We start from the raw sequence: 56,833 nt of genomic DNA on the forward strand, positions 1-56,833 counted from the left end.
AGCGGGCGACACCAAGCTTTTCAGCATCGCCGAGCGCCTCGAAACGGTCATGTGGGACGCGAAGAAGATGTTCCCCAATCTCGACTGGTTCAGCGCCGTGTCGTACCACATGATGGGCGTGCCCACGGCCATGTTTACGCCGCTGTTCGTGATCTCGCGCACGTCGGGATGGAGCGCGCACATCATCGAGCAACGCATCGACAACAAGATCATCCGGCCGAGCGCGAATTACACGGGACCGGAGAATTTGAAGTTCGTGTCGCTAAATAAGCGAAAATAGCGGGCTGCGTGGGTCAGATCCTGCGAGGACAGGGTCACCCCGCGCGGCAGAACCGCCATTCAACCCAATGTTTTTGAAAGGTTTTATCGATGAATAAAATTTTGATCGCTGCAATCGCCGGCACGCTGGCTACGACGAGCCTCTTCGTCAGCGCCGGCGCTTTCGCCGCGACCGCGACCACCACCGAATCGGGCAAGGCCAAGGCCACGGCCAAGACGACCGCCAAGCGTCCCGCCCCCGCACGACGTCTCATCAAGCGCAGCCCGAAGGCCGAAGCCGCCGCGGCAGCGAAAGTCGATCCGATTCCGGACGGCGCAGTGAAATGGTCCTGCAAGGACGGCAATTCTTTCTATCTGAAAGGCGACATGAAGCGTGACACCATCGTCACGGTGAACTGGGCGAAGAAGGACTACCGCCTGCCGCGTCAGGACACGACGACCGGCGCCGACCGTTTCCACGATTCGGCATCGGGCATGGATCTTGTGGTGATCCCGACGAAGGCAATGCTTTTCTCCGACAAGGATTCGTCGCGTCTCGCCGATGAATGCATGACGGCCGAAATGGCCGCCGGCGGCGCCGCACCCACGCAGTCGAACGCGCTGATCAAGCCTGCGCAGTAAGGCGGCTGAGCGCGCATCAACAGGAAAATCTTCGATGTCCGCACCGATCTCCACGGTCCGGCCCGATCCGGACAAGGTACTGGTCGACATGGTCGACTATGTCCTCAACACTCGTATCGACAGCACGCTTGCGCTTGAGACCGCGCGCAACTGCCTGATCGACACGCTCGGTTGCGGACTCGAAGCCCTTTCCTACCCCGCCTGCACCAAGCTACTGGGACCCATCGTGCCGGGCACGATCGTCCCGCACGGCGCAAAGGTGCCCGGCACGCAGTTCCAGCTCGACCCAGTTCAGGCCGCGTTCAACATCGGCGCGATGATCCGCTGGCTCGACTTCAACGACACCTGGCTGGCCGCCGAATGGGGCCATCCGTCGGACAATCTGGGCGGCATCCTCGCCACCGCCGACTGGCTCTCGCGCAGCGCGATCGCCGCCGGCAAGCCGCCGCTCAGCATGAAAGACGTCCTGATCGCGATGATCAAGGCGCACGAGATCCAGGGCTGCATCGCGCTGGAGAATTCGTTCAACAAGGTCGGTCTCGATCACGTGCTGCTCGTGAAGGTCGCTTCCACCGTCGTGGTTGGCCAGATGATCGGCCTCACGCGCGACGAGCTCATCAATGCCGTCTCGCTCGCTTTCGTCGATGGTCATGCGCTGCGCACCTATCGGCACGCGCCGAACACCGGTTCGCGCAAGTCATGGGCGGCCGGCGACGCCACCTCGCGCGCCGTGCGTCTCGCGCTGATCGCGAAGACCGGCGAGATGGGCTATCCGTCGGTGCTGACGGCGAAGACCTGGGGCTTCTACGACGTGCTCTTCAAGGGCAACGCATTCAGCTTCCAGCGTCCGTATGGCTCGTACGTGATGGAGAACGTCCTCTTCAAGATCTCGTTCCCGGCCGAGTTCCACGCGCAGACCGCGGTGGAAGCGGCCATGACGCTGCACGGCATGCTGAAGGATGCCGGCAAGTCCGTGGACGACATCAGCCGCATCACCATTCGCACGCACGAAGCGGCGCTGCGCATCATCGACAAGCAGGGTCCGCTGAACAATCCGGCCGACCGCGATCACTGCATCCAGTACATGATCGCCGTGCCGCTGATCTTCGGCCGTCTCACCGCCGCCGATTACGAAGACACCATCGCGCAGGATCCGCGCATCGACGTATTGCGCGGCAAGATGACCTGCGTGGAAGACCCGCAGTACACGAAGGACTATCACGACCCGGACAAGCGCTCGATTGCCAATGCGCTCACTGTCGAGTTCAATGACGGCTCGCGGCTGAACGAGATTGCAGTCGAGTATCCGATCGGTCACAAACGCCGCCGCGCGGAAGGCATTCCGCTGCTCGTCGAGAAGTTCAGGACGAACCTGGCGCGCCGCTTTCCGCAGAAGCAACAACAGGCGATCCTCGCGGCATCGCTCGACCAGGCACGGCTCGAAGCCATGCCGGTGCATGAATATGTCGATTTGTACGTGATTTAAGCAGCGCAATTTCCTCGTCCAGCCCAAGGAAAACAACATGGCCCACAATCTCCACAACACGCTCAAGGAATTCGACAGCGGTTCCGGCAAAGCCAGGTTCTACTCGCTGCCGCAACTCGGCGACGCGCTGAAGATCAAGATCCAGCGCCTGCCGGTTTCGATTCGTCTGGTGCTCGAATCGGTGCTGCGCAACTACGACGGCAAGAAGATCTCGGAAGAGCACATCGAGCAACTCGCGAACTGGAAGCCGAACGCTTCGCGCGTCGATGAAATTCCGTTCGTCGTCGCGCGCGTCGTGCTGCAGGATTTCACCGGCGTGCCGCTGCTCGCCGACATCGCCGCCATGCGTGGCGTCGCCCAGCGCGCGGGCAAGGATCCGAAGGCCATCGAGCCGCTCGTGCCGGTGGATCTCGTCGTCGATCACTCGGTGCAGATCGATCACTTCCGCGAACCCAACGCGCTCGACCTGAACATGAAGCTGGAATTCCAGCGCAACAACGAGCGCTACCAGTTCATGAAGTGGGGCATGCAGGCGTTCGATACCTTCAAGGTCGTGCCGCCGGGCATCGGCATCGTGCACCAGGTGAACCTCGAATACCTCGCGCGCGGCGTCCACAAGAAGGGCGAAGGCAAGGACACGGTCTACTACCCGGACACGCTCGTCGGCACCGACTCGCACACGACGATGATCAACGGCATCGGCGTGGTGGGCTGGGGCGTGGGCGGCATCGAGGCGGAAGCGGGCATGCTCGGCCAGCCGGTCTACTTCCTGACGCCGGACGTGGTCGGCGTCGAGCTGAAGGGCAAGCTGCGCGAAGGCTGCACGGCAACGGACCTCGTGCTGACCATCACCGAAATGCTGCGCAAGGAGAAGGTCGTCGGCAAGTTCGTCGAGTTCTTCGGCGAAGGCACGGCGTCGATCGGCGTGCCGGATCGCGCGACCATCGGCAACATGGCGCCCGAGTACGGCGCGACCATGGGCTTCTTCCCGGTCGATGAAAAAACCATCGACTACTTCAAGGGCACGGGCCGCACCGACGCCGAAATCTCCGCGTTCGAGAAGTACTTCAAGGCGCAGAAGCTGTGGGGCGTGCCGAAGGCCGGCGACATCGACTACACCAAGACGCTGACGCTCGATCTGAGCACGGTGGCGCCGTCACTCGCGGGTCCGAAGCGTCCGCAGGACCGCATCGAAATCGGCAACGTGAAGAGCAACTTCGTCGATCTGTTCTCGAAGCCGGTCGGTGAAAACGGCTTCAACAAGAAGGCCGCCGAACTCGACACGCAATACACGACCACCGACGGCGTCGACGTCAAGAACGGCGACGTGCTGATCGCCGCGATTACCTCGTGCACGAACACGTCGAACCCGAGCGTGCTGCTCGCCGCCGGCCTGCTCGCGAAGAAGGCCGTCGAAGCCGGCCTGACGGTGGCGCCGCACATCAAGACGTCGCTGGCGCCGGGATCGCGCATCGTCACCGAATACCTGACGAAGACCGGCCTGCTGACCTATCTCGACCAGCTCGGCTTCACGCTCGCCGCGTATGGCTGCACGACGTGTATCGGCAACGCGGGCGACCTGACGCCGGAACTGAATGACGCCATCGTGAAGAACGATATCGTCGCGGCGGCCGTGCTGTCGGGCAACCGCAACTTCGAGGCGCGCATTCACCCGAACATCCGCGCCAACTTCCTGGCTTCGCCGCCGCTGGTCGTGGCGTATGCCATCGCGGGCAACATCACGCGCGATCTGATGACGGAGCCGGTCGGCAAAGGCAAGGACGGCCGCGACATCTATCTCGGCGACATCTGGCCGACCAGCGACGAAGTCCACGCGCTGCTGAAGTTCGCGCTCGACGCGAAGGCGTTCCGCGAGAACTACTCGCAGCTCACGAAGGACGGCGACCTGTGGAGCAAGATCGCGGGCGAAAGCGGGCAGGTCTATGACTGGCCGAAGTCGACGTACATTGCCGAGCCGCCGTTCTTCGGCAGCGACTTCTCGATGAAGCCGGCCGACTCGATTCCCGCCGTGAAGGGCGCGCGTGCGCTCGGCATCTTCGGCGACTCGGTGACGACCGACCACATCAGCCCGGCGGGTTCGATCAAGGAAACGTCGCCGGCGGGCGTGTGGCTGAAGGCGAACGGCGTGCAGAAGGCCGACTTCAACAGCTACGGCTCGCGCCGCGGCAATCACGACGTGATGATGCGCGGCACCTTCGCGAACGTGCGCATCAAGAACCTGATGATCCCGGCCAAGCCGGACGGCACGCGCGTGGAAGGCGGCCTGACGCTGCATCAGCCGAGCGGCGAACAGCTGTCAATCTACGACGCGGCGATGAAGTACATCGAAGCCGATACGCCGACCATCGTCTTCGCGGGCGAGGAATACGGCACGGGCTCGTCGCGCGACTGGGCCGCGAAGGGCACGCAACTGCTCGGCGTAAAGGCCGTGGTGGCGCGCAGCTTCGAACGGATCCACCGCTCGAACCTGGTGGGCATGGGCGTGCTGCCGCTGCAGTTCAAGGGCTCGGACAGCATCCAGTCGCTGAACATCACGGGCGAGGAAACCTATGACGTCGAAGGGCTCGGCGACGACTTCAAGCCGCAGCAGGAAGTCACGCTGGTGATCCATCGCAAGGACGGCAAGGAAGATCGCGTGCAGGTTCTGCTGCGTATCGACACGCCGATCGAGGTCGACTACTACAAGCACGGCGGCATTCTGCCGTTTGTGCTGCGTTCGCTGCTCGCAGCGTAGACTACGCTTGTTTTGCAGGTGACCGCGCTCGAAAGAGCGCGGGAACATTGGACCCGGCCTCGGCCGGGTTTTTTTTCGCCTTCGTGGCTGCTGTCGCGTTCGCTGCCGTGCTCGCCGTCATGTCTTGATCGCGGCAAGCCTCGCCGGCTGCGCACGACGACCGAACCACGCCCGCATCATGTCGCCGGGACCGCGCGTGCGCACAGGCGCGGAAGTCGAAGCCAGCGAGAACCAGCTCGCCTCCCGGTTGCCGCTGACCCAGATCGTCGTATAAGGCGGCAACTCGACCGAGTCGCCCGCGCCCAGCCAGTGATCGTCCGTCTGGCCTTCGATGGTCAGCCAGATCTGGCCGCGCGTGACACGCAGCGTTTGAGGCCGGTCGATGACCCAGCGCGCAGCCGCTTCGCGCCCGTCCAGTTCGAATGTCCGAATTTCACGCATGATGCCGCTCCTTCTGTTCACGTTTCGGAAGGCCACCTCCGTTCATGCAGTTCGAGCAGGAAGCAACCGTTGATGCCATTATTCGACCGATTCCGAACAGCTTGAATGTACAGTTATGAACAGTTGCAGCGGAACTGTTAAGCTAATTTGGCCGAACAGTTTGAAAACGTTTTGACAATTGAAAAGTGCGTCATCATCCGTCTGGCCAGTCTTGACGGCGGTTTTAGGATGCGTTCGAATGGCGCAATGACACGGCTGAACAGCAAAATCACAACTGTTCACTCAGACTCACTGAACACTTTGGAACACCATGAACGCGCTTCCGCTTCATATCGACGGCGGCACCGGCGTGCCGCTCACCGAGCAGATCGTCAGCCAGATCGAGACGATGATCCGCTCGCGCCGCGTACTGGCCGGCGCCAAGCTGCCGTCCATCCGCCAGCTCGCGGCGGAGCAGCACATCAGCCGCTTTCCGGTGATCGAGGCATATGACCGGCTCGCCTCGCGAGGATTGATCCAGCCGAAGCACGGCTCGGGCTTCTACGTGGCGAATCACGTCGAGGAGCGCGACAGCAGCGCCGGCAACTGCAATCCGCGTCTGGCGGAAGAGGAATCCACCCAGATCCTTCAGCAGTTCAACTACCCCGGCGAGACGCTGAAGCTGTCGAGCGGCTTCATTCCGGAAGCATGGCGCGAGGTGGACGGTCTCACGCAGGCCATCCGGCAGGCCTCGCGCAGCGACGTATCGAGCGTGATCGACTATGCCCTGCCCCACGGCGACACGGGTCTGCGGCAACAGATCGTGATGCGCATCAACGCGCTCGGCATCGACGCGGACCTGCCCAACGTGATGCTGACGAGCGGCGCGAGCCAGGCGCTCGACCTGGTCGTGCGCTACATGCTGAAGCCCGGCGACACCGTGTTCGTCGAGGATCCGGGCTACTACAACCTCTTCGGTCTCTTGAAGCTGCAAGGCGTGCGGCTGGTCGGCGTGCCGCGGCTCGCGAACGGCCCGGACATCGACGCCGCCGAGGCGCTCCTCAAGCAGCATCAGCCGAAGCTCTTCTTCGTCAACACGGTCTTCCAGAACCCGACCGCGACCAACATCGCACCGCAGGTGGCGTTCAAGCTGCTGCAACTGGCGACCCAGCATGGCTTCTCAATCGTCGAGGACGACATCTACGCCGACTTCCAGGCCGTGCCGACGCAACGGCTCGCCTCGCTCGACCAGCTCGATCGCGTGATCTATGTGGGCGGCCTGTCGAAGACGCTGTCGTCGTCGCTGCGTATCGGCTATCTCGCGGCGAATCGCGAACTGGTGAAGAATCTCGTCGACGTCAAGGTGCTGACGAGCCTCGGCGGCTCGCGCTTTGCGGAAAGCGTCGCGGCCAGCCTGCTCGAACGCGGCACCTATCGCAAGTATCTGGAGCGCCTGAGGAAGCGCGTGCGCGATTCGCTGTCGAGCGCGGTGCAGACGCTCGAAAGCCATGGCTGGGATGTGTTCGATGAACCAAGCGGCGGCAATTTCGTCTGGGCGAAAGTGCCGGGCATCGAGGATTCGACGGTTCTCGTGAAAGCCGCCCTCGAGTTCGGGGTGACGCTTGCGCCCGGCAGCTACTATCGGCCGAACGGCGAAGTGAGTCCGTGGGTGCGCATCAATTCGGCCTATGCCGGCGATCGCCGCGCGGGACGCTTCTTCGCGGCGATGACGGAGCAGGCCATCGCCGGGAACTAGGCTGTCATTTGTCCCGCTCGGCGAAGAAGCGTTCGAGCGCATCGGTGGCGTCGCGATCCTTCGCGAGCCGCGCGTAAAGTCCGGCGGCGCCTTCATATACGCGATGCTCGGCGAACTCCTCGCCGATGAACTGCGCAATCTCTTCCATCTCCGCCACCCAGCGATACGCCTTCGGCGGCATGCGCGGCACATTGCGCGAAAGCCATGCGGCGAGCGCGGGCTGGCTCTCGGTCAGTTCGGCGAAGAGCGCGTCGCCGGCGCCGTTGCGCATCGCGGCCAGCGACATCGCCGAACCGATTGCCGTCAGTCCCTTCGTGATGCCCGCGTACGACATCTTGAGCGCCGATGCCGCACCGATCGGACCATCGAGCACGTGTATGACGAGGCCCGCTTCGCCAAGCGGCTGTGCGTCCGGCGCATGCGGGCCGGACAGGTAGAACTTCGGCGCGGCAGGCAGACCGATGATCGCGCCATCGACGAACGGCGTGCCCGACGGATCGAGCACCTGAGCCACCGTCCGGACCGTGTCGGGATTGATCGCGTTGCAATCGACGTAGACGGGTTTGCGCGAGGCGCGTTCGAGCGCCGGTGCAAGACGCTGCGCAGTCTCCACGGCCACCGCCGGCGGCACGACCGACAGGATGAAGTCGCACGTGGCGAGTTCGTCCAGGCTGGCGTCGCGCATGCCGGCTTCCTGTGCCCGCTTCGCACTCGCGGCGCTGCGGCCTTCGAGCGACGTGAAGACCTGCGCGCCGCCCTGCGTCAGCGCATGTCCCACCGCGGATCCCATATTGCCCGCGCCGAGCAGCGCGACAGTCGGTTTCTTCGCATCAGTCACTTGCATGCTCCATGTGTCGGGGTCGAACCACAGCATACCCTCGCCGCTTTGGGACCGCTCGCGCTACCTGGTCTCATCGTGATCGTAAGGCGCCTGACCGCGCAGTGCGCCGAGCCGCAGCAGCATGTCCCGGCCTTTTGGTGTCAGCGAGGGCAGCGCGTGACCGCTCGGCAGACGCGTCATCTCGATCAACGCCTCCTGACGCAGACGCACCGTATGAAAGCCGGCCGCCTCGACCAGATGAGGTGAGCGCTGGATCAGCAGCAGCGTGGATAGTTCGTGAGGGCTCAGCATGCGATTCTCCAGGAACAGGACGGGCAGATCAGGCGTGTCCCGATGTCATCCTAAAGAGTGAAGCTGGCAATTCGGCTACGCATATTTTTCCGTGCGTTACGTGGTTACACTTCTGAAACCAACTCGTATTGCATGGACCTTGCGAAGCCGCTTACAACGCACGAGCCATAAAAAAAGCGGCCTCGACGAGGCCGCTTCCATGCAGCACATTCGCTGCAATTTAACGATTCAACGATGTTCCGTGACGAACTTCGTGACGAGATACGCTTCCATCGCTTCGCTGCCGCCTTCCGAACCGTAGCCGGAATCCTTCACGCCGCCGAACGGCGTCTCGGGCATGCCGAGGCCATGATGGTTGATCGACACCATGCCGCTTTCGATATCGTCGGCGAACGCAGCGGACGTGGCCGCCGAGCTCGTATAGCCATAGGCAGCAAGACCGTAAGGCAGGCGGTTCGCCTCGGCGATCACTTCGTCATACGAGCTGAACGAAGCGATCGGCGCGATCGGGCCGAACGGCTCTTCGGTCATGATGCGGGCGCTCATCGGTACGTCGGTGAGCACGGTCGGCGCGAAGAAGTAACCTTCACGGCCGACGCGCTCGCCGCCCGTCAGCACCTTCGCGCCGTGTTCGCGCGCATCGGCGACCAGCCGCTCCATGGCCTCCAGACGACGGCCATTGGCAAGCGGGCCCATCTGCACGCCGTCTTCCAGACCGTTGCCGACCTTCACGGCGCTGGCCGTGGCGACGAAGTGATGCACGAACTCTTCATAGACGGCTTCTTCGACGAGAAATCGCGTCGGCGAGATGCACACCTGCCCCGCGTTGCGGAACTTTGCGCCGGCCAGCATCTTCGCGGCACGCGGAATGTCGGCGTCCTTGAACACGATGGCCGGCGCATGACCGCCGAGTTCCATCGTCACGCGCTTCATGTGCTCGCCCGCCATCGATGCGAGCAGCTTGCCCACCGGCGTGGAGCCGGTGAACGAGATCTTGCGGATGACCGGATGCGCGATCAGGTACTTCGAGACATCGGCGGGCACGCCGAACACGAGGTTGACGACGCCGGCGGGCACGCCTGCATCGGCATAGGCCTGAACGAGCGCTGCGCAGCTCGCGGGGGTTTCCTCCGGGCCTTTCAGCACGACCGAGCAGCCTGCCGCGAGCGCCGCCGATACCTTGCGCACTGCCTGATTGATCGGGAAGTTCCACGGCGTGAACGCGGCCACCGGACCGACCGGCTCGCGCGTGACGATCTGACGCACCGCATCCGCGCGCGACGGAATCACGCGGCCATAGGTGCGGCGCCCTTCCTCGGCGAACCATTCGATGATGTCGGCGGCCGAAAGCGTCTCGATGCGCGCTTCGCCCAGGGGCTTGCCCTGTTCCATCGTCATGATCGCGGCGATGTCGGCCGCGCGTTCACGAATGATCTGCGCGGCGCGGCGCATGATCTTGCTGCGCTCGTAAGGCGAAACCTTGCGCCATTCCTTGAAGCCGCGCGCGGCTGCGTCCGCCGCGAGCGCCAGTTCTGACTCTCCGGCCAGCGCCAGGCGGCCAATCTCGGCTTCGCTTGCCGGATTGATCACGGCCGTGTCGCGCGAGCCGTTGCGCCACGCGCCATCGATATACAGCTGGACGTTCGGATAAGCAGGAAGGTCGGAACGAGTGTTGCTCATGCATGTCTCCTTGAGAGTGGAGCGGCGCAACGCAAAGTTGCCCAGGATCAAAAACGCAGGCGGCCATCTTATCGCGAACGCGTAAAATCTGCCGATGAACCCCGCCCCACTGATAGTTGCAGAGCGAATCACATGACTTCACGGTGAACCGTATGTTCGACCAATGCCTTTATTTCAACACGACCGCGCTGGCCCGCTCGCTCGAACGCGAGTGGGCAAAAGCATTCAAGCCCTTCGGACTCACGCCGTCGCAGGCTTTCATGCTGCGCGCCGTCGTCGATCATCCCGGTCTGTTGCAAAGCAATCTCGCCGATGCCCTTGCTATCTCGCGCCCCACGGCCACACGCACGCTCGACGGACTACAGCAGCTCGGACTCGTCGAGCGCTGGTCCACTGAAAGCGACGGCCGCGAATCCGCGATCCATCCCACCGATGCCGCGCATGCCGTGATGAAGCGCATCGGCACGGCGAGCGCCGAAGTGACGCGCCGCATCAAGCGCAAGCTCGGCACATCGCAGTTCGACGACACGGTGACGAGCGTCCGTCATCTGCGTGCATCGCTGGAATGAGCCGTTGAAAAAAATGCCCGCCGGATGGCTCCAGCGGGCATTCATGGGGCATTCGAAGCACAAACCGCTTACATCGGCGGCACGACACCATCCTTCTCGACCACGATACGCTGCGCCGCGAAGTCCGAGCCCGCCGGGCTCGCCACGACGAACACCTTCTTGCCCGGCTTGAGGTCGTCATGCGTTGCAGGCGAGAAGGTCACGACCGGCACGTTCTCCGGCACCGTCACCGAGTTCGAACCGCCCTTGTACGAGAGCTTCAGGTCGCGGCCGCTCGTGCCCTGCACCACCTGGTCGACGTTCGCGTTGGTCATCGAGCTCTTCGGGCCGAGATCCCAGTCATAGTGACCTTCGCCGGTGCCGCGCGCCGCTTCCGGGAACACCAGCACTTCGGTGGCGGTGAGCTTGCCGTCCGTGCCGGTCATCGCCGCCGTGCCGACGAACGAACCCGGCTTGATGTCCTGCAGCTTGATGTTCTTCAGCGCGGTGACGGGCGTGTCCGACTTCACCGCGATCTTCACGGTGTCGCCGCTCTTGCGATGCACAGTCAGCGTATCGCCCGACAGCGACACGATATCGCCGCGAATGCGCGTGGGTTTGGCGGCGGGCGCCTGGGCAAAGGCGGCGGAAGCGAGTGCGAGCGTCACGATGCTGACGCCGAGTTTCATGCGGATCGACATGCAATCTCCTTGGGTTAATCGAAGCTGAAGCGTTGAGCGGAACACGGCGATCAGGACCCGCCGAACCAGTTGTAGCCCTGGTTCTCCCAATAGCCGCCGGGGTAATCGTTGGTCACGGTGATCGCGACAATATGCTTCGGATTCTTGTAGCCGAGCTTGGTCGGCATGCGCAGCTTCATCGGAAAACCATACTTGGGCGGCAGGATCTGCCCGTCATAGGTCAGCGTCAGCAGCGTCTGCGCATGCAGCGCAGTGGGCATGTCGATGCTCGTCGAATAGTTGTCGGCGCAATGGAAGGCCACGTACTTCGCGCTGATATCCGCACCGGCGCGAGCGAGGACGTTCGCGAAGCGCACGCCGCCCCACTTGCCGATCGCGCTCCAGCCCTCGATGCAGATATGCCGCGTCACCTGGCTTTCCTGCGGCAGCGCGTGCAGTTCGTCGAGCGTCCAGACGCGCTTGCCCTTCACCCTGCCGCCGATCTCGAGCTTGTACGCGGCCGGATCGACTTCGGGCACTTCGTCGATGTCATAGAACGCGTTGAACGGAAACGGCCGCGTGATCATCGACTCGGGATACGTGGGCGCGAGCGCGTTCGGATCGAACAGCAGCGCCTGCACGTCATCGTTGAAGGACGAGATGCGCCGCAGCATGGCGTTGACGGACTTGTCGTCGGTGATGTTGCAACCGGAGAGCATCGCCAGGCCGCCGAGCGAAAGAATGCGCTTGCCGAACAGACGGCGCGCGGGCGCCTTCAGTTCCTTCGCCGCGTCCTTGATGATGAGGTCGGCGTCGGGTCTCGATTTGAACAGTTTCAGCGACATGGATCAGCGGCCTCGAATCATCAGCACGAGCGAGCGCGGCACGAGCGCGACCATCGCGACGTGCACCACGAAGAACGCCACCAGGAAGCTCATGCCAAAGAAATGCACGATGCGGGCGTTGTCATAGCCGCCCATCAACGCACGCAACAACGGGAACTGCACGGACTTCCACACCGCCAGCCCCGACAGAATCACGATCACGATGTCCACGATGACCGCGAGATAAGCGAACTTCTGCACGGCGTTGTAATGCGTGAGGTCGTCATGGCCGAGCTTGCCGCGTACGGCGGCCAGCGCGTCCGTGAAGATGCTCCTGATCGACAGCGGGAACATGCGGCGGCGCAGACGGCCCGTGAAGAGGTTCATCGCGAGATAGACGATGAAGTTCGCGACCAGCAGCCACATCGCCGCGAAATGCCATTGCAGCGCACCGCCGAGCCAGCCGCCCAGCGTGATGGCCGGAGCAAAGGTGAGCGACTTGAAGATCGGCGAGGCGTTGTAGATCTGCCAGCCGCTCGTCACCATGATCAAGACGGCGAAGGCGTTGAGCCAGTGCGTGATGCGCAGCCAGAGCGGTTGTACTTGCACGGGTTTCCTCGCGAATGGCGAAACAATGTGCAGGCATGTTAGCCACGCCGCGCTGAATGATCGATGACCCTTCAATGACTTTTTTGTCATTCTTGGCGGTCAGCGGACGGGCTCTGGCTAGAATGTCGTCAATTCATCCGAACCCGAACCCCGCGCAGCGCGAGCATGACCATCCTCGTTATCGAAGACGACCGCAAGACCGGCGACTACCTGAAAAAAGGGCTCATCGAGTCCGGTTATCAGGTCGAGCTCGTGCGCAACGGCACGGACGGGCTGCATCAGGCGCTCGCGAACCCGTACGAGCTGATCGTGCTCGACGTGATGCTGCCCGGCATCGACGGCTGGCAGGTCATGGCCGCGTTGCGTGCGAAACGTGACCTGCCTGTCATTTTTCTGACTGCGCGCGATCACGTGACGGACCGCATCCACGGACTCGAACTCGGCGCGGACGACTACCTCGTCAAGCCGTTCTCCTTCACGGAACTGGTGCTGCGCATCCGCACGCTGCTGCGGCGAGGCGTGATGCGCGAGTCGGATACCTTCCAGATCGCGGACCTGCACGTGGATGTCCTGCGCCGCAAGGTGACGCGCCAGGGCGCCGACATCGCGTTGACCAACAAGGAATTCGCGCTGCTGCATCTGTTCTGCAAGCATCAGGGCGAAGCGCTCTCGCGCACGCTGATCGCCTCCGAAGTGTGGGACATGAACTTCGACAGCGACACCAACGTGGTCGATGTCGCCATCAAGCGCCTGCGCGCGAAGCTCGACAACCCGTTCGAGCTCAAGCTGATCCACACGGTGCGCAGCATCGGCTATTCGTTCGGGGAGAATCCTTGAAGCGGCAGTCGCGTTCACTCGCGGTACGCATCGCGCTGTCGTTCGTCGTGATCGTGTGCATCGTGCTGGCCATGGTCTCGGCGGCGCTCTATCACGCGACGAACCAGGCGCTCTCCACGCGCGCGGATTATCAGTTGATCGGGCGGGTCGAGCATTTCCGCTCGCTGCTGCACGATCTCTATACGATCAAGGAAATCGAGGCGCGGCCACGGCTCTTCGAAACCATGCTGGGCGACCGGCAGGACGTGATCCTGTTCAGGCGCGCGGGATCGGCGCCGTTCATCAACGTCAATCCGGAACAGATGTCCTTGCCGCCTCTGCACGTCGTGCCGGTGACAAGGCCTATCGGCCTGGACGATCTTTACGAAGGAACCCGCGCCGACGGCGTGCGCATGCGCTGGGTCGGCGCGCAGGCGCGCATCGGCGATAACGGCGAAGTCGTGGAGATCATCGCGGCGCACGTGATGACGCAGGAAGCGCGCGTGCTGTCGGTCTATCTGGAGCGTGTTTGGCTCAACGTGATCGGCGCGGCGCTCGTCACGATGCTGCTCGCCTGGTGGGTCACGAGTCGCGGTCTCCAACCGCTCAAGCTGATGGCGGACAAGGCCGCGGAAATCGCGCCGGACCGGCTGTCCGCGCGGCTCGACGTGGCGCATGCGCCCGCCGAGTTGCAGAGTCTCGCCGCGTCGTTCAATGCCATGCTGGACAGGCTCGAACATGGCTATGAGCGCCTGCTGCAGTTCTCCGCCGATCTCGCGCACGAACTGCGCACGCCTATCGGCGTGCTGATCGGCGAGACGCAGGTTACGCTCGCGCACGAGCGCAACGTTGCCGAATATCGCAACGTGCTCGAATCGAATCTCGAAGAACTCGAACGGCTCGCGCGCATCGCGCAGAACATCCTGTTCCTTGCGCAGGCGGATCATGGGGAACAACGCATCGAGCGCGAGCGGCTGCACATTTACGACGAGCTCGACACGATCTGCACCTACTTCGAAGGCATTGCGGACGAGCGGCGTATTCGCTTCGATATCGACGCGAGCGGCGAAATGGTTGCGAACGCAATCATGTGCCGCCGGGCGGTGGGCAATGTGGTCGTGAATGCGGTGCGCTACGCGACGGCGGGTTCCGTCGTGCGTCTGCATGGACACGCGGACGCGGCCGGCGCGGTGCTGAAAGTGCGCAATCAGGTGGATGGCGATATCGGCCCGGAAGAACTCGGCAAGCTGTTCGACCGGTTCTATCGCGGGGATGCGGCGCGCAGCGAGTTCACGGAATCGAGCGGGCTGGGGCTTTCGATCGTGCAGGCGATCATGCGGCTGCACGGCGGCAGCGCGTCCGTCGAATCCCCCGGCGACGGGTGGATCGAGTTCACGCTGCGCTTTCCGTCGGCCAACTAGAAGCGCCTGTCACACCGGCACGGCCAGCGCCTGGCGCTTCGCCAGCAAGCCGTGGATCTGCGAAACGACCGCCGCGCCTTCTCCCACCGCCGCCGCGACGCGCTTGGTGGAACTGGACCGCACGTCGCCGATGGCAAACACGCCCGGCACGCTCGTCTCCAGCGCCATCACGCCCTCGGTGCGGCCTTCATGCGCTTCCGGCCCGGTCAGCACGAAACCCTTGCCATCGACGTTCACATTGCAGTTGCGCAGCCAGTCCGTGTTGGGATCCGCGCCGGTGAACAGGAAGAGATGCCGCGAGTCGAGCGTGAGCGGGCCGTCCGGCGTCTTGCAATGGATCGCGTTCAACGCGCGGCCATCGCCCTCGAGCGACGTGATCTGCGTATGCGTACGCACCGTCACGTTCGGCAGCGAGCGGATGCGCTCCACCAGATAGTGCGACATGCTCGCCGCCAGCCCCGCGCCGCGAATCAGCACGTGCACGTGCTTCGCGTGCGTTGCCAGGTACACCACGGCCTGTCCCGCCGAATTGCCGCCGCCGACCAGCACCACCTCCGAGTTCTTGCACAGCTTCGCCTCGACCGGCGACGCCCAGTAATACGTGCCATGCCCTTCGTAGCGTTCTAGCCCGTCGATATCGGGCCGCCGATACGCCGCGCCCGACGCAATCACCACCGTTTGCGACGTGACGCGCGTGCCGTTCTCCAGTTCGATCTGGATCGGCGCGCAATCGCAGTGCAGCGACTTGATCTTCGTCGGGATCGCAATGTGGGCGCCGAACTTCTGCGCCTGCACGAAGGCACGCCCGGCCAGCGCCTGGCCGGAGATGCCGGTGGGAAAGCCGAGATAGTTCTCGATGCGCGAACTCGCGCCCGCCTGGCCGCCCGGCGCGCGGCAATCGAATACCGCCACCGACAAGCCCTCGGACGCCGCATACACCGCCGTCGCCAGGCCCGCCGGTCCCGCGCCGACGATCGCCACATCGTAAACATGCGCCGAATCGAATTCCGGCAGCCAGCCGAGTTGCGTCGCCACCTGGTTCTCGCTGGGCGCGCGCAGCACGGTGCCGTCCGGACAGATCACGAGCGGGAAATCCGCCGTGGAGGCCGAGATGCGTTCCAGCAAGGCGATCGCGTCCGGATCGGCGCAGGCGTCGATCACGGTATGCGGATAACCGTTGCGGCGCAGGAAGCCTTGCAGGGACACGAGGCGCCCGTCGTCGGACTGGCCCAGCAGCACCGGACCGCTGCCCTTCTCGATCAGACCCACGCGGCGCAGGATCAGCGCCCGCATGATGCGCTCGCCGAGTTCCGCCTCCGCCACCAACAGCGCCCGCAGCCGCTCCGGCGCAATCACGATGCCCTCGACATCCTCGGCCGCCATGCCGTCGACGAGACAGGGCTTGCCCGACAATTGCGCCACTTCAGCCAGGAAGTGCCCCGGCCCGTGCTCGACCACCAGATGCTCCTTGCCGAGCGCATTGCGCCGCGTCACCCGCACGAGCCCCTTCAGCACGATCACCATGCCGCGCCCGGTCTCGCCCATGCGGAACATCCAGTCGCCCTTACGCCACCGCGACGTCTCGCCGAAGCGGCTCATGCGCTCGATCTCGCCGTCGGTCAGACGCGGGAACATCTGATGCGCGCGGCTTTCGAGCGGCGAGAACGGCGCGTTGTCGTCGCTGACGGACGGCGCGGCGGCGGGCGTCGGCACGACATTCGGGTTCTCGGGCGATTCGCGCGCGCTCCAGGCGACGACGTTCGGCATGCTCTGACGGGAATGGTCGAACGGGGTGGTGCTCATGCGCGATCTCCGTGTGGCAAACCAGCTTCATGAAGGGATGAGGCGCTAGATGGTGTCGCCGCCGATGCCGCCGACTTCACCGACCATGGGCACATCGCGGCCATCTCCGCGACTTCTTCCGGCGTCGTCGCGACGAGCTCGCCGAATTCGGTCAGCGTCGCGACTTCGAAACCGGCGAGGCGCCATGCATCGAGACCGCCGGTGAGCGGCACGACGTCGCGGAAACCGGCGTTGCGCATCGTCTTCGCCATCCATGCCGCCGAGACTTCGTTGGGACACGAGCAGTAGATGACGACCTTGCGCGACTTGTCGTAGTTCTCGATGATCGTCGCGAGATCGCGCTCGTCGGCGAACAGCGAACCGGGAATCGCGGCGGGATCGAGCATGCGTTTCTCGGGCGAGCGGATATCGAAGATCACCGGCAGCGGCTGGTCGTTCATCAGCGCATAGAGTTCGTCGACGCTGATGCGCGCCTTCTCGAGCGTCGCCATGAGCGCGCGGCGCCGCCACCAGCGATAGGCGACATAGACGGCCAGCAACACCGCGACCACCATCACCGCCTGGCGCCCGAGCTGCGAGATCAGCGCGAAGACCATTTCGAGCTGCGCGGCAAAGACGACGCCGACCGTCAGTCCGACCATGCCCCACAAGGCCACGCCCGCGCCGTCATGCACGATGAAACTGCGCAGCTTGACGCCCATGGCGCCGGCGAGCGGCACCGACACCAGCGAGAGGCCCGGAATGAATTTCGCGACCAGCAGGACGCGGACGCCCCAGCGGCCGAAGAAGCGTTCGGTCTTCTTCACGCAGGTATCGCGCGAGAGGGACAGCTTGCAGATGGTCTTGAGGGTCTTGTCGCCGTACTTGCGCCCGCCCTGGAACCAGACGAGATCGCCGATCACGCCGCCGGCCACGGCCACGCACAGTACGCCCGCGAGCGGCGGCCAGAACGCGCCGCCGTTTACCGCCATGAGCGCGATGGACGCGCCGACGATGATCATGGTCGGCATCGCGGGGACGGGCAGCCCAAGCGCCGAGCCCATTACGTTGAGAAACACGATCGCCGGGCCGAATCGATCGACGAGATGATGCAACGACATGGAAGACTCCCGCGCGGGAAGGATGCGTAATCACCGGGCGACGAGACGGCGCGGCTCGGGCGCAATCCAGCCGCAGAGGAGCCGCAAAACAAGCGCAGGAAGCATGAAAACGACGGAGAAACGAGCGTGCGGACGCTCGTGATTCAACGCGGTGCATGCAGCGCCGGGCCGACGTTCGTCACATATAAGCGAACAGTGTAGCCCGGAAATGCGAGCGAAAGCATGACGGCTGTCGCGCTGCCCCCGAACGCCGGGGCAGCGCAAGAAGACGCGGCGCGGGATCAGGAATCCGCGATATGGGCGCGGATCACGTCGGCGAAGGCGGCGTCCCCTTCGAGCCCCAGCGCTTCGGCGCGCGCGGTGTCCCATGCACCCGGCCAGCTGTACACGATCTTCTCGATGCGCTCGTCGCGCTGGAAGTCGATGCGCGCCGCCGCGTCCTCGCCGGCCACTTCGCGCAGCGCCGCGATCATCTCGTCCACGCTGACCGAAAGCCCCGGCAGATTGATCACCGGCCGGTCGCCGAGCCTGTCGCGCCCGATCTCGCAGCCCGCAATCAGCGCTTCCACCGCGCGCCGCGGCGACAGCAGCCAGACACGCGTATCGCCGCTGACGGGACACGCCGAGCGTTCGCCGTTAAGCGGCTCGCGAATGATGCCGCTCGCGAAGGACGAAGCCGCCGCATTTGGCTTGCCCGGGCGCACGCTGATGGTCGGCAGCCGCAGCACCCGGCCATCCACGAAGCCACGCCGGGTGTAGTCGCACAGCAGCAATTCGGCAATCGCCTTTTGCGTTCCATATGACGATTGGGGATTGAGCGCGGTGTCGTCCTGAACGATGTCGGGCAATGTGCCGCCGTAGACCGCCACCGAACTCGTGAACACGACGCGCGGCCGGTGCCCCGCCGCGCGGCACACTTCGAGCAGGGCGCGCGAGGCGTCGAGGTTGATCTTCATGCCGAGGTCGAAGTCCGCCTCGGCCTGGCCGCTGACGATGGCCGCGAGATGGAATACGGCTTCCGTCTGCGGGTCGAGATGGCGCCGCAGCACCGCCGGATCCGAGATGTCGCCGGTTTCGGCGCGCACGCGCGGGTCGTTCAGCAGGCGCTCGTCGTGCGGCCGCGCGATATCGAGCAACACCAGTTCGGTGACCGGCTGGCCGTCGAGCGTGCCGCGTTCGAGCAGACGCCTGGCGAGCCGCTGGCCCAGAAAGCCCGCGCCGCCTGTGATCAGGATCTTCATGAGCGTCGTCTCCTCACAGATAGGGCTTGAGCCAGCCGAGGCCGGCGGACGTGCCGCCCTTCGGCTTGTACTCGCAGCCGATGAAGCCCGCGTAGCCGAGCGTGTCGATCAGCTCGAACAGATACGGATAGTTGAGTTCGCCCAGGTCCGGCTCGTGACGCTCCGGGACGCCCGCGATCTGGATATGCCCGATGCCCGCGTTTGCGCGCTGCATGTCGCGCTTGAGCTTGATCGCGATGTCGCCTTCGACAATCTGGCAGTGATAGATGTCGAACTGCACCTGCAAATTCGGCGCGCCGATTTCCTCGCAGATGGCCTGCGCGTCGTCCTGACGATTCAGGAAGAAGCCGGGAATGTCGCGCGTGTTGATGGGTTCGATCACGATACCGATGCCCGCCTTGCGCGCTTCCTCGGCCGCATGGGCCAGATTGGCCAGATAGACCGCGCGATGCCGTTCGCGCGATTCCTCAGGCTTGATGAGGCCGGCCATCACGTGCAGTTTCTCGTTGCCGAGCACCGCCGCGTATTCCAGTCCCTTCGCGACGCTTTGCCGGAACTCCGCCTCGCGTCCCGGCAGCGAGGCGATGCCGCGCTCGCCCGCGGCCCAGTCGCCGGGCGGCGCGTTGAACAGCGCCTGCGTGAGACCGTGGTCGGTCAGGCGTTGCCGGATGTCCTCGGCCGGATAGTCGTACGGAAACAGGAACTCGACCGCCTTGAAGCCATCCTTCGCGGCGGCGGCAAAGCGGTCGAGGAACGCGTGTTCCGTGTACATCATCGTGAGATTCGCGGCAAAACGTGGCATGGGTTCGTGTCTCCGTTGCGAAGGTGCGAAGTTGCGAAGTTGCGAAGTTGCGAAAGGGTCGTGAGGTCGTGAGGTCGCGCGGTTCGTCGATGGGCGCTTCAGCTAGCGGCCTGCGACGCGGCGACGTCGATAGCTACAGTTTCGAAGTGCTCTCCACTTCTTCAGAAAATCTCATCACAGCGCCCGCAGCGCTTTCTCGAAGAAATCGGCGGTGCCGAAATTGCCGGATTTGAGCGCGAGGCCGAGCGCATCGTCGCCTTGCGTGCCGATGGACTGCGTCGCCGGCACGCCCGGATCGATCTGCGGGCCGATCCGCAGGCTGCGCACGTCCAGCGCCTGCACGACCGCGCCGGAAGTCTCGCCGCCCGCGACGACGAACTTGCGCACGCCTTCATCCCGCAAGCGCCGCGCGATCCCGGCGAGCGCCGCTTCCACCAGTTGCCCCGCCTGCTCGACGCCCAGCTGGCTCTGCACCGCCTTGACTTCGTCGGGCGACGAGGTTGCGTAGATCAGCACGGTTTCGTTCTTGCCGAAGTGCTCGCGCGCGAACGCGACCGCCTGATCGACCACCGGCTCGCCGCGCGCGAGCGCCAGCGGATCCACGCGAAAGCTCGGCCTCGACGCGCGCCACGCCGCCACCTGCGCGTTCGTCGCTTTTGATGCGCTGCCCGCCAGCACGACCGCCTTGCCTTCAATCGACGGCAGCGCCGCCGCCTGTTCCGCATGCGCGAGCCGGTTTGCCGCGCCGAAGTTGCGCGGCAAGCCCAGCGCGACGCCGGAGCCGCCGGTGATCAGCGCGAGATCGCGGCATGCTTCGCCGAGCGTGTAGAGATCGGCGTCGGAGACGGCATCGGCGATCGCCAGGCGCACGCCTTCCTGGCGCAGTCCGGCGATGCGCGCGCGCACCGCGTCCGCGCCTTGCGCGATCGTGTCGTAGCGCAGCAGCCCGACTTTCGATTGCGTCTGCCGCTGCAGGACGCGCACGAGATTCGGATCGGTCATCGGCGTGAGCGGATGATGCTCCATGCCCGATTCGCTCAGCAGCACGTCGCCGACGAACAGATGGCCGCGAAACAGCGTCCGGCCGTTCTCCGGGAACGCCGGGCAGGCAATCGCGAAATCGTCGCCGAGCGCATCGAGCAGCGCATCCGCGACGGGGCCGATGTTGCCGCGGTCGGTGGAATCGAAGGTCGAGCAATATTTGAAGAAGAACTGCGTGCAGCCTTGCGCGCGCAGCCAGGCGAGCGCGTCGAGCGACTGGCGCACGGCCTCCTTTGCGTCGATGGTGCGCGACTTGAGCGCAACCACCAGCGCATCCGCCTCGATGCGCGCGCCCGCCTCCGGAACGCCGATGGTCTGCACCGTACGCATGCCGCCGCGCACCAGCATGTTGGCGAGATCGGTGGCGCCGGTGAAATCGTCGGCGATGCAGCCGAGCAGCGCTTGCGGCGCTTGCGCTTCTTGCATGGTGCCCGTCATGCCTTTGCTCCCTTCGGCACCTCGATGCCCGGAAAGATCTTGATGACCGCGGAATCGTCCTCGCCGCCATGGCCGGCGGTGGACGCCATCATGAACATCTGATGCGCCGCCGCCGACAGCGGCAGCGGAAACTTCGAGGTGCGCGCGGTATCCAGTACGAGGCCGAGATCCTTGACGAAGATATCGACGGCGGACAGCGGCGTGTAGTCGCCAGTGAGAATGTGCGGCACGCGGTTCTCGAACATCCACGAGTTGCCCGCGCTGTGCGTGATGACTTCATAGAGCGCATCGGGATCGACGCCTTCCCGCAAGCCCAGCGCCATCGCCTCGGCCGCCGCCGCGATATGCACGCCCGCCAGCAGCTGATTGATGATCTTGACCTTCGATCCCGCGCCGTGCGCTTCGCCCAGCCGATACACCTGCCCGGCGATCGCCCCGAGCACGTCCTCGCAGGCGGCATAGGCGGCAGCGGGGCCGGACGTCATCATCGTCATCGCGCCGGAGTTGGCCTTCGCCGCGCCGCCAGACAGCGGCGCATCCAGCATCTGCACGCCCCGCGCCTCGCAGCGCGCGCCGAGATCAGCGGCGAATTGCGGCGACACCGTCGCGCACGCGAGCACCACGCCGCCCGCCTTCATCGCGGGCACGGCGCCGGTTTCGCCGAACAGCACGGCGTCGGTCTGCGCCGCGTTGACGACGACCGTCAGCACCACGTCGCATTGCGCGCCGAGTTCGGCCGGCGATGCACACGCCACGCCGCCTTCCGCCGCGAACGCGTCCAGCACGGGCTGGCGCACATCGCACGCGTGCACGGCGAAGCCCGCGCGCAACAGCGAACGGGCGACGCCCATGCCCATCGCGCCCAGCCCGATAACGCCCACGTTTCTCGTCATGTCTTCCTCTTCGGTCGGATAGGGATTCAGCAGATGCCCGCTTCCGCCAGACGGCGCGCGGCGTTGATGAGATGCGTCTGCGCGGCGCGGCGTGCGGCATCGGCATCGCGCGCGCGGATGGCCTCGACGATCGCCGCATGTTCCTCGTGCACCTGCCGCATGTAGTCCTCGCGCAGCGCTTCGTTGCCGCGCGTGACGAGCGTGCCCGCTTCCAGATACTGATTCAGGAAGGTGAGCGTTTTCAGGAAATACGGATTGCCGCTGGCGGTCGCGATCTCGCGATGGAACGCGACGTCTTCCGCGACGCCGTCGCGCGCCTCGCGCACGGCCACGTCGATCTGCGCGAGCGCCCGGTCGATCGCTGCCATGTGTGCGGCGCTGCGGCGGAGCGCGGCTTCGCTGGCCACTTCGGCCTCGATGGCGCGGCGCAGCGCGAGGATCTGCACGACGGCGCCCGGCTCGACCGCCTGCGCGTAATCGATGCGCAGCGGCCGGATGCCCGCCCGCTCGACGATGAACACGCCGCTGCCCTGGCGCGGTTCCACCATGCCTTCGTTCTTGAGCCGGGAGATGGCCTCGCGGATGACCGTGCGGCTGACGCCGAATTGCTGCGCGAGCACGGCCTCGCTCGGCAGCTTGCCGGTGCCGGCGAAGCTGCCTTTCTCGATCTGCTTCTGCAGTTGCTGCGCGACAGTGTCGGACAGCGCACGCGGCGGGATCTTCTCGAACATGCGGTGACGACTTCCTCAGTCCTGTCAGGTTGTCGGGTTATCATACAACTTTGTTCGACCTAGCAGGACTGAGCGAAAACCCTTGGTTTGCTGGATGAGGTCTTCGTTTATCGGGGAAAAAACTCTGGTACGCCTGACCCGCCACGCGCGATAACTCGCGCTGCGGGGTGGCCCTAAGCCACAAAACAAAAAGACATGCCGGCGTCTCAAGTCAAGCCTGACGGAGGTTTCGACCTGCGGTCCGCGATTGAGATAGTGCAAAGCGATTAGCGCGATCGGCTCGCCGGCTTCGGAATCCAATGACAAAGCGCAATGCCGTCGCGGCATTGCGCATCGCGGCGTTATTGCGCGGACGGTGCCTCGATCTGCGCGAGCGCGTCGCTGATCTGGGCGACATCGCCCGGCCTCACGAGCCGCGCGACTTCCTTGCCATCGCGCAAAAAGACGAGCGTCGGCCAGAGCTTCACGCGAAACGAGCGTCCGAGCGGCCGGCCGCTGCCGTCCTCGATCTTCATGTGCCGCACTGCGCCATGCCCCTGGAACGCCTGCGCGATCAGCGGCTGCGCCGCGCGGCAATGGCCGCACCAGTCCGTGCCGAACTCCACGACCAGCGGGCCGCGCGCGGTGTCGAGTTCCGCGCGTTCCGGCGCGGTCTTCACGTATTCGAGGGTCGTCGTCATGGCGTTCGTCCTTGTGTCCTGGTTGTGAGTTTTTCAGCAGGAAGCCTGCCCGCCGCATATACGCGTCATTGCCCGAATCCCGTCAGGCCGATCAGCGCGCCGGCCGCCAGCAGCCACAGCGGATGCAGCTTCGTTCGATACGACAGCAGCGCGACGGCGGCGGTGATCGCCGTCATCATCACGGTTTCGTCGGAGGCTTCGGCGATCAGCAGCGCACTCGCCGCCACGAGTCCTGCCGTGATCGGCACGAGCCCGAGCTGCACGGTGCGCCGCCACGGACGCGTCTTGAAGCGTTCCCACGCGTGGAGCGCGGCCATCGTCACCAGCGACGACGGCCCGAATTTCGCAATCGACGTGACCAGCACGCCCGGCCAGCCGGCCACATGCCAGCCGATCAGCGTGACGACCATCATGTTCGGGCCCGGCGCCGCCTGCGCAAGCGCGAACAACGCCGAGAAATCGGCCTTCGACATCCATTCGTGCACCTGCACGACCTGACGCTGCATCTCCGGCAGGATGGAATTGCCGCCGCCGAACGCCAGCAGCGAAAGCTGGCTGAAGATGGCCGCGAGCGAAACCAGGTCGTGATTCATCGGCCCACCTTCCACGCGACCAGGACCGAGATCGGCGTGAAGACGAGCATGGTCGGCAGGAGCGGCGTGCGCAGGAACGCGATCGCCGCGAACATGAGCAGCGCGACGGCCGCCGCCTCGGGCTTGCGCCGCAGCGGCCAGAGGAGCTTCACCGCCATCGCGATCAGCAAGCCCGCCGCGGCTGCCGCGAGTCCGGCGAACAAATGCGCGATGCGCGGGTCCTGATGCGTGCGCTGATAGATCACGCCGAGTCCGATCACGATCAGCGAAGGCCCGACCAGCAGCCCGAGCAGGCCCGCGAGCGCGCCGGGCACGCCGCGAAAGCGCATGCCGATCGCCACCGACAGATTGATCACGTTGCCGCCCGGCAGGAATTGGCAGAGGCCGAGGAGATCGGTGAACTCATCGGCATCGAGCCATTTGCGGCGCTCGACGATTTCACGCCGCGCCAGCGGCAGCGCCCCGCCGAACGCGGTCAGTCCGAGCGTGAGAAAGCCCGTGAAGAGTTCCGCGATGCCGGGACGCGGCGCGTGTTGCTCAGTCATGCGCTTGCGGTGCGCGTCCGGCGCGCTTCGTAGGCTTTCAGATGCGCGTACGCCACTTCCAGCATCGATGCGCCCTCCACCTTCGAGCGCCGCCGCGCGATCAGATCGCCGACGATGTGATCCGCCTCGATCGGCGCGCCGTTCTCGAGGTCGCGCAGCATCGACGCGGTCAGCAGCGAGCCGCGTTGCCCGAAGCTCGCGCGCGCCCGCTCGATGACCGCTTCCGGCGGCGGATGATCGTTGTCCGCCGCGACGCCCTGGCACTCCATGAAGAGCCGCCTGAGCACGTCTTCGCCGCCGGGCGCATCGAGAATGTCGCCGATCGGCGCACGCATCAGGCACGTGCCGGTCGCGAGCGTGGCGAGGAACACCCATTTGTCCCACATCGATTGCAGGATGTCCTCGCTCACGTTCAGTTCGAATCCGGCGCCATCGAGCTGGGCGGCGACCGCCTCGATGCGCGCGGAACGCCCGCCCGCGCGCTCGCCGACCGTCATCGAATGCATGTTGTTCAAATGGACGATCTCGCCTTCGGCATCGAGCGTCGCGGCAATCACGCACTGGCCGCCGAGCACGTTGGCCGCGCCGAAGCGCGCGTCGAGCGCGTCGAGATGCGCCATGCCGTTGAGCAGCGGCAGGATCACCGTGTCCGGACCGACAGCCGGCGCGAACGAATCGATCGCGTTTTGCAGGTCGTAAGCCTTGCAGCTCAGCAGGACCAGGTCGAACGGATGGTCAAGGTCTTTTGCGAGGGTCATCGGCGGACAGGCGAACGTGAGATCGCCCTCCGGACTCTTCACCTTCAGGCCGCATTGCCGCAGGCGTTCGGCGCGGCGCTCACGCACGAGAAACGTCACGTCGCGGCCCGCTTCCAGCAGCCGCGCCCCGAAATAACCGCCGATCGCCCCCGCACCCACCACCAGAATCCGCATGTCCCGCTCCTTGTCATTGAGTCCGTTTCAAGCCTGCCAGACGCCATAACCCGCTTCCCGCAAACCGATGCCCAGTTCCACTTCCATGTCGCGCGCGCCGTCGTAGGGCATTGGGTTGTACATCTCGTACAGTTGCGGCAGGAGCCGCAGACCATAGTCGCGCACGAAGCGGTTCGACTGGATGCCCGCCTTGTGCTTGTCGAAACGCACGTCCGGATCGATGCCCGTCATGCCCACATAGACGAACGGCTTGCCGACGACATACTCCGGATTGGCGCGGCGAAAGCGCGCTTCGTTCCAGACCTGGTCGGACAATTCGACGACGTAGACCGAGTAATGATGGCGTCGCGCGCGCCGTGCGGGCGGCATGTTCCGGGCGCCTTCGCGGCGTGTTCGTTGCGGGCTGACATTCTAAGACGGGGCGGCGTCCGGCGCTCGTCCGGACAGCGCGCTCCCTGCCGGAAGCGCGTCAAAGTGGTAAATTCGGGTCGGTCTGCGTTCGCGCGTCTGACCGGTCCGGCCCATCGCCGGCCGCACCGTGAGGCGATCTCTCCACGCGCGGGCGCCGCTCCCATCGACACGTTTTCACCCCGAAGCCGCGCGCCACGAGCCGCGCGGAGCTTCGGTCTTTCGGAGATCAAGCATGAGCAAGCAAGCTATCGGCGTGGTGGGCCTCGCCGTCATGGGCCGCAACCTGGCCCTGAACATCGAGAGCCGCGGACACGCCGTTTCGGTCTACAACCGCAGCCGCGAGAAAACCGACGAACTGATTGCCGAACACCCCGATAAGAAGTTGGTCCCCACGTACACGCTCGAAGAGTTCGTGCAGTCGCTCGAAAAGCCGCGCCGCATCCTGATGATGGTCAAGGCCGGCGCCGGCACCGACGACACCATCGCCCAGCTTCGTCCGCTGCTCGAGAAAGGCGACATTCTCATCGACGGCGGCAACACCCATTTCACCGACACCATCCGCCGCAACCAGGATCTCGCGAAGTCGGGCCTGCATTTCATCGGCACGGGCGTGTCGGGCGGCGAGGAAGGCGCGCTGAAGGGTCCGTCGATCATGCCGGGCGGGCAGAAGGAAGCCTACGAGCTGGTTGCGCCCATCCTCACCGAGATCGCGGCGAAGGCGCCGGACGGCGAGCCGTGCGTGGCCTACATGGGTCCGGACGGCGCGGGCCATTTCGTGAAGATGGTGCACAACGGCATCGAATACGGCGACATGCAGTTGATCGCCGAAAGCTATGACGTGCTGAAGCGCGTGGCGGGTCTGTCGAACGAGGAACTCGGCAAGGTGTATGTCGAGTGGAATCAGGGCGAGCTGGACAGTTACCTGATTGAAATCACGTCGAAGATCTTTTCGAAGAAGGACGAGGAAACCGGCAAGGATCTCGTCGATGTCATTCTCGACCGCGCCGCGCAGAAAGGCACCGGCAAGTGGACGAGCCAGAACGCGCTCGATCTCGGCGCGCCGCTGCCGCTGATCACGGAAGCCGTGTTCGCGCGCGTGCTGTCGTCGCTGAAAACGCAGCGGGTCGCGGCGAGCAAGGTGCTGTCGGGACCGAAGCCGGGCTTCGAAGGCGATCGCGCGGCGTTCGTCGAAGCGGTGCGGCGTGCACTGTATCTGTCGAAGATCGTCTCGTATGCGCAGGGTTTCGCGCAGTTGCGCGCGGCATCGGACGAATACAACTGGGATCTGCATTACGGCGAGATCGCGAAGATCTTCCGTGCGGGCTGCATCATCCGCGCGCGCTTCCTGCAGAAGATCACCGATGCGTACAAGACCAACCCTGAACTCGCGAATTTGTTGCTGGATCCGTACTTCAGCGACATCGCGGCGAAGTATCAGGACGCGCTGCGTGAAGTGATCGTCGCGGCGGTGAAGGCGGGCATTCCGGTGCCGGCGTTCTCGTCGGCGATTGCGTACTTCGACGGCTATCGCTCGGAAACGCTGCCGGCGAACCTGGTGCAGGCGCAACGCGATTTCTTCGGCGCGCATACGTTCGAACGGACGGACAAGCCGGGAAGCTTCCACGCGAACTGGGCGTGACGATTCGCGTAATTGAATGCTGAAGGTGAATGCGGCTCTTTCGGGAGCCGCATTTTTTTGGGTGGGGAAGTTGGTTTGACTGTCTGGTGGCGAGCGTTGCTGGCGTCGGCACACGCGGCTATGCTCGTGCGATTGCGTAACGATCACAATCATGATGAGCAATCTTTATCAATATGGCATCCACGACAAATTGTCACCTTCCGAGCAATTCTTTCTGATCGTGCTCGACGAAACCTGCAAGCAAACGGGCGTCGATGTGTCGCTAGTGTCGCGATGATCTTGATGGGGCAGCCGTTTGTGCGGACTCGAGGCAAGTTCGCACACGCCGTCAAAGGAACCTCGGTTGCCTCTATGGTGTCCAGATCATTACTTCCTGTCGAGATCAAATACCGAATACTGCCCACCATTACGTCTTTCTCGAGTTTCTTTGCGCTGCGGATTAAATTCACGCGTAACCTGGGCGCATTCGTGGGAAGGCAATTCCCGGAGTCGGCTGGGTTTCGCTCGCTACTGACGTATCGAGCATCATGTGGCGCGCGAGTCTCGTCTACAACTCGACCGTCAAGCCGGAGGACCGCTGGTGATGGCCACAGACGAACAAGCCTGGGACGCGCTCCTGACCTTCGTTGAACGAGCCGTTGGCAAACCGCTGTTCGGAGAAGACCACTTCACCCGTGACACCGATCTCTATCACGACCTCGATCTGAACCCCGACCGCATCTCGGCTTCTCTCACCGAGTGGAGCGCGGCGTTCGACATCGACATGCGTGCATTCGACATCACCCACTACTATCCCGCCAGCACGCTGAGCCTGTCACGCTTCCTGCTCACCGTGTTCAAGGCACCCTTCAGCCGCGCGTCGCGCGACACGCTCGGCGGTTGCCAGTTGACCCTGGGCATGCTCGAAGCAGCGATGCTGTGCGGCAAGTGGCCCGCGTCATGACACACCCACCCACGCCCCGTCCCTCCCATTGCTCCGCAACACCGCATCGATGAAGCGCAAGCCCGCGACGCCATCCTCGACCGTCGTGAGCCAGCCATCGCCCTGCGTCGTGCCGCTCGTGATGCACGTCGCCGCATCCGCATAAAGCTGCGCGAACGCCTCCAGATAGCCTTCCGGATGCCCCGCCGGCACGCGCGTCGCGTGCAATGCCTCGGCGCTCCGCACGCGCCCGCGCGTGATCCGTTCCGACGCCCCGCCTATCGGCGTGAACCACAATTCGTTCGGCGTTTGCTGATCGAAGGACAAACCGGCCTTCGTGCCGTACACGCGCAGCCGCAACGCGTTTTCCTCGCCCGCGGCCACCTGACTCGCCCACAACATGCCGCGCGCGCCGCCGTCGTAGCGGAACATCGCCTGCACATGATCGTCGACGCGCCGGTTCGGCACGAAGGTCGTCACGTCCGCGGCCAGTTCCGCCGGACGCATGCCGGTCACGTATTCGGCCAGCTGATACGCATGTGTGCCGATATCGCCAAGACAGCCCGCCGGACCCGCGAGCGCCGGGTCCGTGCGCCATACGGCCTGGCGGTTCGCCTGCGTTTCCACCGGCAGCGACAGCCAGTCCTGCGCATACTCGACCTGCACCACGCGAATGTCGCCGAGCAGCCCGTCCCGCACCATGCCGCGCGCGTGCCGCACGAGCGGATAACCCGTGTAGGTATAAGTCACCGCGAACAGCAGGCCCTTCTCGCGCGCAAGCTTCGAGAGCGCCTCGCCTTCGTCGAGCGACACCGCCAGCGGCTTGTCGCAGATCACATGGATGCCGGCTTCGAGAAAAGCCGTCGCGACCGGCGCATGCAGATGATTCGGCGTGACGATCGCCACCGCTTCGACGCCATCGGTTCGCGCCGCCTCGGCCCGCGCCATCTCGCGATAGTCGTCGTAACTGCGCGAAAGGCCGATCGCCGCCGCGCTCGACGCCGCCCGCCCCGCATCCGCCGACAACGCGCCCGCCACCAGCTCCCAGCGGTCGTCGAGCCGCGCCGCCATCCGATGCACCGCGCCGATGAACGCGCCCTCGCCGCCGCCGACCATGCCCAGCCGCACGCGCCTCATTGCGCCTCTCCGATGCCCAGCAGCCCGCGCATCTGCGCGCGGCTCGCGCCGCTGCCGGCGAAGTCGTCGAAGGCGCGCTCCGCCACGCGGATGATGTGCTCGCGAATGAAGGGCGCGCCCTCGCGCGCGCCGTCTTCCGGATGCTTCAGCGCGCATTCCCATTCGAGCACGGCCCAGCCCGGGAAGTCGTACTGCGCCATCTTCGAGAAGATCGCCTTGAAGTCGATCTGGCCGTCGCCGAGCGAACGAAACTGTCCCGCGCGGTCGGCCCATCCCGAATAACCGCCGTACACGCCCTGCCGTCCGTTCGGCCGGAACTCGGCGTCCTTCACATGGAACGCCTTGATGCGTGCGTGATAAATGTCGATGAACGCGAGGTAATCCAGCTGTTGCAGCATGAAATGGCTCGGATCGAACAGGATGTTCGCGCGCGGATGATCGTCCACCGCCGCGAGAAAGCGCTCGAAAGTCACGCCGTCGTGCAGGTCTTCGCCCGGATGCAGTTCATAGCAGACATCGACGCCCGCACGCTCGAACTCGTCGAGAATCGGGCGCCAGCGCGCCGCGAGTTCGTCGAAAGCGGTTTCGACCAAACCCGCCGGACGCTGCGGCCACGGATATACATACGGCCACGCCAGCGCCCCTGAAAACGTCACGTGCGCGGCGAGTTCCAGCCGTTTCGACGCCGCCGCCGCCAGCTTGAGCTGCGCGATCGCCCATTCGGTGCGCGCCTCGGGATGACCGCGCACATGCGGCGCGGCGAAGCCGTCGAACAGCGTGTCGTACGCCGGATGCACGGCGACCAGTTGCCCTTGCAGATGCGTCGACAATTCGGTGATAGCGACGCCTGCGTCTTCCACCGTGCGGCGGATCTGGTCGCAATAGGCATCGCTGGACGCGGCTTTCTCCAGGTCGATCAGACGCGGGTCGGCGGGCACCTGGATGCCCTCGTAACCGAGCGAGGCCGCCCAGGCCGCGAGGTTGCCCAGCGTATCGAACGGCGCCTGGTCGCCCATGAACTGCGCCAGAAAGATCGCAGGGCCCTTGATGGTTTTCATCTTCCGCCTCTCAGTGGAAACCGCAGGGCCGCATGACGCGGCCCGCGCGCGTCAGAACGGCGAGTTCGGGAAATAGAACTGCTTGGCGTTGTCCTTCGTGATCAGCACCGAAGGAATGATGGTCGTGGCCGGCAGCTTGTCGCCCTTCAGGCGCGCTTCGGCCGTCAGCTTGATCGCGTCGTAGATGAACTTCGGCGAGTACGACACGTCCGCCGGCACGCGCTTGTCGCCGTCCATCACGCGCTTCACCGCTTCCTTCGATCCCGCACCCCCGAACACGATCCTGACGTCCGTGCGCTTGGCCTGGTCGATCGCCTTCAGCACGCCGATCATCATGTCGTCGTCGGCGGCCCAGACGGCGTCGATATGCTTGAAGCGCGTCAGATAGTCCTGCATCACCTTGAAGGCATCGTCGCGATTCCAGTTGGCGTACTTTGCATCGAGGATCTTCATGTCCGGATGCTGCTTGATGACGCCCTCGAAGGCGGTCCAGCGCTCGTTGTCGAGCGTCGTCGGAATGCCGCGCAGCGCGACGATGTCACCCTTGCCGTCCAGCGCCTTCGCCAGATACTCGGCGGGGATCTTGCCGAACGCGGTGTTGTCGCCGGCCACGTAGGCATCCTGCGCGCTGGTGTCGGTCAGGCCGCGATCCACCACCGTCACATACACGCCCTTCTTCTTCACCTGCGCGACCGGCTGCGTCAGCGAGGCCGATTCCTGCGGGAAAATCACGAGCGCATTGATCTTGTTGACCGTCACCAGATCCTGCACCTGGTTGGCCTGCTCGGGCGCGCTGCCCGCCGTCTTCACGATGACCTTGAGATCGGGATGCGCCTTCTCCAGGTCCTTCTTCGCTTCATTGGCCCACCAGACGATGCCGCCCGTGAAGCCGTGGTCCGCCGTGGGAATCGCGACGCCGAGCACGACCTTGTCGGCGGCCGACGCGGGAGCGATGGCGGCACAGGCGCTGGCCACGACGGTCAGCGCACCGAGCGCGCGAAGCATTTTTTTCATGACGATGTCTCCGGTTCTATGAATGTGCAGGCGCGGCTAGCGGCGGCCGCGCTGCAGATACGCTACAAGGATGATCACGGCGCCCTGCACCGCCGCATTCAGATACACGCTGATGATGCTCGTCAGGTTCAGGATGTTGTTGATGACGGAAAGCAGGATCGCGCCGATCACCGTGCCGATCACGCGCCCGTCGCCGCCCTTCAGCGCGGTGCCGCCGACCACGACGGACGCGATCGCTTCGAGTTCCCACAGCAGGCCCGTCGTCGGCGTGGCCGAACCGAGGCGCGGCACGTACAGGATGGTGGCCACGGCGACGCACAGGCCGAGCAGCATATAGGTCACGATCTTTACGCGATCGACCTGGATGGCCGCATAGCGCGCCACCTGTTCGTTCGAGCCGATGGCCTGCACGTGCCGGCCATACACGGTGCGGTTGAGCACGAGCGCGCCGCCCGCCGCGACGATCAGGAACACCCAGATGGGCACCGGCACGCCGAACAGGCTCGCGTAGTAGACCGGACCGTAGAGATCGGCGAGCGAGTTGTCGAGCGTGAGCGCGCCGCCGTCCGCGAGCCACGTGAGCAGCGCGCGAAAGATGCCGAGCGTGCCCAGCGTGACGATGAACGGTTCGATGCGCCCCTTCGTCACGAGCACGCCGTGCGCAAAGCCGAACAGTGCGCCCAGCACGAGCGCCAGCACGATGCCGATTGCGATGATCGCGAGCGGTGGCACCGCGTGTCCGTGAAAGCCCTGCAGCAGCCCGTTCATCACGTAGATCATGCTGCCCGCGATGAGCGCGGCCATCGAGCCCACCGAAAGATCGATGCCGCCGGAGATGATCACGAAGGTCATGCCCACCGCGATGATGCCGATGAACGAGGTGCGCGTGAGCACGTTCATCGCGTTGTCGACGGTGGCGAAATCGCCGTTGAGCAGCGTGCCGCCGACGCACAGCGCAATCAGCCCGATCAGCGGCCCGACGCCGAACAGGAATCGCGCGACGCTGGAGAGCCGGCTCTCGCTGGCGATGTCTTCAGTGTGTGCCGGTCGCATGCGCGATCAACCTCTCTTCAGTCAGAAGATCCATGCCGAGCGTCGCGACAAGTTCGCCCGCGCGCATCACGGCGACGCGATGACACAGGCCAATCAGCTCGATCAGTTCGGACGAGATCACGATCACCGCGCGCCCTTCCGCGGCGAGCCGGTGAATCAGGAAATAGATGTCGCGTTTCGCGCCGACATCGACGCCGCGCGTCGGTTCGTCGAGCACGATCACGCGCGGGTCGGGATGCAGGAACTTGGCGAGCGCGAGCTTCTGCTGGTTGCCGCCCGACAGCATCCGCGCACGCGCCGACAGGTTGCCCGTGCGAATGCCGAAGTCACCGACCGCCTGTTTCAGCGCATCGCGTTCGGCGCGCATGTCGACGAGCGGATGCGCGTAGCGTTCCAGCGTCATCATCGTCAGGTTGTCCTTCAGCGCCATGTCAACGTGCAGGCCGCGTCCCTTGCGATCCTCGCTCAGGTAAGTGAGGCCATGGCGCATCGCGTCGCGCGGATTGCCGAGCTTCACGCTCGCGCCATTCACGGCGACTTGCGCCGCGCTTAACGGCCGCAGGCCGACCAGCGCCTCGAACAGTTCCGTGCGGCCCGCGCCCACCAGGCCCGCGAAACCGAACACCTCGCCCTTGCGCACGGCGAAACTCACATCGTGCGCCCAGCCCGGCACAGAAGCCCGCTCGACCTCGAACGCGACCGGCGCCGTCGCGGCGAGCGCGGGTTTGGCGGGGAACATGTCGGAGACTTCGCGGCCCACCATCAGATTCGCCATCTGCTGCCGCGTGAGTTCGGCAGTCGGCGCGCGCGCGACGAAACGCCCGTCGCGCATCACGATGACTTCGTCGGTGACGCGCTCGACTTCATCGAGCTTGTGCGAGATGTACACGATGGTCGTGCCCGCTTCCTTCAGGCGCGCCATCAGCCCGAACAGCCGCTGCGTCTCCGAAGGCGTGAGGGTCGCGGTCGGCTCGTCCATGATGAGCAGGCGCGCTTCGCGCAGCATCGCCTTCGCGATCTCCACCAACTGCTTCTCCGCGACGATCAGATCGCGCACGCGCGTATCCGGGTTCTTGTGCAGACCCACTTCGGCGAGCCGTGCGCGGGCGGCCTCGCGCATCGCGGTCTCGTCGAGGAAGAAGCCCTTCTTCAACTCGTGCCCGAGAAACATGTTCTGCGTGATGCTCAGGTGATCGGCCAGATTCAGTTCCGGGTGGATCAGCACGATGCCCGCCTGTTCGGCATCGCGTGAACTGGTAAAGTCGCGCGCACGTCCGTCGATCAGGATCGCACCCGCGCTCGCCCGCTCGTAGCCCGCGAGAATCTTCATCAGCGTCGATTTGCCCGCTCCGTTCTCGCCGAGCAGGCCATGGATGCGCCCCGGCGTCAGCTCGAAGTCCACGCCGTGCAGCACGCGCACCGGCCCGAACTGTTTCTCCACTCCGTCGAAGCGCACTGCGAGGCTCATGATCAGGCGCTCCCACGCTGGATCAGCCGATGCGGCAGCAACACGCCCGGCACGTCGGCGCGCGGATCGCGCAGGCGTTTGAGCAGCAGCTCAGCCGCCGATTCGCCGAGTTGCTGCATCGGCTGCGAGACCGTAGTGAGCGGCGGATCGACATGGGCTGCCACGGCGATGTCATCGAAGCCGACCACCGCGACGTCGTCCGGCACGGCGAGGCCCGCGCCGCGCAAGCCGTTCATCACGCCGATGGCCAGCGTATCCGAGACAGCGAACACCGCAGTCGGCCGCGTTGCGCCGAGCGCCGCAAGACGCGCGGCCGCGTCTTCGCCTGCGTCGTAGTCCAGGCTGTCGAGCTCGATCAGCCACGCGGGATCCGGTTCGATGCCGGCGTCATGCAACGCATCGCGATAGCCCGCGAGCCGCTGACGGCCGTAGAGATAGCCTTGCCCCGAGTTGATCAGCGCAATGCGCCGGTGGCCCTTGCCGAGCAGATAGCGCACGACATCGCCCGCGGCCAGATGATTGTCGATGCCGACATACGGCACGCCCGCAGCAGGATCGAACTCGCAGCACGCGACCCACGGCAACGTCGAGGCCTCTTCGGCCAGCGCCTTCTGCACGGCGGCCGGATCGAGGCAGATCGCGCCGTCCGCGCGCCGGCCACGCAACAGATCGAAGTAACTGCGCTCGCGCAGCGGATCCGCGCCGGTATCGCACAACAGCATGAAGTAGCCGTTCTGGCGCGCGACGCTGTCGATGCCGCGCACGATCGCCGCATAGAACGGATTGCCGAAGTCGGGAACCATGGTGAGCAGCAGGCGGCTTTCGGCCGTGCGCAGATTGCGCGCGAGCTCGTTGATGCGATAACCGCTCGACGCCACCGCGGCACGCACTTTCTCGCGCGTGACCTCGCGAACGTTCGTGTGGCCGTTGAGCACGCGCGACACCGTCGCCACCGAAACGCCCGCGCGCTGCGCGACATCGGCAATGGACACTTCCTCGCGTGGACGAACCGTCTCCGGCATACGCTGCGCCGCCGACCGGCCAACGGGATGTAATGGATTACATTATTTGGTCGTACGGTCGCGAAGGCAACACCAATCGACTAGGGACAAACGCCAATCCGCTGCTTTCCGACAGCTGTCGATTTGGCGTGGCGTCAGTCGTCGTAGAGTTCGAACGGGCACATTCATGCTCGCGTTCTCAACCTTCCGGAGACCCCTCTCATGCGATTCATGATGCTGATGATCCCGCGCGGCTACGAAAGCGCCGCACCCGGCACGATGCCGAGCGCCGAAGCCGTCACCGCGATGATGAAGTACAACGAGGAATTGCAGAAGGCCGGCGTGCTGCTCGCGCTCGATGGCCTCCATCCGCCTTCGATGGGCGCGCGCGTCAGCTTCGCAGGCGGCAAGCCGCGCGTGACGGACGGCCCGTTTGCCGAAGCCAAGGAAGTGCTCGGCGGCTACTGGATGCTGCAGGTGAAGTCGCGCGATGAAGCCATCGAGTGGGCGAAGCGCTGTCCGGCGGGCGACAACGAAACGATCGAAATCCGCCAGGTCATGGAAATGGAAGACTGCCCGCCCGACGTGCAGCAGGCAGCCGCCGGCTTCGAAGACCTGCACAAGGCCGCGAAGGACTAGTCGCTTCGCCTGGCGTTCGGCTTCGCTCAGCGCGGAATGCCCGTCAGGTAGATCGGCTTGTCGGTGGAGAGCGACTGCTTGACCGCGCGCCCGGTTTCATCGACGAGCACTTCCTCCTGATCACGCGCCACCGCCGCGAGCACTTCGTTCACGACGTGCTCCGGCGTCGACTTCGCACCGGTGACGCCCGCGGTCATGTCGGTGTCGATGTAGGCCGGATGGGCCGCGACCACCAGCGTGCCCTGCTCGCGCAGTTCTTCGCGCAACGCGTTTGTCGCCGCCCACATCGCCGCCTTCGAGATGTGATACGCGCCGCCCGTCGGCAACGAAACCCAGCTCAGCACCGACAAGATGTTGATGACCGCCCCGCCGCCGTTCTTCTTCAACGCCGGCGCGAAAGCCTGCGTCAGCGCGATCGGACCGAAGGTGTTGATTTCGAGCACGTCGCGGATGCCCTGGGTCGACGCCGGATCGACGAGCTTGCCGCGCGTCGTCACGCCCGCGTTGTTGATGAGCACCTGCACGTCGGTGTACGTGGCTGCGGCTTCGGCGATGTCGGCGGCGTTTGTCACGTCGAGGCGAATCGCTTCGACGCCCGGAATATCGACGCTCTTCGGATCGCGCGCGGCCGCGTAGACCTTGGCGGCGCCCGCCTTCAGCAACGAAAGCGCGAATTGCTTGCCGAGACCGCGATTGGCGCCCGTGACCAGTACGACTTTTCCCTTGATTTCCATGATGAACTCCACTTCAAAGTGCATATGCACATAATGACGTAAAAGAAAGGCTCACGTGAAGCGAGCCGAGGTTGTTCCAATCACTCCATCGTCGTCAATTCGAAGAGCGACTTGCGCAAGGCCTTCGCGCGCTGCTCGCCGAACTTCGCTTCGAATTCTTCCTGCGCCGCGCGCCACTGCGCCGATGCCTTGGCGAGCGTGTCCTTGCCGAGCGCCGTGAGCCGCAGACCGACGGCGCGCGAACTGCGCGACTCCTGCGCCGCCTCGACGATGCCGTCACGCTGCAACGGCTTCAGCGCGCGCACGAGCGTGGTGCGGTCCATGACCATTTGCTCGGCGAGTTCGGCCATCTGCACGCCGGGCTTGCGCCCGATGGCCGCGAGCAGCGTGAACTGCGCGGCCGTGATGCCCGCCACGTTCAGATGCCGCTCGTACATCTGCGACACGTAACGCGCCGCCTGACGAATGGCGAAGCAGTTGCAATCCAGAGGAGATGAATTGGAAGTCATGCACGGAGAATAGTTTGTGCATATGCACTCTGTCAAGTCGGCTAATCAATGACGCCGATAGGCAGGGCATCGGCGGCTTTTGGCCGGTGGAAGCAAATCGTCGCGCGCGAATGGGCGGCGAAACGCCCGAAGCCGCGCCCGGCTTGCGCGCAGGCGCCGTCGGGCCTGTGCCGAAATCCGCACGTCTGGCGCGACGAAACTTCAAGACGCGCCGAAATTGGCTTCCTACATTGCGCATGTCCGCTGTCCGAGCGTCGCCAGGCATGTCGGCGGCTGCGGTTGCCCGCACGCTCAAGGGCAAGTCCGTCTTGCCGGCACGGAAGGGCTCGTGTTCCATTCGATTGCCACACTAAAAAGGAGAGGAAACCATGCGCTTTCTTACTCAACCTCTGGCCTGGGCTGTTGCCTGCGCCACGGTCGCGTTTGCTGCCGCGCCGCTGACGGCGTCGGCGGAAGACATGACGGTGAAGGTCGGTTTCGCCGCGCCGCTGACCGGCGCGAACGCGGGATACGGAAAGGATCTCCAGAACGGCGTGCAGCTCGCGCTCGACGAAGCCAACGCGAAGAAGATCACCATCGGCGGCAAGACAGCCAAGTTCGAGATTCACGCGGAAGACGATCAGGCCGATCCGCGCATCGGCGTGCAGGCGGCGCAGAAACTGGTGGATGACGGCGTGGCGGTGGTCGTCGGCCACTTCAACTCGGGCACGACGCTGCCCGCCTCGCCGGTCTACAACAACGCCGGCATTCCGGTGATCGACCCGGCTGCGACCAATCCGACCATCACCACACGCGGCCTCGAAAACGTCTTCACGGTGATTTCGAGCGACGCGCAGAACGCGGGCAACGCCGGTGTCTACGCGGTGACGACGTCGAAGGCGAAGCGCATTGCCATCATCGACGACCGTACCGCGTTTGGCCAGGGCGAAGCCGACGAGTTCGAGAAGGCGGTCAAGGCGAAGGGCGGCAACATCGTCACGCGTGAATACAGCGACAACCAGACCGTCGACTTCAGCGCGCAACTCACGCGCATCAAGGCGGCCAACGCGGACCTGATCTTCTTCGGCGGGCTGGACCGGCAAGCGGCGGCGGTCGTCAAGCGGATGAAGCAGCTCGGCATGAACGCGCAGTTCGTGGGCGGCGGCGGCGTGATGGACGCTGATTTCCTGAAGCTCGCCGGCGATGCAGCCGAGGGCGCGCAGGCCTGGGAATACGGCAGCCCGCTCGACAAGCTGCCCGAAGGCAAGGCGTTCAGCGACAAGTTCCAGAAGCGCTTCGGCGTCGCGATTCTTTCGTATGCGCCGTTCGGCTATGACGCGGCGTGGGCGGCGATCAACGCGATGCAGAAGGCCAATTCCATCGATCCGAAGGTGTACCGGCCGGTGCTCAAGTCGAACTCGTTCGAAGGCATCACCGGGCCCATCGCGTTCGACAGCAATGGCGCGCTCAAGAATGCCTCGTCGACGCTGTATCAGGTGAAGAACGGCCAGTGGGAATCGGTCGTCACCAAGCACGGCATGTGATCTGACTCGCGCGGCTCAGGCCTGGGCCGCCTGCGTCCGTGCCTCCAGCCGCGCACGCGTGTGCGCGGCCTCGTCGCTCAGCCAGCGCGCAAACTGCCGCAACGCCGCCGACGGCGCGGGCCGCTCCGGATACGTCAGCCAGTAGGCCGCGCCACTCGGCACGCACAGCGTGAACGGCGCGATCACGCGCTGCGCCCGCAAGTCCTCTTCGATCAGCGCAACGTCGCCGATGGTCACGCCGAGTCCCTGCATCGCGGACGAGATCGCGAGATCGAGCGTGTCGAAATGCTGCGCCTTCGTAGACCGCAAACCCGGATGACCGTATGCCTCGAGCCAGCGCAGCCAGTCGCGCCGATCTCGCGTGGGGTGCAGGAGCGTTTCGCCGGCGAGATCGTCGGGGGTCGGCGGAGGCTGCCGCTTCGGCTTCCAGAGCGCCGGCGCGCACACGGGCGTCAGCACTTCGTCGAACAGATGATGGCTCGTCACGCCCTTCTGTGCGGGCGCCGCGCCGAACACGATGGCGGCATCGAACGGCTCGGCGCTGAACTCGACGCCATGCGACACCGAAGCCGTCACCTCCACCACCAGTTCCGGCCGCTCGTTCTGCAGCCGGATGACGCGCGGCAAGACCCAGCGCATCGCGCAGGTCGGGCACTTCACGCGCAGAATGCCGGATTGCGCGCCGCCTCGCGCCAGTGCATCGTCGATCTGGCCGAACGCCTGCTGCAAGGGCGCGATCAGCAGCGCGCCGTGATGCGTCAGCGCCAGTCCGCGCGCCTGGCGAGTGAAGAGCGCATAGCCGAGATGCGCCTCCAGTCCGGCGATCTGCCGGCTCACCGCGCCCTGCGTGATGTTCAGCACCTCGGCCGCGCGCGTGAAATTGAGCTTCCGGGCGACCACCAGGAAGGTTTTGAGGACATCGAGCGAGGGCAGCGGTTTCATCGGGTTTGCGGCATGTAGCCATGATCTGCAAGCATGGCTAGTATGACAAAGTTTCGATTGTCCCCGCTTTATTGCCGCGGTTGAATCGACGGCAATTCTTGTCGAACCGCCCTTCCGGAGACACCGCCGTGCACAGCGCCTGCATTCCCGAATCGAAGCTGCCCAGCGTCGGCACGACCATTTTCACGGTGATCGGCCAGCTGGCCGAGGAGCACGACGCGCTCAATCTCTCGCAAGGCGCGCCGAACTTCGCCTGCTCGCCGAAGCTGATCGAAAGCGTCGAGCGAGCCATGCGGGCGGGACATAACCAGTATGCGCCGATGTCCGGCGTGCTCGCGCTGCGCGAGGCGATCGCGCTGAAGACCCAGCGGTTGTACGGCGCGCAGTACGATCCGGGCACGGAGATCACCGTGGTCGCAAGCGCGAGCGAAGGGCTGTACGCGACGATCAGCGCGCTCGTGCATCCCGGCGACGAAGTCATTTATTTCGAGCCGTCCTTCGACAGCTACGGGCCGATCGTGCAACTGCAAGGCGCGACGCCGGTCGCGATCAAGCTGTCGCCGGTGGACTTTCGCATCGACTGGGACGAAGTCGCGGCCGCCATCACGCCGAAGACGCGCATGATCCTGGTCAACTCGCCGCACAATCCCACCGGCAGCGCGTTTACGGACGCGGATATCGAGCGGCTCATGGCGCTGACGCGCGATACGAAGATCATCGTGCTGTCCGACGAAGTCTACGAGCACGTCGTGTTCGACGGCGCGCCGCATCACGGCATGGCGCGCTATCCGGCGCTGGCCGAGCGCAGCGTGATCGTCTGCTCGTTCGGCAAGTCGTATCACGTGACCGGCTGGCGCGTCGGCTACTGTCTCGCGCCCGCGGCGCTGACGGCCGAGATTCGCAAGATCCACCAGTTCATGACCTTCGCCGCCGATACGCCGATGCAGATCGCCTTCGCCGAAGCGCTCGCGGACCAATCGAGCTATCTCGATCTCGCGCCGTTCTACCAGCACAAGCGCGATCTGCTCGCCAATGCGCTGGCCGGCTCGCGCTTCGAACTGCTGCCGAGCGCCGGCAGCTTTTTCATGCTGGCGCGCTACGACGCGATCTCCGACGCAGGCGACAGCGACTTCGTGCTGCGCCTGATCCGCGAAGCCCGCGTCGCGACGATCCCGCTTTCGGCGTTCTACACCGACGGCACCGACAACCACGTGATCCGCCTGTCGTTCGCGAAGGACGACGGCACGCTCATCGAAGGCGCGCGCCGCCTTTGCACGATCTGACGCTTTCCCTGGAGACCCATACGATGAAACTGAATTCGTTCGCCGCCGCCCTGCTCGTTGCGTGCGGCTTCGCGAGCGGCGCCGCTCTCGCCGCCGACACCTTGCGCTTCGGTTTGGAAGCGCAGTATCCGCCGTTCGAATCGAAATCCTCGACGGGCGAGCTGCAAGGGCTCGACATCGACGTCGGCAATGCGGTGTGCGCTGCCGCGAAGATGCAGTGCAAGTGGGTCGAGACGTCGTTCGACGGTTTGATTCCCGCGTTGCAGGGCCGCAAGTTCGACGCGATCAATTCGGCGATGAACGCCACGGAACAGCGTCGTCAGGCGATCGATTTCACGACGGTGGTGTATCGCGTGCCGACGCAGCTGATCGCGAAGAAGGGCAGCGGTCTGGAGCCGACGCCGGCATCTTTGAAGGGCAAGAGCGTGGGCGTGCTGCAGGGCTCGATTCAGGAGACCTTCGCCAAGGCCCACTGGGAGAACGAAGGCGTGAAGGTCGTGCCGTACCAGGACCAGAATCAGGTCTATGCGGATCTGAAGTCCGGACGTCTCGACGCGACGCTCGTGCTCGCGCCCGCCGGACAGAGCGGCTTCCTCTCGAAGCCCGACGGCGAGGGCTTCGCGTTCGTGGGCGCACCGGTGCGCGACGACAGGATTCTCGGCAGCGGCATTGCCTACGGCGTGCGCAAGGGCGACGACGCGCTGAAGACGAAGCTCAATGCGGCGATCAAGAAGGTCCGCGCGGACGGCACCATCGACAAATACGCGAAGAAGTATCTGGGAAACATCGATATTTCGGCGAAGTGAGCTGGCGAGGACGCGGCGGCGTTGTGCCGCGTCTTACAGCAGCAGGAACGCGCGGATCGCGAACTTTTCCGCGTCGAGTTCCAATAAGTCGAGGCTAGGCGCACGAATTGAGATGTGTCAACGCGTATCTACATGAAATCGCGTAGCCACACACCCCCTCTGCCGTTTGCCTCAGCAACTTTTATTAAGCACAGGCACACTGTCGGCTCGATCCATCGTCCCCCCGAATCCGAGCCGCATGAGCACACCGACGACGCCCCGTCCCGCGCCCGCCCCACCCACGCCGCTCGAAGGCGGCAAACTCGTGCTCGCCACCTTCGCCGTGGCGCTCGCCACGTTCATGAACGTGCTGGACTCGTCCATCGCCAACGTCGCGATTCCCACCATTTCCGGCAACCTCGGCGTGTCCGTCAACGAAGGCACGTGGGTCATTACCGTGTTTGCCGCATCGAACGCGGTGTCGATTCCGCTGACCGGCTGGCTCACGCAGCGGCTCGGGCAGATCCATCTGTTCGTCGGCGCGATCCTGATGTTCGTGTTGTCGTCGTGGCTCTGCGGCCTCGCGCCGAATCTTCCCGTACTGCTGTTCGCGCGCGTTTTGCAAGGTGCGGTCGCCGGGCCGCTGATTCCGCTCTCCCAGGCCATCCTGCTCGGCTCGTATCCGAAGGAGAAAGCGTCGATGGCGCTTTCGCTCTGGGCCATGACGGCGACCGTCGGGCCGATCGCCGGACCCGCGCTCGGCGGCTGGATCACGGACAGCTATTCCTGGTCGTGGATTTTCTACATCAACATTCCGGTGGGCATCTTCGCGGCGGGCGTGACGTGGATGATCTACCGCGACCGCGAGTCGCCGACGCGCAAGGCGCCCATCGACGTGGTCGGCCTGCTGCTGCTCGTGACGTGGGTCGCGTCGCTGCAGATCATGCTGGACAAGGGACGCGACCTCGACTGGTTCTCGTCGCCGCTGATCGTCGTGCTGGCGATTGTCGCGGCGATCGCGTTCGCGTTCTTCGTGGTGTGGGAGCTGACCGATTCGAATCCAGTGGTGGATCTGCGGCTGTTCGCCGGACGCAATTTCTTCGGCGGCACAGTGGCGATCTCGGTGGCCTACGGCGTGTTCTTCGGCAACCTGGTGCTGCTGCCGCAGTGGATGCAGCAATACCTGAACTACCGCTCCGTCGATGCCGGCCTGGTCACCGCGCCGCTCGGCATCTTCGCGGTGATCCTCGCGCCCGTCATGGGCAAGGTGCTGCCGCGTAGCGACGCGCGCATCATTGCGACGATGGCGTTCATCGGCTTCGCGTTCGTCTTCTGGCTGCGCTCGAAGTACGTGATCGAGATCGACACCTGGCATCTCGTCCTGCCGACGCTGCTGCAAGGCATTCCGATGGCCATGTTCTTCGTGCCGCTCACGGCAATTGTGCTGTCAGGGCTGCCGCCCTCGAAGATTCCCGCCGCGGCGGGACTTTCAAACTTCGCGCGCGTGTTCTGCGGCGCGGTGGGCACCTCGCTCGCGGGCAATGCGTGGGACGACCGCATCGCGCTGCATCACGAACGGCTGACGGAGCAGGCGAACATCTATAACCCGACCTTCCTGCACTCGCTCGGCGCGTCCCAGGCGACGCTCGATATCGGCGAAGCGCAGGCGCGCGGCATGTTCAACTTCACGGTGAATTCGCAGGCCGCGATGATGGGCCTCAACGATATCTTCCTGATCTCGGCGGTGATCTTCATTCTGATCATCCCGCTGATCTGGATCACGAAGGTGGCGAAGGGTGGCGGCGGCGGGGCGGCTTCGGGGGCGCATTGAGGTTCGCGATGGCACGAGCGCGAGCCCGATACGCTCGCGCGATCAATCGAGCTGGAAACCCTCGTCAAGCACCGTGCGCATGGCCCAGGGGCAGAGTTCCGGAAACCGCTCAAACTCGATTCCCGTCTCTGCTTCCGCCAGGTTTCTGGCTTTCGACCAAACCAGATCGATCCATTCCGGATTGTCAAAGTTGGACTTGAGACTCGGCGCATCACGCAACACGAACTTCACCTCTTTCCGTTGCGTGCGTATGGTGCTTGTCCAACTCCGGCTTCGTCGGTCTGCCTGATATTGCCACTTCAACATGTGCGCGAGCAGAACCGACATTCTGCTCACCAGCTCTCTCTGCTCGCTCCTTCCCACGGCCTCGATTTCCTCTGCGATATGCTCGATATCGATGGCCGCAAGCTTTCCTGCACGCAGTAACGCAGCCTGTTCCCTGGCCCACGCCACCACGTCCTTCTCATACGGTGTTCCCATCGGCTGACTCCCGTTCTCTTCCTGATTCCCGGTATCGCCGATACTAGTTTCGTTATCCTTGTTCATCCAAGTCGTCCAAACGGCCAACGGCCAGCGCACATCACTTCAGGCCCAGATCCACCCTGCTGCCCGTCCCCTTGTCCTTGATGTCGTCCGCGTTCAGCTTCGGCGCCACGACGAAAACCCGCTTGCTGTCGATCTTCCCGTCAAAGTACTCCTGCACAGCCTGCGCGCGCTCCTGGGCAAGTTCGCGCAACGCGCCTTCGTCGACCGGCGCGTTTTGGGTCAGCGCGGCTTTCATGTCGGCATCCGGCAGCGACTTCGTCATGCCGATGAAGTTGGTCGGCTTCTTGAAGTCCGCCGACTTGTAGACCTTGGTCAGATACTTGTCGTAGTCCGCATCCGACACCTTGATCGCGTTCCAGTCCACATTCTCGCCATTGCCCGCCATGTCGCGCACCTTCGCGCGCTTGACCTGGGCGTCCACCCACGCCGAACGCAACGCCGGCTCGTCCACTTTCGGATCCACGCGGCCCGTCACGTCCACGCGCACTGACGGCTTGTCCACCAGCGCCTTCGCGATGGTTTCGAGCTTTTTCTGCGCGGCGTCCGTCAGGTCCGCCGAACCCGCATTGAACTCGATGTAATTGAGATCTGCGCCACTGCCTCCGCCGAACGCATGCGCGAGCAGCGTGAACGGCGCCGTCACCGCCTTCTGGACCAGGTTGAGAAGAGCCTGCCACACCAGCCCGCCAATTGAAAACTCCGGATTGTCGAGCGAGCCGGAGATCGGAATGTTCACGTCGATCTCGCCACGCGAATTCTTCAGCAGCGACACCGCGAGCCGGACGGGCAGCTTGGTTGCCGTCGAGTTGTCGACGTGATCGCCGAAAGTCAGCTGATCGATGAACAAGTGATTGTTCGCCGTCAGTTTGTTGTCGGCGAGCATGTAATGCAGGTCGACGTTCAGCTTGCCCTTCGTGATCGGATAGCCCGCGTACTTCGATGAATACGGCGTCAGGTTCGTCAGCTCGACGTCATGGGCACTCGCCGTCAGGTCGAGCGCGGGCTTGTCGATCAGCGGATTCACCTGCCCCTTGATCGACACCGGCCCGTTCGCCGCGAGTTTGGCCGTGACATCGACGGGAGCGGGCGTCGTCGAATGCGTGCCGAACGCGCCGATCGTCCCGTTGATCGCGACGAGATTCGCCGTGTAGTTCGGCCTGATGAAGTTGTCGGTGTAGGTGACTCGGCCGTTTTGCAGCACGAGCTGCCCGAAGCGCAGATTCACCGGCGGGCCCGCTTTCTCGGCGGCCTTCGGCGCCGCGGTGCTCGCGGCGGCCGGCGGCGCGGCCTTGACCTTCTCGCGCGTGACCGGCTGCGTCGCGCCGTTCTCGTTCGCCACCACGCCCTTCAGGTTCAGCTTGCCTTGCGCGTCGAGCAGCACGCGGCCGTAGAAGTTCGCGAAGGTCACGCGCGCCGCCTCGACGTCCGTGCCGCGCTCGTCGTAGCTCACCTTCATGTTGGTCAGCCCGAGCAGCTTCCAGCCGGCGAAGCGGTCGTTGGTCAGCTTGTCGATCATGCGCACGTCCGTCAGCGACGCATCGCCCTTGTACGTCGCCGCGAGCGTCTTGCCGCTGCCGGACAGCGTCAGGTCGCCGTTCGCGTTGGCATTCGCGCTGGCCACGTCGACGTTGAGCTTGTCGCCGAAGTACGGCTCGAACGCGGATACGTCCACCTGATCGCCCTTCACGTGCAGCGCCAGCTTGAGCGGACTCACGGTCACATTGCCGCCGAGCGCGAGCGTGCCCCGGCCGTTGAGCGTCAGCTTGCCGTCGAGCGCGAGCGGCCGGGTCAGGTCGTCGCTGAACTGCTTCACGTTGAGCGCGAGCGGCGCAATCTGGAGCTTCACCGGGCGCGCGAGCGTCTCGTCGGTAAAGCCGGCCGAGGCGTTCTCGACCGCGATCTGTCCTATCTGGTAATGCCACGCCGGACCCGCTTCCTGCGCCTTCTGGATCTTGCGCGTCGCGGTGGGCTCCGGCGCGGCCTCGTGCGGACCGGCGAGCGACGCCAGATCGATGCTGCCGTCCTTGCGGCGCGTCGCGTCGAGGGCGAGGCCGCTCACTTGCACGCTGTCGAGCGATGCCTGGCGCGCCGCCACATCCACCTTGGCGATCTTCGCCTGCGCGGACGCCAGCTTCACCGGCGCGACACCCTGCGCCGTGGGCGCGAGCGTGACGGCGTCGAGCCTGACCTCGCCCGCGCCGACCTGCACGCCGCCATCCGGCTTGCTCCAGTCGACCGAAACCGGCAGCGTGGCGCCCAGCGTGCCGCTCGTCACGCGCGCCGCCATCAGGTTCGACAGATACGGCTGCAACGGCGGCAATGCGAAGGCGTTCAGACCGATTTTCGCGTCAGCCTGTCTGGCTGCGAGCGTCACGCGGCCGGAGACGTCGAGCGCGCCGCCGTGGTCGAACGCGGTCTTCAGCGTGTAGGTGGCGGGCGTCTTCGCGAGTGTGGAAAAACCGTCGAGCGTCACGCCGAAGCCGGTCAGCGTGGCTTGCACGCGCTGCTTCAGCAACTGGTCGTCGAGGGCGATCCTGCCGTCTTCGATCGCCAGATGGCGGATGGACACATCGAGCGGCGGCGCGTCCTTCTCCGGCTCCGCGGCGGGTGCGTGCTCTTTCGCGGGCGGCGTTTTCTGCGCCGTCCCGCCCGCCAGCTTCTGCACGTTCAACTGGCCGGACGAATCGCGCACGAGATGCACGTCGGGATTCGCGAGCGTCACTTCGTCCAGCCGATAGATATCCCGCAACGGCTCGGCATCGCCGATCTTCACATGCAGCGCACGCGCGGCGACCAGCGGTGCGTTCGCTTTGTCGGTGACGGCGAGATCGGCGAGATCGGCGGTGCCGGCGATGCGGATCGTCGGCGCATCGCCGGCAATCGAGAAGCTGACGTTGAGGTCGGTGGACAGCTTGCCGCTCTTCACCGCGACCGGCACCGATGCCGGCGCATAGGACGCCAGTTGCGGCACGTCGAGGCCGTCCAGTGTCAGCGCGATCTCCGATTCGCGCGACTCCGCGAACGGCTTCGTGCGTCCCTTGACGACCAGCGGCGAGCCGTCGATGCGCGCCTGCAACAGCGGCGTCACGAAGATGTCGGTGGCGGACGGCAGGGTCGCGATGAACGGAATGCCGAGCGCGAAGCGGTCGATGACGTGCTTCGCGTCGAGCAGCCGGTCGTCGAACGTGATCTGGCCGTTTTCCAGGCGGATGTTGGACACCGAAAAGCGCGCTGGCTCTTTAGACGGCTCAGCCGATGGCTTCGAAAACTTCTCGATGAGGTCGGAGAAATTGAAATGCTCGCCGTCGTAGCGCACGACGTGGATGCGCGGCGAATCGATCTTCAACTCATTGACGACCGGCGCGAGCTTGATGACGGACGCCCAGGAAGTACGCACGACGAGCCGCGATACGTCGATGAAATCAGCCGGGCTGCCCGGCGCCTTCGCGAGATTGGCGGGCGACTCGCCGATATGCACGCCGTTGGCTTCGAAGTCGAGCGTATAGGGATTGAGCGAGATGCGCCGGATGCTGACGGGCCGGTCGAGCTGCTTCGCAAGCTGCTGCTCGGCGACATGCCGGATGACCGGCGGCGCGACGAAGAAGCCGAGCGCGCCGATGACCAGCAGCGCGATCACCAGTCCGATGAAAATGCGCCGCGTGCGCCGCGCCTGCACGACGCCGCGCAGGGTCTGGCCAGCGGACGCGAGAGAAGACTTGCTGATGCTTGACATTCGATGCGCGGCGGGCGAGCGCGCCGCATATGCGCCGCTCGAGCTCGCCGTCCGGGATAAGTGAAGCCCGAGTATACGACGGCACGGCCCGCAAACGTTCGCTCTTGCGCGCTTCAGAAGCAAAGGCCGCGACGGATCGCGGCCTTTGCATGACGCTTCATGATCGCGCCCGGCGTTTCACTCGCGATCGACCGAAGGCGGCGCCCATGAACCGTCGCTTGCCTGCGGCTTCGGCGCATAGAGGCGCAGCGCGAGCTGGAAGTCGCCTTCCGGCACCGGCAGCCAGTTCGCCGCGTGCGCGCGTCCCGGCGATTTCGCCGACAGGATCACATCGAAAGAGCCGTCACGGTTCTTTCTCAGCCGGTCGCGCTCCGAGATCGACAGGCGCGGCAGCTTGCCATTCGCGAGCGCGCCGTCCTTGGTATAGGCGGTGAGCGTCCAGAAGCCGCGCACCGGCGGCAGCGCATCCGGCGTGAAGTGCAGCGTGTACTGGTTCGCGCCGTTCAGCGCATGACCTTCGCTGTCGGTCCGGGCGACCGGCTTGACCTCGCCTTCCTTCGTGCTCGTCGCGACCTGACGGCGCGCAAGGTAGGCGCGCAGTGTGTAGTCGGTGCCGTAGATGCCGACGCCGTCGCCGAACCAGGTCCAGCCGTTCTTGGTCAGCGCATTCGACGGCACAGTGGCAAGCCGCTCGCGCGCATCGCTCAGGCCCGAATCGAGCAGCGGCGCATCCGTCTTCTTGAACTGCACCGGCTCGCCCGGCTTCACGCCCAGGTCGGCCAGCCCGCTCATCGCGTGGCTGTCGTCGGTGGCGGCGGGGTTGTCGTCGAGCGAACGGGCCAGGCGCGCGAAGAACGCGTTGGCGTCGAGCGCCTCGGCCTGCGCGCCGGGCGTCGCCGCGGCAAGACCGCTCGGCAGCGGCGGCACCGCCGGCTGGCGCGCGGTGCTCGAACCCCACGCGCCCGCGACCACCGGCGTCGGATCCGACACGGAGCCCTTGGCGGGCGTCAAGGTGTCGATGTGCATCGCGGTCTGCAGCTTGCGCGCCTCGCGCAGGTCGCGTGGACCGTTCACGCGCACGCGCACCGACAGCCACACATAGCGCGTGCGGGTCTCGACGCGGGTCGCGCCCGTGGGCAGCGTGCCGGTCCAGCCGGCGGGCACGAAGGCGATGCGCTGCGGTTTCGGATAGGGCGTGGTGTCGGCGCTGGAATAGAGGGCATTGGTCCAGGCGTCGAACGCGCGGGCATCGAGATAGCGTCCGCGCGGCGCGGCGGGCAGTGTCACGATCACCGGATCGGCGGAGACATCGAGCCAGGCGCTCGATTCCAGCGTATCGACGCTCGGCCAGCCCGTCGCGCCGGCCGGCGGCAACGCCGTCGCATGGCGGAAGGTATTGAGCGCCCCCTGGCCCGGAGCGGCGCCGGCGCGTTCGCGCGCGATGTCGCTGGCGACCAGCGGGAAGCCGAACGTATAGGCATCCGCCACCTGATTCTTGACCCAGCCGGGGCTGCTTGCTTTGACTTCATCGGGCGCCCTGGTGGCGCAACCGGCCAGGACGGCCATTCCCGCAAGGCTCACGCTCATCCACAGGGCAGCGTCAAGCGGAAACGTCCAGCGTCGGTGGTTCTTCATTCGAATTGGAATCCGGGTTTTCTTTCGATTGGGTTGGCTCGCAAATCCGGGATGGTCCAGACCGGAACGCGGCTTCGGGTTGCGAGCGCAACACCGTGAGCGCCATCTCGGAATTCGGGTTTTAACTTATCCGCTGACGATAGGCAAGAAGCAGCATGCAAAAGGCCAGCGGCGTTTCAAAAATCGGGCTGAAGGCACCGAAAATGCACGCCCGCAAGGTATTTACGCGGTTCCTGCGCGCCTTCGTCAGCCCGCACTACGATAGCGGAATACGGTGACGTTCATCGGTCCAAAAACGACCGCACACGGGGTCCATCGCCCGCATTGTTCAGCGATGCACGACGCCGCTCCTGCTTTTCCTGCGCTTCCGCCTTGACCTTCCCACGATTGGAAGCTCGATACTCGTGGTGTGAGGGAGTACCGCGACCTGTCTGCCATCCGTCGATGTCGCGCATCCCAGCCAGACCGGAGTGTTCCAGCATGTCCACCGAATCATCCACGCAAGCCGCCCGCACCGCCGAATTCGCGGTCAGCGGCATGACCTGCGCCTCGTGCGTGATGCGGGTCGAAAAGGTCCTGAGACGCGTGCCCGGCGTCGAGAGCGTCGCGGTCAATCTCGCCACCGAGAAGGCCACCGTCCACGCCAGCGCCGCCGTCAGCGACGATCAGCTCGTCGCCGCGGTCGCGAAGGCCGGCTATGAGGCCGCACTCGTTGTGCCCGAGGCGCCGGCGGCCGTGGCCGTGGACGCCGGTGTCGATCGCGAACTCATCGCCGTGCTGGCTGCCGCGCTCATCACCCTGCCGCTGCTCGCGCCCATGTTTGGCCTCGAACTCGATCCCTGGCTTCAGCTGGCGCTCGCGAGCGTCGTGCAGTTCGGCTTCGGCGCGCGTTTCTATGTGGGCGGCTCTCGCGCGGTGCGGGCGTTTGCCGGCAACATGGATCTGCTCGTCGCGCTCGGCACATCGGCGGCATGGGGGCTGTCCGTCTATCAGATGCTCGCGCACGGCGGCATGGGCGCGCATCTGTTCTTCGAGGCATCGGCGGTCGTGATTACGCTGGTGCGCTTCGGCAAGTGGCTGGAAACGCGCGCACGGCGCCAGACCAGCGCCGCGATCCGCGCGCTCAACGCCCTGCGCCCCGCCACTGCGCGCGTGCGCGACCGCGACGACCCGGCGCGCGAACGCGACGTGCCGCTGGCGGACGTGCGCATCGGCGACATCGTGGTCGTGCGGCCGGGCGAGCGCGTGCCGGTGGACGGCATCGTGCGCGCAGGCCGCACGCACATCGACGAATCGCTGATCACGGGCGAAAGCCTGCCCGTCGCAAAGGAAAGCGGCGCGCGCACGACCGGCGGCTCGGTCAACGGCGAAGGTGCGATCGAGATCGAAACCACGGCGATCGGCACGGAAACGACGCTCGCGCGCATCATCCGGCTGGTCGAATCCGCCCAGGCCGACAAGGCGCCGATCCAGCGGCTGGTCGATCGCGTGGCCGCGGTCTTCGTTCCGGCGATCCTGGCGATCGCCCTCGTCACGCTGGCCGGCTGGCTGTGGCACGGCGCCGGCGTGGAAACAGCGCTGCTGGACGCGGTCGCGGTCCTCGTGATCGCCTGCCCGTGCGCGCTCGGCCTCGCGACGCCCACCGCGATCATGGCCGGCACCGGCGTCGCCGCGCGCCAGGGCATCCTGATCAAGGACGCACAGGCGCTCGAACAGGCGCATGCCATCGCCATCGTCGCGTTCGACAAGACCGGCACGCTGACCGTCGGCCGTCCGACGCTCGTCGAATTCGAGGCGGCTCCCGGACACACGCGGGAAGAAGCGCTCGCGCTGGCGGCCGCCGTGCAGCGTTCGAGCGAGCATCCGCTTGCCAAGGCCGTCGTGGCCGCCGCACTGGACGATCCGGACGCGCCGCGCTTCGAGGCGAGCGCGGCGCGCGCGGTCGCCGGGCGCGGCGTCGAGGCGAGTGTGAACGACAGACGCATCGCCATCGGCAGCGGGCGCTGGGTCACGGAACTGGGGGCGGACGTGCCGCCTTCGCTCAGGGAACGCGCGCAGGCGCTCGAAGCGCGCGGCAACACGGTGTCATGGCTGATCGAGGAGACCCAGGCGCGGCACGAGGTGCTCGCACTGCTCGCCTTCGGCGACACCGTCAAGCCGACGGCCCGCGCGGCCATCGAACGGCTGGCGGCGATGGGCGTGCAAAGCGCGCTCATCACCGGCGACAACGCAGGCAGCGCGCACGCCGTGGCGCGTGCGCTCGGCATTCCGGCGGAGCGCGTGTTCGCTCAGACCCTGCCCGACGACAAGGCGCGCGTCGTCGGGCAATTGCGGGCATCGGCGCAAGGCATCGTGGCGATGGCCGGCGACGGCATCAACGACGCCCCCGCGCTCGCCGCCGCCGATGTCGGCATCGCCATGGCGAGCGGCACCGACGTCGCGATGGAAGCCGCCGGCATCACGCTGATGCGCGGCGACCCGGCGCTGGTCGCCGATGCCATCGACATCTCGCGGCGCACCTATCGGAAGATCCAGCAGAACCTGTTCTGGGCGTTCGTCTATAACCTGATCGGCATTCCGCTGGCGGCGTTCGGTCTGCTCGATCCGATGTTCGCGGGCGCGGCCATGGCGTTCTCGAGTGTGAGCGTCGTGACCAACGCGCTGTTGCTGCGCAACTGGCGCGCTCAGGCCGGCGCGGTGGACGAAGCGCGCGCCGGCAAGCCGATCACGCGTCCGGCATGACGCGCGTGCTCCGGCGCGACGGTCGGCTCGGCGGCAATGCGCGCGGCGACGTCCGCATCGAACGAAGCCGACTTCGGCGCGCCGCCGGTATCGATGTGCATCAGCATCTGCTCGCACGCCGATACCGGTTCGACTGAATCGCCCTCGAACATCTCCAGGTAGAGATGGACGCGCTTGCGGTCATGCGCGAGCACCCGCACCTCGACCCGCACCGCCGCGCCTTCCTTGATTTCCCGCAGATAGCTGACGTGCGCTTCCAGCGTGTACAAGGTGCGCTGGCGCGCGCGGCGGCCGGCGTCGTCGAGACCGATGCGGTCCATGAAGGCATCGGTCGCGAGGCTATAGATCAGCATGTAGAAGGCGTCGCGCAGATGGCCGTTGTAATCGACCCATTCGGCCTTCACGGTGTCGCGGTAGATCATCGTCGCTCCTTCAGTCCTCGATGCCATGCCGCGCCTTCGCCGCCGCAATCGCTTCGATCACGCTCGAAATGCAATCGTCGCGATACCGCTCCAGCGCCTTGATGTCGCGCCCGCCGGTTTGCCGCGACGTGCCGTCGACCACGCGGTCGATCAGTTCGTCGGTCAGTTGCGGCGCCACCAGCCTGGTCCACGGCAGTTCCAGCGCGGGGCCGAACTGCTGCATGAAGTGTCGCATGCCCGCCTCGCCGCCCGCCAGCGTGTAGGTCAGGAACGTGCCCATGAACGACCAGCGGATGCCCGCGCCGTAACGGATGGCGTCGTCGATTTCCCCGGTGGTCGCGACGCCGTCGTTCACGAGATGCAGCGCCTCGCGCCACAGCGCCTCCAGCAGCCGGTCCGCGATGAAGCCCGGCACTTCCTTGCGCACCCGCAAGGGCCGCATGCCAATAAACGCGTAGAAGCTCATCGCTGCATCGATCGCCTCGCCCGAGGTCTTGTCGCCGCCGAGCACTTCGACGAGCGGCAGCAGATACACCGGATTGAACGGATGCCCGACCACGCAGCGTTCGGGATGCAGGGCGCGCGCATAGAAGTCGCTCGGCAGCAGGCCCGAAGTGGAAGAAGCGATGAGCGCGTCCGGCCTGGCCGCGCGGCTCACGCGCTCATGCAACGCGAGCTTCAGTTCCTCGCGCTCCGGTGCGCTTTCCTGGATGAAGTCCGCCTGGGCCACGCACTCCTCGACCGTCGCGACCACGCGCAGGCGTTCCGGCGATGCCCCCGCCGCCAGTCCGGCGCGCTCCAGCGCGGGCCACGCGTTGGCGACGTTCGCGCGCAGTTGCGCTTCGGCGCCGGGCGCCGGATCCCATGCGGTGACGTCGAGCCCTGCTCCGAGCGCACGCGCCACCCAGCCGCTGCCGATCACACCCGCGCCGAGCGCGGCGAATTGCTTGACTTGCATGTTGATGAGGTCCGTTTGAGTTCGAGCGAGTGAAGTTCAGGCCAATTGTTCGAGCGCGCGCTTGTCGAGCGGACGTTCGCCGCGCGCGGGCAGTCCCAGCTTCCTGCGGCCTTCGGCGGGCGTGAGCGTGCGCGCTCCCAGCCGCTCGATGATCTCGATCGCGCGCTGCACCAGTGTGCCGTTGGTCGCGTGGACGCCGCGATCGAGCCACAGGTTGTCTTCGAGCCCGACACGCACGTGGCCGCCGAGCAGCATCGCCTGGGCGACCATCGGCATCTGCATGCGGCCGATGCCGAAGCCTGCCCAGTGCGCGCCGGGCGGCAGGTTGTCGACCATCGCCTTCATCGTGCCGGTGTCGGGCGGCGCGCCCCACGGAATGCCCATGCACAGCTGGAAGAGCGGCGGGTCATCGAGCAGACCTTCCTTCAGCAGCTGGTTGGCGAACCACAGATGCCCCGTATCGAAGATCTCCAGTTCCGGCTTCACGCCGAGTTCCTGGATGCGTTTCGCGCCGGCGCGCAACTGGGCGGGCGTCGAGACGTAGACGTAGTCGCCGTCGCCGAAGTTGAGCGTGCCGCAGTCCAGCGTGCAGATTTCGGGCAGCAGCTCTTCGACGTGCGCGAGACGCGTCAGCCCGCCGACGAGATCCGTGCCACGCCCGAAGCGCATCGGCTCTTCGCCGGGGCCGATCTCGAGATCGCCGCCCATGCCCGCCGTCAGATTGATGATGACGTCCACATCCGACGAACGAATGCGGTCGACGACTTCCCGGTACAGCGCCGGATCGCGGCTGCCTCTGCCCGTCTTCGGATCGCGCACGTGACAATGCGCGACGGTTGCGCCCGCGCGCGCGGCTTCGATTGCCGCTTCGGCGATCTGCTTCGGCGTGACGGGAATGGCGGGATGCCTGGCCGTGGTGTCGCCGGCGCCGGTGACCGCGCAGGTCACGATGACTTCGTAGTTCATGGATATTCCGTTCCAGAAGACTGTTAGGGTTCCTGCTTTCCCTGCTCGCCCGAAGGTCCGGAAGAACTTCAGGCGCACTGCTCAGCTTGTCAAAGCCCCAGGTACTGTTTCACCGCGGGCAAGCCGTCCTTGCCGTCGACCGTCTTCACGCCGGCCAGCCACGCATCCAGCACCTGCGGATTGCTCTTCAGATACGCCTTCGCCGCCTCCTGCGGGCGCTCCTTGTTCATCACGGGCTGCATCAGGCGGTTTTCCAGATCGGTCGTGAAGCGCAGGTTCGACACCAGCTTCCCGGCATTCGGACAGCGCGACAGGAAGTCGGTGTTGGTCAGCGTGTAGACGCGCGCCTCGCCATAGTTCGGGCCGAATACGTCATCGCCGCCCGAGAGGTAGTCGAGCTTCATCTGGATGTTCATGGGGTGAGGTTCCCACCCCAGAAATACAACCGGCTTCTTGTCGCGAATGGCGCGCTCGACCGTCACCAGCATGCCCGCTTCACTCGACTCCACCAGCTTGAAGCCACCGAGCCCGAACTGGTTCGAATCGATCATCTTCTGGATTTTCGCGTTGGCGCTGCTGCCCGGCTCGATGCCATAGATCTTGCCGCCAAGCTCGTCGCGATGCTTCGCGATATCGGCGAAGGTCTTGATGCCCGCGTCGTAGGCATAGGCCGGCACGGCGAGCGTCGCCTTCGCGCCGGAGAGATTCGGCGGATCGAGCTTCTGGATGCTCTTCGATTCGAGATACGGTTCGACGGCCTTCTGTTGCACCGGCCACCAGTAGCCGAGCGAGACATCGATCTGCTTGCTCTTGAGGCCGGCCAGCGAGATCGGGACTGAGGCGACCGTGGTCTTCGGCGCATAGCCGAGTCCTTCGAACACGACCGACGCGAGCGCGGTGGTCGACGTGATGTCGGTCCAGCCGATATCGACGAAACGCACGGTCTTGCAACTGGCATCTTCCGCACGCGCGTCCTGCGTCAGGGCGAACGCCACGCCCGCGGCGCAGGTTCCGGCCATCAGCAGCTGGGAAATCAGGCGATGTCTCATTGGCGTTCTTCCGTGGTGGGTTGTCTCGATGAACCGGTTCGGGGCGCCGGCATGGATACGAAAGTATCGCCGCATAAAAGTGCGCGAACGTCCGCCGGCGACGGCGACTTGCCTGCTTGCGACGTTGTGTCGAAAATCAACCGCTCGTGCGGCAGCGGGCGCCACGTCAAAAAGTTTTTCGTTGCGTGCCTTGATGTTGGCTGGCAGTTATCTTGCTCATGACAGGCGGACGATGTTAAGGAAACCGTTGCGTCGGGAATGTCGCGAGTGTGTCATTTCGCGACGCGACCACTCATGAATATGAAATGCGCGCGAGCAAGAGTAACCTTCGTTGACGGCGGCAGACTTTGTGGGTGTTCGAACATTGCCGTGCCTTCCGGACGAGTAATCTGCGTTTGAGGGATCGACGCCGGGCGTCGACACAGACGCATAAAAGGGGAAAAAGAGAGATTTCCCGTCTGTGTTCGAGTACCCAGGCGCTTAAAGCCATGCAGTCCAATTACAGGTGCATAAAAATGGACCGACAGGACGCTATCCGAGAGCGTGCGCGCAGCTACGCGCGCGAGCCATTGTTTGAACCCGCCTTCGAGCAGATCAGCGCTTCACGCATGACAGCCTTCACGGAAGGCTTCGAAAAAATCATCGGCGAGCATTTCGGCAGTTATGCCGGATTGCATGCTTTTGCGTGCCGTGAATATCGGCAGTTCTGGAAATACTTTCTCGATTCGGCTGAAGGACTTGAATGGTCCGGATCGGATGAACCGGTTTGTATTGGCACGCAATGCGAAACAGCGCGATTCTTTCCGAATGTCGAATTGAATTACGCCGAGAATCTGCTAGGCAGGCGCATCGCGCCCGACGACACTCCCGCACTTACCTCCCGTTATGCCGATGGCCGCCGCATCACCTACACCCGTGGCGAACTGCGCGAACGCGTCATGCGGCTTGCACATGCACTGAGTGAACTCGGTCTCAAGCCGGGCGACCGCGTGGCCGCGATCATGCGC

The 56,833-nt window shown here is 65.0% G+C and carries 53 protein-coding genes and 1 pseudogene (1 of these 54 cut by a window edge); 19 read left to right on the forward strand and 35 right to left on the reverse strand.

What is annotated here, in order from left to right:
- The 4 genes from QCE69_RS34145 to acnA all read left to right on the forward strand — a co-directional run.
- Positions 1-280 (forward strand): citrate/2-methylcitrate synthase (locus QCE69_RS34145; protein ID WP_309935322.1); only part of this gene is annotated, 280 nt, incomplete at its 5' end.
- An 89-nt stretch (positions 281-369) separates the two neighbouring features.
- Positions 370-900 (forward strand): hypothetical protein, encoded by a 531-nt coding sequence (locus tag QCE69_RS34150; protein ID WP_309927281.1) that lies wholly within the window; start codon positions 370-372, stop codon positions 898-900.
- A 34-nt stretch (positions 901-934) separates the two neighbouring features.
- Positions 935-2,386, forward strand: a complete 1,452-nt coding sequence (locus QCE69_RS34155; protein WP_309935323.1) for a bifunctional 2-methylcitrate dehydratase/aconitate hydratase — start codon at positions 935-937, stop codon at positions 2,384-2,386.
- Positions 2,387-2,423: 37 nt separating this feature from the next.
- Positions 2,424-5,141 carry an aconitate hydratase AcnA gene (acnA, locus tag QCE69_RS34160; protein WP_309935325.1) on the forward strand — a complete coding sequence of 906 codons (2,718 nt, stop codon included), beginning with the start codon at positions 2,424-2,426 and terminating at the stop codon, positions 5,139-5,141.
- Positions 5,142-5,258: 117 nt separating this feature from the next.
- Here acnA and QCE69_RS34165 read toward each other — a convergent pair whose 3' ends face one another.
- Positions 5,259-5,582, reverse strand: coding sequence for a DUF2917 domain-containing protein (locus QCE69_RS34165; RefSeq protein WP_309927288.1), 324 nt, complete (start codon positions 5,580-5,582; stop codon positions 5,259-5,261).
- Between the two features lie 310 nt (positions 5,583-5,892).
- Between QCE69_RS34165 and QCE69_RS34170 the strand changes: the two genes are divergently transcribed.
- On the forward strand, positions 5,893-7,317 hold the full coding sequence (locus QCE69_RS34170; protein WP_309927290.1) for a PLP-dependent aminotransferase family protein: 1,425 nt from the start codon (positions 5,893-5,895) through the stop codon (positions 7,315-7,317).
- A gap of 4 nt (positions 7,318-7,321) precedes the next feature.
- Here QCE69_RS34170 and QCE69_RS34175 read toward each other — a convergent pair whose 3' ends face one another.
- From QCE69_RS34175 to QCE69_RS34185, 3 genes are all read right to left on the reverse strand, one after another.
- On the reverse strand, positions 7,322-8,161 hold the full coding sequence (locus tag QCE69_RS34175; RefSeq protein WP_309927291.1) for a DUF1932 domain-containing protein: 840 nt from the start codon (positions 8,159-8,161) through the stop codon (positions 7,322-7,324).
- 57 nt (positions 8,162-8,218) lie between these two features.
- The gene (locus tag QCE69_RS34180; RefSeq protein WP_309935327.1) at positions 8,219-8,449 is read right to left on the reverse strand and encodes a hypothetical protein; all 231 of its coding nucleotides are present in this window, start codon (positions 8,447-8,449) and stop codon (positions 8,219-8,221) included.
- 228 nt (positions 8,450-8,677) lie between these two features.
- Complete coding sequence (locus QCE69_RS34185; RefSeq protein WP_309927298.1) at positions 8,678-10,129, reverse strand: NAD-dependent succinate-semialdehyde dehydrogenase; 1,452 nt, start codon at positions 10,127-10,129, stop codon at positions 8,678-8,680.
- 152 nt (positions 10,130-10,281) lie between these two features.
- On the opposite strand from QCE69_RS34185, the gene QCE69_RS34190 reads away from it, so the two are divergent.
- A complete protein-coding gene (locus QCE69_RS34190; protein ID WP_309927300.1) occupies positions 10,282-10,698 on the forward strand; it encodes a MarR family transcriptional regulator in 417 nt (138 codons plus the stop codon).
- A gap of 68 nt (positions 10,699-10,766) precedes the next feature.
- On the opposite strand, the gene QCE69_RS34195 is transcribed toward QCE69_RS34190, so the two are convergent.
- From QCE69_RS34195 to QCE69_RS34205, 3 genes are read right to left on the reverse strand one after another with little or no spacing between them, the layout of a single operon-like run.
- Positions 10,767-11,378, reverse strand: a complete 612-nt coding sequence (locus tag QCE69_RS34195; RefSeq protein WP_309927302.1) for a hypothetical protein — start codon at positions 11,376-11,378, stop codon at positions 10,767-10,769.
- A gap of 50 nt (positions 11,379-11,428) precedes the next feature.
- On the reverse strand, positions 11,429-12,202 hold the full coding sequence (locus tag QCE69_RS34200; protein ID WP_309935329.1) for a molybdopterin-dependent oxidoreductase: 774 nt from the start codon (positions 12,200-12,202) through the stop codon (positions 11,429-11,431).
- Between the two features lie 3 nt (positions 12,203-12,205).
- Positions 12,206-12,790 carry a cytochrome b/b6 domain-containing protein gene (locus tag QCE69_RS34205; protein ID WP_309927304.1) on the reverse strand — a complete coding sequence of 195 codons (585 nt, stop codon included), beginning with the start codon at positions 12,788-12,790 and terminating at the stop codon, positions 12,206-12,208.
- 165 nt (positions 12,791-12,955) lie between these two features.
- On the opposite strand from QCE69_RS34205, the gene QCE69_RS34210 reads away from it, so the two are divergent.
- Together QCE69_RS34210 and QCE69_RS34215 are read left to right on the forward strand one after the other, a co-directional pair.
- The gene (locus QCE69_RS34210; protein WP_309818807.1) at positions 12,956-13,627 is read left to right on the forward strand and encodes a heavy metal response regulator transcription factor; all 672 of its coding nucleotides are present in this window, start codon (positions 12,956-12,958) and stop codon (positions 13,625-13,627) included.
- Positions 13,624-15,027, forward strand: coding sequence for a heavy metal sensor histidine kinase (locus QCE69_RS34215; RefSeq protein ID WP_309935331.1), 1,404 nt, complete (start codon positions 13,624-13,626; stop codon positions 15,025-15,027). Before QCE69_RS34210 ends, QCE69_RS34215 begins: the two co-directional genes overlap by 4 nt.
- 9 nt (positions 15,028-15,036) lie before the next feature.
- Here the strand turns inward: QCE69_RS34215 and QCE69_RS34220 are convergent, their stop codons facing one another.
- The 12 genes from QCE69_RS34220 to QCE69_RS34275 form a co-directional block, all read right to left on the reverse strand.
- A complete protein-coding gene (locus QCE69_RS34220; RefSeq protein ID WP_309935333.1) occupies positions 15,037-16,830 on the reverse strand; it encodes an FAD-dependent oxidoreductase in 1,794 nt (597 codons plus the stop codon).
- On the reverse strand, positions 16,827-17,930 hold the full coding sequence (locus QCE69_RS34225; protein ID WP_309935334.1) for a DedA family protein/thiosulfate sulfurtransferase GlpE: 1,104 nt from the start codon (positions 17,928-17,930) through the stop codon (positions 16,827-16,829). Before QCE69_RS34225 ends, QCE69_RS34220 begins: the two co-directional genes overlap by 4 nt.
- A gap of 281 nt (positions 17,931-18,211) precedes the next feature.
- A complete protein-coding gene (gene denD / locus QCE69_RS34230) occupies positions 18,212-19,171 on the reverse strand; it encodes a D-erythronate dehydrogenase (RefSeq protein ID WP_309935335.1) in 960 nt (319 codons plus the stop codon).
- Between the two features lie 13 nt (positions 19,172-19,184).
- On the reverse strand, positions 19,185-19,973 hold the full coding sequence (gene otnI, locus QCE69_RS34235; protein ID WP_309935336.1) for a 2-oxo-tetronate isomerase: 789 nt from the start codon (positions 19,971-19,973) through the stop codon (positions 19,185-19,187).
- Positions 19,974-20,147: 174 nt separating this feature from the next.
- The gene (gene otnK, locus QCE69_RS34240) at positions 20,148-21,452 is read right to left on the reverse strand and encodes a 3-oxo-tetronate kinase (RefSeq protein WP_309935337.1); all 1,305 of its coding nucleotides are present in this window, start codon (positions 21,450-21,452) and stop codon (positions 20,148-20,150) included.
- The gene (ltnD, locus tag QCE69_RS34245) at positions 21,449-22,345 is read right to left on the reverse strand and encodes an L-threonate dehydrogenase (RefSeq protein WP_309935339.1); all 897 of its coding nucleotides are present in this window, start codon (positions 22,343-22,345) and stop codon (positions 21,449-21,451) included. Before ltnD ends, otnK begins: the two co-directional genes overlap by 4 nt.
- Before the next feature lie 26 nt (positions 22,346-22,371).
- Positions 22,372-23,076, reverse strand: a complete 705-nt coding sequence (locus QCE69_RS34250; RefSeq protein WP_309935340.1) for a FadR/GntR family transcriptional regulator — start codon at positions 23,074-23,076, stop codon at positions 22,372-22,374.
- Positions 23,077-23,417: 341 nt separating this feature from the next.
- Positions 23,418-23,756: a thioredoxin family protein gene (locus QCE69_RS34255; RefSeq protein ID WP_309935341.1), complete on the reverse strand. Its 339-nt coding sequence runs from the start codon at positions 23,754-23,756 to the stop codon at positions 23,418-23,420.
- A gap of 65 nt (positions 23,757-23,821) precedes the next feature.
- Positions 23,822-24,349: a chromate transporter gene (locus QCE69_RS34260; protein WP_309935343.1), complete on the reverse strand. Its 528-nt coding sequence runs from the start codon at positions 24,347-24,349 to the stop codon at positions 23,822-23,824.
- Positions 24,346-24,894 carry a chromate transporter gene (locus QCE69_RS34265; RefSeq protein WP_309927330.1) on the reverse strand — a complete coding sequence of 183 codons (549 nt, stop codon included), beginning with the start codon at positions 24,892-24,894 and terminating at the stop codon, positions 24,346-24,348. The genes QCE69_RS34260 and QCE69_RS34265 overlap by 4 nt, the downstream gene beginning before the upstream one ends.
- Positions 24,891-25,826, reverse strand: a complete 936-nt coding sequence (gene panE / locus QCE69_RS34270; RefSeq protein WP_309927331.1) for a 2-dehydropantoate 2-reductase — start codon at positions 25,824-25,826, stop codon at positions 24,891-24,893. Before panE ends, QCE69_RS34265 begins: the two co-directional genes overlap by 4 nt.
- 27 nt (positions 25,827-25,853) lie before the next feature.
- Positions 25,854-26,195, reverse strand: coding sequence for a hypothetical protein (locus QCE69_RS34275; protein ID WP_309927332.1), 342 nt, complete (start codon positions 26,193-26,195; stop codon positions 25,854-25,856).
- Between the two features lie 274 nt (positions 26,196-26,469).
- Between QCE69_RS34275 and gndA the strand changes: the two genes are divergently transcribed.
- The 3 genes and pseudogenes from gndA to QCE69_RS34290 all read left to right on the forward strand — a co-directional run bounded on the left by gndA (position 26,470) and on the right by QCE69_RS34290 (position 28,819).
- A complete protein-coding gene (gndA, locus tag QCE69_RS34280) occupies positions 26,470-27,876 on the forward strand; it encodes an NADP-dependent phosphogluconate dehydrogenase (RefSeq protein WP_309818836.1) in 1,407 nt (468 codons plus the stop codon).
- Positions 27,877-28,030: 154 nt separating this feature from the next.
- Positions 28,031-28,460 (forward strand): annotated as a pseudogene (locus QCE69_RS39625) (STM2901 family protein).
- Positions 28,406-28,819: a DUF1493 family protein gene (locus QCE69_RS34290; RefSeq protein WP_309935346.1), complete on the forward strand. Its 414-nt coding sequence runs from the start codon at positions 28,406-28,408 to the stop codon at positions 28,817-28,819. The pseudogene QCE69_RS39625 and the gene QCE69_RS34290 overlap by 55 nt, the downstream one beginning before the upstream one ends.
- Here the strand turns inward: QCE69_RS34290 and QCE69_RS34295 are convergent.
- From QCE69_RS34295 to QCE69_RS34320, 6 genes are read right to left on the reverse strand one after another with little or no spacing between them, the layout of a single operon-like run.
- Entirely contained in the window at positions 28,814-29,935 is a 1,122-nt protein-coding gene (locus QCE69_RS34295; protein WP_309927336.1) for a Gfo/Idh/MocA family oxidoreductase, read from the reverse strand. The genes QCE69_RS34290 and QCE69_RS34295 overlap by 6 nt on opposite strands.
- Entirely contained in the window at positions 29,932-30,993 is a 1,062-nt protein-coding gene (locus tag QCE69_RS34300; RefSeq protein WP_309935347.1) for a sugar phosphate isomerase/epimerase, read from the reverse strand. The genes QCE69_RS34295 and QCE69_RS34300 overlap by 4 nt, the downstream gene beginning before the upstream one ends.
- A 51-nt stretch (positions 30,994-31,044) precedes the next feature.
- Entirely contained in the window at positions 31,045-32,007 is a 963-nt protein-coding gene (locus QCE69_RS34305; RefSeq protein ID WP_309935348.1) for a substrate-binding domain-containing protein, read from the reverse strand.
- 36 nt (positions 32,008-32,043) lie between these two features.
- Positions 32,044-33,060, reverse strand: coding sequence for an ABC transporter permease (locus QCE69_RS34310; protein ID WP_309927340.1), 1,017 nt, complete (start codon positions 33,058-33,060; stop codon positions 32,044-32,046).
- On the reverse strand, positions 33,041-34,528 hold the full coding sequence (locus tag QCE69_RS34315; RefSeq protein WP_309935350.1) for a sugar ABC transporter ATP-binding protein: 1,488 nt from the start codon (positions 34,526-34,528) through the stop codon (positions 33,041-33,043). Before QCE69_RS34315 ends, QCE69_RS34310 begins: the two co-directional genes overlap by 20 nt.
- 2 nt (positions 34,529-34,530) lie before the next feature.
- Positions 34,531-35,550 (reverse strand): LacI family DNA-binding transcriptional regulator, encoded by a 1,020-nt coding sequence (locus QCE69_RS34320; protein WP_309935352.1) that lies wholly within the window; start codon positions 35,548-35,550, stop codon positions 34,531-34,533.
- 201 nt (positions 35,551-35,751) lie between these two features.
- Here QCE69_RS34320 and QCE69_RS34325 point away from each other — a divergent pair, with 201 nt between their 5' ends.
- On the forward strand, positions 35,752-36,168 hold the full coding sequence (locus QCE69_RS34325) for a YciI family protein (protein WP_309927347.1): 417 nt from the start codon (positions 35,752-35,754) through the stop codon (positions 36,166-36,168).
- A gap of 26 nt (positions 36,169-36,194) precedes the next feature.
- Here the strand turns inward: QCE69_RS34325 and QCE69_RS34330 are convergent, their stop codons facing one another.
- Positions 36,195-36,902, reverse strand: a complete 708-nt coding sequence (locus QCE69_RS34330) for an SDR family oxidoreductase (protein WP_309935354.1) — start codon at positions 36,900-36,902, stop codon at positions 36,195-36,197.
- Positions 36,903-36,982: 80 nt separating this feature from the next.
- On the reverse strand, positions 36,983-37,411 hold the full coding sequence (locus tag QCE69_RS34335; protein ID WP_309909145.1) for a MarR family winged helix-turn-helix transcriptional regulator: 429 nt from the start codon (positions 37,409-37,411) through the stop codon (positions 36,983-36,985).
- 368 nt (positions 37,412-37,779) lie between these two features.
- On the opposite strand from QCE69_RS34335, the gene QCE69_RS34340 reads away from it, so the two are divergent.
- Complete coding sequence (locus QCE69_RS34340) at positions 37,780-38,934, forward strand: branched-chain amino acid ABC transporter substrate-binding protein (protein ID WP_309927354.1); 1,155 nt, start codon at positions 37,780-37,782, stop codon at positions 38,932-38,934.
- Between the two features lie 15 nt (positions 38,935-38,949).
- On the opposite strand, the gene QCE69_RS34345 is transcribed toward QCE69_RS34340, so the two are convergent.
- Positions 38,950-39,876, reverse strand: coding sequence for a LysR substrate-binding domain-containing protein (locus tag QCE69_RS34345; RefSeq protein WP_309935356.1), 927 nt, complete (start codon positions 39,874-39,876; stop codon positions 38,950-38,952).
- A 128-nt stretch (positions 39,877-40,004) separates the two neighbouring features.
- Between QCE69_RS34345 and QCE69_RS34350 the strand changes: the two genes are divergently transcribed.
- The 3 genes from QCE69_RS34350 (at position 40,005) to QCE69_RS34360 (ending at position 43,775) form a co-directional block, all read left to right on the forward strand.
- The gene (locus tag QCE69_RS34350) at positions 40,005-41,159 is read left to right on the forward strand and encodes a methionine aminotransferase (protein WP_309935358.1); all 1,155 of its coding nucleotides are present in this window, start codon (positions 40,005-40,007) and stop codon (positions 41,157-41,159) included.
- Positions 41,160-41,182: 23 nt separating this feature from the next.
- A complete protein-coding gene (locus QCE69_RS34355; protein WP_309935360.1) occupies positions 41,183-41,965 on the forward strand; it encodes an ABC transporter substrate-binding protein in 783 nt (260 codons plus the stop codon).
- A gap of 238 nt (positions 41,966-42,203) precedes the next feature.
- A complete protein-coding gene (locus tag QCE69_RS34360) occupies positions 42,204-43,775 on the forward strand; it encodes a DHA2 family efflux MFS transporter permease subunit (protein WP_309935361.1) in 1,572 nt (523 codons plus the stop codon).
- 42 nt (positions 43,776-43,817) lie between these two features.
- On the opposite strand, the gene QCE69_RS34365 is transcribed toward QCE69_RS34360, so the two are convergent.
- The 3 genes from QCE69_RS34365 to QCE69_RS34375 form a co-directional block, all read right to left on the reverse strand.
- Entirely contained in the window at positions 43,818-44,255 is a 438-nt protein-coding gene (locus QCE69_RS34365) for a DUF29 domain-containing protein (protein WP_309821148.1), read from the reverse strand.
- Between the two features lie 100 nt (positions 44,256-44,355).
- Positions 44,356-48,054, reverse strand: a complete 3,699-nt coding sequence (locus tag QCE69_RS34370; RefSeq protein WP_309935362.1) for a DUF748 domain-containing protein — start codon at positions 48,052-48,054, stop codon at positions 44,356-44,358.
- 177 nt (positions 48,055-48,231) lie between these two features.
- Positions 48,232-49,689 (reverse strand): DUF1214 domain-containing protein, encoded by a 1,458-nt coding sequence (locus QCE69_RS34375; RefSeq protein WP_309927366.1) that lies wholly within the window; start codon positions 49,687-49,689, stop codon positions 48,232-48,234.
- 155 nt (positions 49,690-49,844) lie between these two features.
- Between QCE69_RS34375 and QCE69_RS34380 the strand changes: the two genes are divergently transcribed.
- Both QCE69_RS34380 and QCE69_RS34385 read left to right on the forward strand, forming a co-directional pair.
- Entirely contained in the window at positions 49,845-49,967 is a 123-nt protein-coding gene (locus QCE69_RS34380) for a hypothetical protein (RefSeq protein WP_309927368.1), read from the forward strand.
- A gap of 202 nt (positions 49,968-50,169) precedes the next feature.
- Positions 50,170-52,431: a heavy metal translocating P-type ATPase gene (locus QCE69_RS34385; protein WP_409021256.1), complete on the forward strand. Its 2,262-nt coding sequence runs from the start codon at positions 50,170-50,172 to the stop codon at positions 52,429-52,431.
- Here QCE69_RS34385 and QCE69_RS34390 read toward each other — a convergent pair.
- From QCE69_RS34390 to QCE69_RS34405, 4 genes are all read right to left on the reverse strand, one after another.
- A complete protein-coding gene (locus tag QCE69_RS34390) occupies positions 52,374-52,853 on the reverse strand; it encodes a thioesterase family protein (RefSeq protein WP_309935364.1) in 480 nt (159 codons plus the stop codon). The two genes, QCE69_RS34385 and QCE69_RS34390, sit on opposite strands and share 58 nt — an antisense overlap.
- A 10-nt stretch (positions 52,854-52,863) precedes the next feature.
- Positions 52,864-53,811: an L-carnitine dehydrogenase gene (locus QCE69_RS34395; protein WP_309935365.1), complete on the reverse strand. Its 948-nt coding sequence runs from the start codon at positions 53,809-53,811 to the stop codon at positions 52,864-52,866.
- 36 nt (positions 53,812-53,847) lie between these two features.
- A complete protein-coding gene (locus QCE69_RS34400) occupies positions 53,848-54,777 on the reverse strand; it encodes a 3-keto-5-aminohexanoate cleavage protein (protein ID WP_309935368.1) in 930 nt (309 codons plus the stop codon).
- 89 nt (positions 54,778-54,866) lie between these two features.
- The gene (locus QCE69_RS34405) at positions 54,867-55,826 is read right to left on the reverse strand and encodes a choline ABC transporter substrate-binding protein (RefSeq protein ID WP_309927376.1); all 960 of its coding nucleotides are present in this window, start codon (positions 55,824-55,826) and stop codon (positions 54,867-54,869) included.
- 515 nt (positions 55,827-56,341) lie between these two features.
- On the opposite strand from QCE69_RS34405, the gene QCE69_RS34410 reads away from it, so the two are divergent.
- Positions 56,342-56,833: the start of an acetoacetate--CoA ligase gene (locus QCE69_RS34410; RefSeq protein WP_309935369.1), read on the forward strand. It continues 2,577 nt past the right edge of the window; 492 of the gene's 3,069 nt are visible here — the first part of the coding sequence; it begins with the start codon at positions 56,342-56,344; its stop codon lies off the right edge, out of view.

This window comes from Caballeronia sp. LZ032, from assembly GCF_031451315.1.
Lineage (GTDB): Bacteria > Pseudomonadota > Gammaproteobacteria > Burkholderiales > Burkholderiaceae > Caballeronia.

Bases quoted from the DNA above. Each gene is read 5' to 3' on its own strand.
- QCE69_RS34150 (WP_309927281.1), top strand. From the start codon at position 370: ATGAATAAAATTTTGATCGCTGCAATCGCCGGCACGCTGGCTACGACG.
- QCE69_RS34155 (WP_309935323.1), top strand. From the start codon at position 935: ATGTCCGCACCGATCTCCACGGTCCGGCCCGATCCGGACAAGGTACTG.
- acnA (WP_309935325.1), top strand. From the start codon at position 2,424: ATGGCCCACAATCTCCACAACACGCTCAAGGAATTCGACAGCGGTTCC.
- QCE69_RS34165 (WP_309927288.1), bottom strand. From the start codon at position 5,582: ATGCGTGAAATTCGGACATTCGAACTGGACGGGCGCGAAGCGGCTGCG.
- QCE69_RS34170 (WP_309927290.1), top strand. From the start codon at position 5,893: ATGAACGCGCTTCCGCTTCATATCGACGGCGGCACCGGCGTGCCGCTC.
- QCE69_RS34175 (WP_309927291.1), bottom strand. From the start codon at position 8,161: ATGCAAGTGACTGATGCGAAGAAACCGACTGTCGCGCTGCTCGGCGCG.
- QCE69_RS34180 (WP_309935327.1), bottom strand. From the start codon at position 8,449: ATGCTGAGCCCTCACGAACTATCCACGCTGCTGCTGATCCAGCGCTCA.
- QCE69_RS34185 (WP_309927298.1), bottom strand. From the start codon at position 10,129: ATGAGCAACACTCGTTCCGACCTTCCTGCTTATCCGAACGTCCAGCTG.
- QCE69_RS34190 (WP_309927300.1), top strand. From the start codon at position 10,282: ATGTTCGACCAATGCCTTTATTTCAACACGACCGCGCTGGCCCGCTCG.
- QCE69_RS34195 (WP_309927302.1), bottom strand. From the start codon at position 11,378: ATGTCGATCCGCATGAAACTCGGCGTCAGCATCGTGACGCTCGCACTC.
- QCE69_RS34200 (WP_309935329.1), bottom strand. From the start codon at position 12,202: ATGTCGCTGAAACTGTTCAAATCGAGACCCGACGCCGACCTCATCATC.
- QCE69_RS34210 (WP_309818807.1), top strand. From the start codon at position 12,956: ATGACCATCCTCGTTATCGAAGACGACCGCAAGACCGGCGACTACCTG.
- QCE69_RS34220 (WP_309935333.1), bottom strand. From the start codon at position 16,830: ATGAGCACCACCCCGTTCGACCATTCCCGTCAGAGCATGCCGAACGTC.
- QCE69_RS34225 (WP_309935334.1), bottom strand. From the start codon at position 17,930: ATGTCGTTGCATCATCTCGTCGATCGATTCGGCCCGGCGATCGTGTTT.
- denD (WP_309935335.1), bottom strand. From the start codon at position 19,171: ATGAAGATCCTGATCACAGGCGGCGCGGGCTTTCTGGGCCAGCGGCTC.
- otnI (WP_309935336.1), bottom strand. From the start codon at position 19,973: ATGCCACGTTTTGCCGCGAATCTCACGATGATGTACACGGAACACGCG.
- otnK (WP_309935337.1), bottom strand. From the start codon at position 21,452: ATGACGGGCACCATGCAAGAAGCGCAAGCGCCGCAAGCGCTGCTCGGC.
- ltnD (WP_309935339.1), bottom strand. From the start codon at position 22,345: ATGACGAGAAACGTGGGCGTTATCGGGCTGGGCGCGATGGGCATGGGC.
- QCE69_RS34250 (WP_309935340.1), bottom strand. From the start codon at position 23,076: ATGTTCGAGAAGATCCCGCCGCGTGCGCTGTCCGACACTGTCGCGCAG.
- QCE69_RS34255 (WP_309935341.1), bottom strand. From the start codon at position 23,756: ATGACGACGACCCTCGAATACGTGAAGACCGCGCCGGAACGCGCGGAA.
- QCE69_RS34260 (WP_309935343.1), bottom strand. From the start codon at position 24,349: ATGAATCACGACCTGGTTTCGCTCGCGGCCATCTTCAGCCAGCTTTCG.
- QCE69_RS34265 (WP_309927330.1), bottom strand. From the start codon at position 24,894: ATGACTGAGCAACACGCGCCGCGTCCCGGCATCGCGGAACTCTTCACG.
- panE (WP_309927331.1), bottom strand. From the start codon at position 25,826: ATGCGGATTCTGGTGGTGGGTGCGGGGGCGATCGGCGGTTATTTCGGG.
- QCE69_RS34275 (WP_309927332.1), bottom strand. From the start codon at position 26,195: ATGCCGCCCGCACGGCGCGCGCGACGCCATCATTACTCGGTCTACGTC.
- gndA (WP_309818836.1), top strand. From the start codon at position 26,470: ATGAGCAAGCAAGCTATCGGCGTGGTGGGCCTCGCCGTCATGGGCCGC.
- QCE69_RS34295 (WP_309927336.1), bottom strand. From the start codon at position 29,935: ATGAGGCGCGTGCGGCTGGGCATGGTCGGCGGCGGCGAGGGCGCGTTC.
- QCE69_RS34300 (WP_309935347.1), bottom strand. From the start codon at position 30,993: ATGAAAACCATCAAGGGCCCTGCGATCTTTCTGGCGCAGTTCATGGGC.
- QCE69_RS34305 (WP_309935348.1), bottom strand. From the start codon at position 32,007: ATGAAAAAAATGCTTCGCGCGCTCGGTGCGCTGACCGTCGTGGCCAGC.
- QCE69_RS34310 (WP_309927340.1), bottom strand. From the start codon at position 33,060: ATGCGACCGGCACACACTGAAGACATCGCCAGCGAGAGCCGGCTCTCC.
- QCE69_RS34315 (WP_309935350.1), bottom strand. From the start codon at position 34,528: ATGAGCCTCGCAGTGCGCTTCGACGGAGTGGAGAAACAGTTCGGGCCG.
- QCE69_RS34320 (WP_309935352.1), bottom strand. From the start codon at position 35,550: ATGCCGGAGACGGTTCGTCCACGCGAGGAAGTGTCCATTGCCGATGTC.
- QCE69_RS34325 (WP_309927347.1), top strand. From the start codon at position 35,752: ATGCGATTCATGATGCTGATGATCCCGCGCGGCTACGAAAGCGCCGCA.
- QCE69_RS34330 (WP_309935354.1), bottom strand. From the start codon at position 36,902: ATGGAAATCAAGGGAAAAGTCGTACTGGTCACGGGCGCCAATCGCGGT.
- QCE69_RS34335 (WP_309909145.1), bottom strand. From the start codon at position 37,411: ATGACTTCCAATTCATCTCCTCTGGATTGCAACTGCTTCGCCATTCGT.
- QCE69_RS34340 (WP_309927354.1), top strand. From the start codon at position 37,780: ATGCGCTTTCTTACTCAACCTCTGGCCTGGGCTGTTGCCTGCGCCACG.
- QCE69_RS34345 (WP_309935356.1), bottom strand. From the start codon at position 39,876: ATGAAACCGCTGCCCTCGCTCGATGTCCTCAAAACCTTCCTGGTGGTC.
- QCE69_RS34355 (WP_309935360.1), top strand. From the start codon at position 41,183: ATGAAACTGAATTCGTTCGCCGCCGCCCTGCTCGTTGCGTGCGGCTTC.
- QCE69_RS34360 (WP_309935361.1), top strand. From the start codon at position 42,204: ATGAGCACACCGACGACGCCCCGTCCCGCGCCCGCCCCACCCACGCCG.
- QCE69_RS34365 (WP_309821148.1), bottom strand. From the start codon at position 44,255: ATGGGAACACCGTATGAGAAGGACGTGGTGGCGTGGGCCAGGGAACAG.
- QCE69_RS34370 (WP_309935362.1), bottom strand. From the start codon at position 48,054: ATGTCAAGCATCAGCAAGTCTTCTCTCGCGTCCGCTGGCCAGACCCTG.
- QCE69_RS34375 (WP_309927366.1), bottom strand. From the start codon at position 49,689: ATGAAGAACCACCGACGCTGGACGTTTCCGCTTGACGCTGCCCTGTGG.
- QCE69_RS34380 (WP_309927368.1), top strand. From the start codon at position 49,845: ATGCAAAAGGCCAGCGGCGTTTCAAAAATCGGGCTGAAGGCACCGAAA.
- QCE69_RS34385 (WP_409021256.1), top strand. From the start codon at position 50,170: ATGTCCACCGAATCATCCACGCAAGCCGCCCGCACCGCCGAATTCGCG.
- QCE69_RS34390 (WP_309935364.1), bottom strand. From the start codon at position 52,853: ATGATCTACCGCGACACCGTGAAGGCCGAATGGGTCGATTACAACGGC.
- QCE69_RS34395 (WP_309935365.1), bottom strand. From the start codon at position 53,811: ATGCAAGTCAAGCAATTCGCCGCGCTCGGCGCGGGTGTGATCGGCAGC.
- QCE69_RS34400 (WP_309935368.1), bottom strand. From the start codon at position 54,777: ATGAACTACGAAGTCATCGTGACCTGCGCGGTCACCGGCGCCGGCGAC.
- QCE69_RS34405 (WP_309927376.1), bottom strand. From the start codon at position 55,826: ATGAGACATCGCCTGATTTCCCAGCTGCTGATGGCCGGAACCTGCGCC.